The sequence below is a fragment of the Flavonifractor sp. DFI.6.63 genome (genome assembly GCF_024462255.1).
Taxonomy (GTDB): domain Bacteria; phylum Bacillota; class Clostridia; order Oscillospirales; family Oscillospiraceae; genus Lawsonibacter_A; species Lawsonibacter_A hominis.
Window position 1 is genome coordinate 1 of sequence record NZ_JANGBE010000031.1, and the last position, 47,655, is coordinate 47,655.

Sequence of the window (47,655 nt, forward strand, 5' to 3'; positions counted from 1 at the left end):
CTGTTTTCCGCTTCCAGCTTCCGCAGCTTTGCCGCAGCTTTTTCCTCCTCGTTGTATTCGGCAGGAGAGCGGCGTTTCCCCCGGCGGTCAAGCAACCCGGCTTCTCCCTGCTCCTGATATTTTTTGACCCAGTTATAGATCTGCTGGTAGGTGATTTTGTACTGCTCGCTGGCCTGCCGGTAATCCAACCGGTGCCCGATGCAATATAACACTGCCTGCAATTTTTCTTCGTACGATAATTTCTTCTTTTCGGCCATACCGCTTTCCTCCTGCGCTCTGCGCGTTTTGAAGTCCCTATGGCCTTGATTATACAACGTAATCCATTGCTGCAAAACCGCATGGGAGGAAATCCCGTATTTTCGGCACATGGCGTCCAGCGACCCTTCTCCGCTTAAAATAGTCCTCCACGGCCACCAGCTTGAGCGACGACGGGTAACTGGTAAATCCCTTTTTCGGATGCAGACCCGCAGGCCCCTCCGTCTGATATTTCCGCAGCCATGCCTGGAAGGTGCTCAATCGTATGCCTAACTCTTCCCGAATCTGTGTGGAACCCTTACGGATTGCCAGGTAGTCTTCCACGGCCTGAATCTTTAGTTCCGGCGGTATGTTGCTTTTTAAACTCATGATAATTGTTCCCTCCGTTTCGACAGCTTTGTTTCTTCCGCTGTCTACTTTATAGGGAGCATATCACTTTTGGGCGCGCCGCCGTTTTATGTCCTCAGACTATCGGATCAGCACGTCCTCTAAAAGCACTGCCCCGATCAGACCGGTACCCAGCACGATCAGAGCCATCGTTTGCAAATGCTCTGCGTAGTCGTAGAGCAATACGGTCTCATATGTATAGCCGCCGGCCCATACCAAAAGCACCAGAGCGGAAGCGAGCAGCGCACAGGTCAGCAGCACGCAGCGGGTGAGTACATAGCGGGGGATCGGGTGCATGGAGGCCAGCCGTTGGAAAAAGCGCATCGTACCCTCCTTCGTGTTACAGTATGCGCCTATGATAGCAGGCGAAGAGAAACAAAACAATACAAAATTATAGGCAAAAAATCAAAATGTTAGCGACTGGATTCGACCAAAAACTTCAAGATCTGAAAGATGGGTTTACAGAAAACAAAATTTGAGAAATTATGAAGACCATTGTGTCGAAGAATGCGATAGAATTCAATTTGCAAATTCTGGAAATTACTATATAATGTAGTTACGAACCGAAGCGCTGGGAGGAGGTACACAAAATGAGGGAACTGCTTGTCGATACCTGCCGTACGGAGGATGAGGCGGGAGCAAACCATACCTTCGCGTATTATATCCTGGTGGACCAAATGGAATTGGGCGACGGCTTCGCCTGTGAAAGCTACGGCGTCAAGGTGGTGGGGGAAGAAGGGGAGACGGCCTGCGTCCCCCACATCACCGTCAGTGTGACTCGGATCGACGCATTGATGGAGCTGCTCCGGCGCAATACCGTCACACCGGCCACCCTGCGGGATGTCGTGGACGACTGGCTTTGAAACGAGAGGACACAAAGGACCGTGCGGCTGAGCCGCACGGTCCTTTGTGTTGACAGGAAGGGAAAAATCGGCTATGCTGGATGCAGTGTGTCTTGCAAACAATCCAAGGAGGGGTATGCTTGAACGAGAGAGAGACGTTTGCATCCCGGCTGGGCTTTGTGCTGATTTCTGCCGGATGCGCCATCGGATTGGGGAATGTGTGGCGCTTTCCCTATATTGTGGGGCAGTACGGGGGCGCAGCGTTTGTGCTGATCTATCTGGTGTTTCTGGTGATCATGGGGCTGCCCATCATGGCTATGGAGTTTGCAGTGGGCCGTGCCAGCCGGAGGAGCATCGCCGGGTCCTTTCATGTGCTGGAACCTAAGGGGAGCAAATGGCACTGGTACAGTTAGTTTGGTATGGCGGGCAATTATATGCTGATGATGTTCTATACCACCGTGGCCGGCTGGATGATCCTCTATTTTGTCAAGATGGCCCGGGGGGACTTTGTGGGGCTGGATACGGCCGGTGTGGCGGAGCAGTTTGGGACTTTGATGGGTCAGCCGAGCGTAATGCTGGCCTTTATGGGGATCGTGGTGCTGCTGGGCATGGGTGTGTGTGCCCTTGGGCTGCAGAACGGTGTGGAAAAGATCACGAAAGTTATGATGGTCTGCCTGCTGGTCATTCTGGTCGTGCTGGTGGTCCGCGCCGTGACGCTGCCCGGCGCGGCGGCAGGATTGGAGTTCTACCTCAAACCCGACTTCCGGCACCTGATGTACGCCTCCGACGGCAGCCTCCGACTGGGAGAGGCCATCTTTGCCGCCATGGGACAGGCCTTTTTTACCCTTTCCCTGGGGATCGGGGCGATGGCCATTTTTGGAAGCTATATCGGTAAGGAGCAGCGCCTGTTCGGCGAGGCCATCAATGTGGGCATCTTGGATACGTTTGTGGCCTTTGTGGTGGGCTTGGTCATTTTTCCTTCGGCGTTTGCCTTTGGCGTGACGCCGGATGCGGGTCCGAATCTGATTTTCATCACCCTGCCCAATGTGTTCAACTCCATGCCCGGCGGACGTCTGTGGGGCGCGCTGTTTTTTGTGTTTATGTCCTTTGCGGCACTGTCCACAGTCATCGCCGTGTTCCAAAATATCATAACGTTTCCGATGGATAAATACGGATGGAGCCGAAGAAAAGCGGTTTTAGTGAACCTTGTAGCGATCTTCCTGCTCTCGCTGCCCTGCCTGCTGGGCTTTAATCTGTGGTCCGGCTTTCAGCCGTTCGGCGCGGGGTCCAGTGTGCTGGATCTGGAGGATTTCATTTTGTCCAACAACCTGCTGCCGCTGGGCTCGCTGGTGTATCTGCTCTTCTGCGTGTCCCGGAAGGGCTGGGGCTGGGAGAATTTCCTGGCGGAGTGCGATACCGGGAAAGGGATCCGATTCCCGAGCCGGGTACATTTTTACATGACCTGGGTCCTGCCTTTTATTGTACTGATCATCTTCGTTATGGGGTATTGGGAAAAGTTCAAGCCCGCCATTCTGGCGCTGTTTGGGAATTGAACTGCAGCTGGGCGCAGTCCTTTCGGACCGCGCCCAGCTGTTTTATTGGGCGTAGAACTCCGCCACGGCGGCAAAATAGGCGTCAATATTCTCCCACTTGGACATGGGGGGGATATCGCAGCCGGAGGAGATGACGAAGTTGGGGTATTTGCAGCATTTTTCCATAACGGCCAGCGTGGCGGTACGGATGGATTGCGGCGTACCGTTGCGGAACTCGCCCGCAGGGTCCACATTGCCCATGGCCACGATGTCGGAGGGGATGTGGGGCATCATTTCAGCCATGTCGATCGCGTTGCCGAAGTGGAGGATCTTGGCGCCTACGGAAAGAATGGAATCGATGGTGAGGATGGTGGTGTTGCCGCAGTTGTGGTAAACCACGATGAAATGCTCGTCCTGCACCGCATCCACGATGCGCTTGCAGTAATCCGCTGAGAACGCCTGCGCCAGAGCGGGAGAGAGCAGGCCGGCCAAGGGCTCGGCAATGACCACGCCGTGAGCGCCCACGGCCTTGTAGGCCTTGATATAGTCGATCAGAAAGGAGGTGGCCTTTTCCAGAACGGTGTGGACCATATCCGGCTCAGAGTAGCAGTAGACCATAGCCTCGGTCACATCCAGCAGGCGGCCCGCCAGGGAAAAGGGGCCGATGACTCCGGCCAGGACGGGACGGTCGGTGATGCGCGTACAGGCCTTCTCAATGGCCTCGATGTAGATACGGGTGCGGCCCGCGCCGATGGGCGGGATGGTCAGAGCTTCCGCCGCCGCCTCATCGGAGAGGATGCTCCCCACTACGGTGGGCACCTCGTCGTCCGTGAAGCGGATCTGGGAGCCGAAGCATTCGGCCTCCACCGACAGATCCATCAGACTCACGGAGGCGCCGGAGGGGACCCGCTGGGCCACCAGCTCCATGCCGCGGGCCTGGAGCGCACTGCTGGAGATCAGGTCCCGTACGGTGACGCCCATGAGCTGCACGGCGGGAAAGGAGAGCACGGGAGTCGTCTTTTTGGGGGCGGTCGTCTTGAGCGAGTCCACCCATTCATACATGTTGCGTTTCATGATCGGCCTCCTGACTGTATCGTATGATACGATCAGGTTACCACAGGAGGGGCCGCTGTGTATGGTAATTTGCCATGTCTTTTGGAACATCTTTGCAAAAAACGTGCGCTTCCAAAGGAAGCGCACGTTTTTAAAGGTGGGTCTCTATTTATCCAGGCGGCGGACCAGTTCCTTGGAGCAGAAGGTGGCCACGTCGTCGGCGTAGGTGCCCGCGCCGAAGCCGGCATCATAGCCCAGCTCTTTTGCCAGAGCGTGGGTAATACGGGCGCCGCCGCAGCAGAAGATGTACTTCTCGCGCACGCCCTCGGCCTCCGCCAGCTCGATGAGCTCGGTCAGGTTCTGGATGTGCACGTCCTTTTGCGTAACCGTCTGGGAGACCAGCAGCACATCGGCGTTGACCTCGGCGGCCTTACGGAGGAAGTCCTCGTTGGGGATCTGGCTGCCCAGGTTGTAGGCTTCGATCATCTCGTAGCGCTCCAGGCCGTAGTGCCCGGCAAAGCCCTTGCGGTTCATGATGGCGTCAATGCCCACGGTGTGGGCGTCGGTGCCGGTGGAGGCGCCGATGACCACCATTTTGCGGCCCAGCCGCTCTTTGAGGAAGTTGTCGGTCTCATGCATGTCCATGACCTCGTCGGTAACGGTCTGGACCACGATCTCATTGTAGTTGATGGTATGCGTCAGGGAGCCGTAGACCACGTAGAAGGTAAAGTTCTCGTCCAGTTTCTGCCGCAGCGCCACGTTGGGGTCGGCCAGGCCCATCTTCTGGGCGACAAGCACGGCGGCGGCCGCGCCCTTGTCGTCATCCTTAACGGGCAGGGTGAAGGAGGTCTGCACCTTGCCGTCGTTCATGGTGTCGCCGTAGGGTTTCAGCCGGGTCAGGTCCAGAGTGGTGTCCAGGTCCTTGTCGCGGATTTGATACAGTCCGGAACTCATTTGCCGGCACCCCCTTTCATCATGGGCGCAAGGAAGGGGTTGAAGTACCCCGGCGCCTTGCTCACGACGCCGTCCAAGCCCTTGCCGCCGTCGCGGGGGCGCTTGATGTCGGCAAAGATGCCCCGCTCCAGGGTCTCGAAGATACCCAGCTGCTCGATCTGGGCCAGCAGGTCGGTAGCCTTGTGCAGCACTTCATTGGCGCGGTTCTGCATGATGCCGCCGTCCTTGAAGACCAGCTCATTGCCCAAGTCCTGCATGGTGCGGAAAATGTACTGAGCATTCTGGATGGCCAGGAAGCGGTCGGACAGGAAGGGGGTGTGGATGGCCTCGGTCATCATGCCCAACAGATGGATCTTCTGGCCAGTGAGGATGGTGACCATGTTGAACAGAGCGTCCTGCACATGGCCGCGGAAAATGTTGCCGGTCATGAACTTCGTGGGAGGCATGTACTTCAGCGGAGCGTTGGGGAAGATCTCGCGGGCCATTTCCGCCTGAGCCAGCTCGTAAAGGAAGCCGTTCTCCACATCGGGATCGATCTCAAAGGCATGACCCAGACCCATCTGCTCCTCCGGCAGGCCCGCCCGCAGGGCGAACTGCTCGTTGAGGAACTGGGAAGCCAGAACGGTGTGGGCCTCCTCCACCGCGTCGGCGGTGGTCAGGTAGTTGTCCTCGCCGGTGTTGATGACCACGCCCGCGTAGGCGTTGATGGCGCGGGAGAAGTTCTGGTCCACCAGGGTGCGCTGCATGTTGATGTCGCGGAAGAGGATGCCGTACAACGCGTCGTTGAGCATCACGTCCAGCCCTTCGAAGGCGCCCATGGCGGCGATCTCGGGCATGCACAGGCCGGAGCAGTAGTTGCACAGGCGGATGTAGCGGCCCATCTCCTCGCCGACCTTGTCCAGGGCCTCGCGCATCAGGCGGAAGTTCTCCTGGGTGGCGTAGGTGCCGCCGAAGCCCTCGGTGGTGGCGCCGTAGGGCACGTAGTCCAGCAGGGACTGGCCGGTGGTACGGATGACGGCGATGACGTCGGCGCCCTGGCGGGCGGCGGCGGTCGCCTGCGTAATATCCTCATAGATGTTGCCGGTGGCCACGATCAGATAGATCCACGGGCCCTGCTTTTCGCCTCCGTGGGCGGCAATGAAGTCCTCACGGCGCTGACGGCGGGCCTTGATGCGCGCCAGAGCATCCGTAACGATGGGGGCGATCACGTCGTGGATGGCGGCCTCGTCATGAGCGCTCAGAGCGGTCAGATCCAGCTTGCCCCCGGCGATGTCCTCGGCGATCGCCTGGGGGTCCTTGCCGGTCTCCAGCATGGCGTTGCCCAGCCAGAAGGCCGCGCCCTGGGCCAGAGCACCCTTGTCCATCAGGTGCTCCACCACCACGTTGGGCAGGGGAACGTCGGATTCGTCCACTCCGTCGATGCCCAACAGGCGGCAAATGGTACGCTCCACGGCCACCGTAGTATAGCCGTCGATAAAACGCTGGGTATCGTCCGCTACCCGGGAGGCGTGCTGGCGGGCCTGCGCCACCAGATCAAAATCAAGATTCAGCTTGGATTCCAAATGCACTCACTTCCATTCTGTGTGTCAGTCAAAAGGGGGGAGCGGACCGCCGCCGCAGCAGCGGCCCGCCCGCAGGAGGAGAGAGGAGGTACTTATTCGTGGTGGGAGCGCTTATGACGCTCCAGATTGGCCGGCTCCATGGACAGAGCCTGGCCGCGCTCCAGACCGGCCACACCCATCAGCTCCACCTTGCGTTTGCCCTCGCGCTCGGCCTTGCAGTACTCGCACTGGCAGGTCTCCTCGTAATGCTCGGGCTCGGTGTAGGTGGTGATGACGCCCTCGTAGTTGCGCAGGATGACCTTGTGCGGCGTCTGGGAGATGACGTACTGCGGCATGACCGGGGTCTTGCCGCCGCCGCCGGGGGCGTCCACCACGAAGGTGGGCACACAGAAGCCGGAGGTATGGCCGCGCAGAGCCTCGATGATCTCAATGCCCTTGCTGACGGGGGTGCGGAAGTGCTCCAGACCCATGGACAGGTCGCACTGGTAGATGTAGTAGGGACGCACACGGATCTTGACCAGCTCGTTGACCAGCTTCTTCATCACGTGCACGCAGTCGTTGATGCCGGCCAGCAGCACGCTCTGGTTGCCCAGGGGGATGCCGGCATCGGCCAGCATGGCGCAGGCCTTGGCGGCCTCGGGGGTGATCTCGTTGGGGTGGTTGAAGTGTGTGTTCAGCCAGATGGGGTGATACTTCTTCAGCATGTTGCACAGCTCGGGCGTGATGCGCTGGGGCAGGACCACCGGGGTACGGGAGCCGATGCGGACGATCTCCACGTGGGGGATCTCGCGCAGCTTGGCGATGATGTACTCCAGGCGCTCGTCAGAGCAGAGCAGCGCATCGCCGCCGGAGAGCAGAACGTCCCGGATGACAGGGGTGTTGCGGATGTACTCGATGGCCTGATCCACCTGATCCACGGGCATGCCCGCGTCATGCTGGCCGGCGAAGCGGCGGCGGGTGCAGTGACGGCAGTACATGGAGCACTGGTCGGTGATCAGCAGCAGGCAGCGGTCCGGATAACGGTGGGTCAGACCGGGCGCCGGGGAGTCCTCATCCTCGTGCAGGGGGTCCAGCAGGTCGGAGTCGGCCTGGTGCAGCTCCTTGGCGGTAGGAATGGCCTGCAGCCGGACGGGATCGCGGGGATCACCGGGCTGGATCAGAGACAGATAGTAGGGGGTGATGGCCATGCGCAGGGTGCCCAGGCAGGCCTTGACGCCCTCTTCCTCTTCGGGGGTGAGCTCCACGTACTTCTTCAGGTCCTCCAGGGTCTCGATACGGTTTTTGACTTGCCAGTGCCAGTCGTTCCACTCTTCATCAGAAACGTTGGGGAACAGGATATGGCGACGGGATTCGATCATAATAAGAGCACCGCCTTCTACATAATTTTGATGGACCGGGGCCGGGTCCCCGGCGCCTTACAGAGGTTCCGCCGTTTTGCGGCGGGCGGGGGATCGCGCCCCCTCAGACGTATTTGGCCTGGAAATAGGAGCGCAGCTTCTCGTTCTCACGCAGTTCGCTCAGGGTGATCTCCGCGTGGCCCTTGGTGTAGCCGTTGCCCACGATCATGGTCACGTCTTTGCCTACGCCCTCGGCGCCCAGAGCGGCCTTGGTGAAGGACGTGGCCATGGAGAAGAAGTAGACGGTGCCGCCGTCCCGCACGGGGAGGATGCAGCTCATCTCGCAGTTCTTCACGTTGACCACGCAGATGGACACGTCGTATTCCTGCCCGCCGTTGGCCTCCAGCGCGGCTTCCAGTACCGCCACCGGCTCGGTGGCGCTGACCACGATGGCCTCATGGCACAGGCGCAGACGTTTGAGCAGGCGTGCGTCCTCGTTGCTGATGACCAGCGCGACTACGCGGCCGGTAGCGCCGCAGCGCTTCATGGCCTCATAGCAGCAGAGCATGCCGCTCTTGCCCGCGCCGCCCAGGATGAGAACGCTGTCGCCCCGGTTGACCAGCTTGCGGGTCTGGGCGGGGGCGCCGGCCACGTCCAGGGCGGCCAGAGCCAGTTCCTCGCTCATGTCGTCGGGAAGCTTGGCGTACAGGCCGGACTCGAACAGGATGGCCTGGGCATCCACCTCCACCCGGTCAATATCCTGGTGGATCGCGAGGATCTTGTTAATCTTCAGGGGGGTCATGGACAGGGAGACCAGAGAGGCGATGCGGTCGCCCTCCTTCAGGTCGATCTTCCCCTTCAGATCGTCGCCCAGCTGGGCGACCGTACCCATAAACATGCCGCCGGAGCCGGTAACGGGGTTTTGCTGCTTGCCGCGCTCCGCCACGATCTCCAGGATCTTGGCTCCGATTTTCTCATCGTCGTGTCCGGCCTCGTTGGCGATCTGGGTAAAGGAAGCCGAGTCGATGTTCAGGGCGGAGACGTTCACCAGGATCTCGTTGGAGTAGATCTCGTCCATATTGTTATCGATACGGTAGGCCGCCTGGGTCAGGACGCCCTTGGGCTCGATGACCCGGTGAGAGCCGTACCGATTGCCTTTTTTCTGCATGGGTCCACCTCCCGCTTGGAAGGGAGCGGGCCGCGGCCCGCTCCCCCGTATCTTGTTGATTAGATGTACTTCTCCTCGAACAGCTTGCGGATCTTGGCATTCTCCCGCAGCACGTTCAGGGTGATCTCGGCGTGGTTCTTGGTGTAGCCGTTGCCCACGATCATGGTCACGTCCTTGCCGATGCCCTCGGCGCCCAGAGCGGCCTTGGTGAAGGAGGTGGCCATGGAGAAGAAGTAGACCAGACCGTCGTCGCGGACAGGCAGGATGGCGGCCATTTCGCAGTTCTCAATGTTCACGCAGCAGATGGAGATATCGTACTCCTTGCCGCCGGTGATGGCCAGAGCGGCCTCCATGACCTCGACGGGCTTGGTGCAGTCGGCCACGATCACGTCGGTGTAGACGCCCAGGTCGATCAGACCCTGGACCTGCTTGGGATTGCGGACAACGCCGACGACCTTGCCGTTGGGGCCGACCTTCTTGAGCGCCTCGTAAGCGCACAGAACGCCGGACTTGCCGTTGGCGCCCAGGATCAGCACATCGTCGCCCTCCTTGGGCAGCTTGCGGGCCTGCGCGGGAGCGCCGGCCACGTCCAGGGCGGCCAGGGCCAGAGGCTCGCTCATATCGTCGGGCATCTTGGCGTAGATGCCGCTCTCGAACAGAATGGCCTGAGCGTCCACGTCCACACGGTCGATCTCCTTGTGGATGGCCTTGATCTTGTTGATCTTCAGGGGGGTCAGGGAGAGGGAGACCAGGGAGACGACCTTGTCCCCCTCCTTCAGATCGATTTTGCCCTTCAGATCGTCGCCGATCTTGGCCACGTTGCCCATGAACATGCCGCCGGAACCGGTGACGGGATTCTGCTGCTTGCCGCGCTCGGATACGATGCCCATGATCATTTCGCCGATCTTCTGCTCGTCCCCGCCGCAGGCGTCGGAGATCTGAGTGAAGGAGGCGGAGTCGATGTTCAGGGCGGTCACATTGCACAGGATCTCATTGGAGTAGATCTCGTCCATGTTGTTGTCGATTTTGTAAGCCGCCTGGGTCAGAACGCCCTTGGGCTCAATGACGCGGTGGGTGCCGTACTTGTTGCCTTTTTTCTGCATAGTAAATTCCTCCTGCTTCAATTGTTCGGTCTGTGGGATAGTTCGGGTTGGGGAGAATTGGGTCTGTGCGTTGGTTGGGGAGATTGGGTCTGTGCGCTGCGTTTGGTTGGGGAGTTTTTGCCTGGTTGGGGAGATCGGGTTTCCAGCTTGGGAAATCGGGTTTTCGGTTGGGGAGATTGGGGTTCCAGTTTGGGAAATAAGGGATTCCAGGTTGGGGAGTGTTTTGTGGGTGCGGTTGGGAAATTCCCGTGGATTACTTGTTCAGCGACAGGATCGCGCGGGCCTCGTCGGGGGTGGCGATCTCGCGGCCCAGTTCCCTGGCCAGGCGCACGACCTTTTCCACCAGCTGGCCGTTGCTCTTGGCGGGAACGCCGCGGGAAAGGTTCAGGTTGTCCTCAAAGCCGACCCGGACGTTGCCGCCCATGGCGATCGCGGCGGCGGCCAGCGTAAAGGCGTTGCGGCCGATGCCGGTGGCGGTCCAGGTGGAGCCGGCGGGGATCATCTTGACCAGATAATCCAGGTGGCCCGGCGTGGCGGGGGTGCAGCCGGGAACGCCCAGCACGAAGTTGAACTGCATGGGCGCGCCGGGGACCTGCCCCTTCTTGGCCATGGTCAGGATGGTGTCCAGATGGCCGATCTCAAAGCACTCGTATTCGGGCTTGATGTTGTTTTCCAGCATCCGCTTGCCGAACGCGCGCATGGTGGGCATGTCGTTGACAAAGATATCGTCGCCGAAGTTGCAGGTGCCGCAGTCCAGGGTAGCCATCTCGGGGAAGAGCTCGGTGGGCTGCAGGCGCTCCTCCGGGGTCATGCCGGTGGCACCGCCGGTGGAGGGAATCAGAATGACGCCGGGGCAGGCTTCCCGGATGGCGTCCATAATGACGCGGAAGCGCTCCTTGTCCTGCGTGGGGGTCCCGTCGTCCCAGCGGACGTGGACGTGGATGATGGCCGCGCCGGCATCGAAGGCGCTCTTGGCCTCACGCACCATCTCTTCGATGGTATAGGGGACGGCAGGATTCTGCTCCTTGGTGACCTCTGCGCCGCAGATGGCCGCTGTAATGATGAGCTTTTCCATAAAATACCTCCTCCAAAAAAGTACGCGCCGACCCGTCTGGAAAAAAACCGACGGGACAGCGCTCCACAAAAACAAAAAACGCTATTTATGACCAACAGGACCGTGCTTCGGCTCTGTCCATCATAAATAGCGCTTCATGTTACTCATGACAATCCGTAAGCGCTGGGCCCACGGCTCAGGGGGAGGGTTGTACGGTACGCGTCCCCCTTCGGCGGCACACACATTCACAGGCCGCATCGGGCTCGCCCGCCCTTGCCATCGTGCCTGTTACCTTGTGCTCCGCGCCTCTATCCATGCATGTTATTTACTTGTTTACAAAGTCAATATATCCCAAAGCATGGTATTTGTCAACACTTTTTTTGTACAAATTTGTGCTGAAAAAATTGACAGAAAAAACGAACTACAGGTCGGCCTGGAACAGCTCCATCAGCTCCGGGTCCAGCTTCAAAAGGCGGCATACCCGCAGGGCGTCCCGGGGGCAGGGCGCTCCCGGAGGGGCGGGCAGCAGGCGGTAATCCATCCGGCGGGCGATGCGGCGGCGGGGGTCGTCATGCTCGTCCCCGTCGATCTCCCGTACCAGCCCGGCCACCTGATAGTGGGCGGTGGCCACGTCGGACACGCCGTCGTAGTGGGTGGTCATCAGGGCCACGCAGTCCAGGGTGCCCAGGTGGCGCACCAGGGCGCGGGCCAGGGCGGCCCCCTCCTGAGGGTTGGTGCCCCGGGCAAACTCGTCCAGCGCCACAAAGAAGAAGCTGCCCCGGGTGTGCTGGAGCAGGCGGTCCAGCAGGTGGACCTCCTTGCCGAAGGAGGACAGGCCGCCCGCGCCGGGGCCGCTGTCCGCCAGAATGAGGGACACATGGTGGAACAGGGGCAGGCGGGCCTCCTCCGCGAAGACGAAAAAGCCGCACTGAAACAGGAGCAGGGAGAGCACCACGGAGCGCAGGGAGACCGTCTTGCCGCCCATATTGGCGCCGGTGATCACGGTGCAGCCCTTGTTCAGTTCCAGATCCAGCGGGGTAAAGGCTTCCCCGCGGGCAAGCAGGTCTTCGGCCACCTGGGGGTGGCGCAGGCCGCGCAGGGTGATGGAGCCGTCCCGGGAGAACACGGGGCGGCGGCAGCCGTACCGCCGGGCCAGCTTGGTCTTGGCGAAGATCAGGTCCAGACGTCCCAGCGCGTCCATGTTGGCCAGAAAGTCCGCCTTATATTCCATCAGTTTGCAGGTCAGGTCCCGGCGCACCAGCAGCTCCAGCTGGTCCTCCCGCACGGCCAGCTCCCGCCGCTGCTCCAGAAGGGCGGGCTTTTCCGCCTCCGAGGCGGCGCGGATGGTCTTTTCCAGCCTGGCCTTCTGCTCGCGCAGGGGGCCGAGACCGGGGTGGTAGGAGCTCAGCACCGAAAAGGCGGGAAGGCGGCGGCCGTCCGGGTCCACCAGGGCGAGGGCCGCGTCCATGGGAGGGAACGCGATCCCGGCAAAGGGGGGCAGGGCCGCGTAGGCCTGCTGCACCTGCTCCAGCGTGACCAGGAAATGTTTGATCTCAAACAGCTCCACCAGGTCAAAAGGGTTGCCGGGGTCCCGGTCGAAGCTGCCGCGGATATCATGGAACAGGGGCAGGCAGCGGGTCACGCCGCGCAGGGGGGGCTCCTTGGGCCGGACGGCCTTGGGCGCGTCGCAGCAGCAGGGCTGCTCCTCCGGCTCGGGGAGCTGCTTGGCGTCCCAGAGCGAGAGGGAGAGGGCCAGATTGTCCAGCTCGTCGGCCAGGGCGGCTTCCTCCCCGGGGCCGTACCACCGGGGGGCGCGGGCGGCGGCGCGGCCGAAGGGGGACAGGGGGACCAGCCGGTCCAGCACCCATTGCAGGCCGGAATGTTCGCGCAGCTCGTGAGTCAGTTCCATGGTTACTCCTCCTTCACGTTCACCACCGGCAGGTCCAGGACCCGCCGGAGGGCGGAGACGAATTGATCGGGATCGAAATGCCAGCCGTAGGCCGACCAGGGATTGGCCGCCACGGCGGCGATGGTCAGCTCCCGCCGCACCGCCAGGGCGCCGCCGGAGCGGAGGAACAGATCCCAGGCCGCCCGTCCGGCCAGCACGTGGGTGGCGTCGGCCGCCACCAGGGTCAGGGGCGCGCCCCGGCGGGCCAGGGTCTTGAGCAGCGGGTCGGTGATCCCGCCCGCCGCCCACAGCACGCAGCGCCGGCGGGGCAGCTTGTTCCAGCGGGGGGCGCCGGCCTCGTCCAGAGGCAGCTCCAGCGGCGCGCCCTCGGGCGTGAACAGGGCAAAGCGGGACGCGCAGGCGTCCAGCGCGGCGCAGAGGGCGGGGTGCTCCGGGCGGCGGCTGGCAAACAGGGCGCAGGTGTGGGCGGTCTCGGCCACCACAAGGTCCATGTCCCGGTCCAGCGAAGCGCCGGTACACAAAAGCGCGGCGCCCTCGATCCCGGCCCCGGCCAGCGACTTGCGCCCGGCGGCCCCGTCGATGAGCACCCGGTCCGCCCCCAGGGATGCAAATACCTCGCACAGTGGCGGCAGCTGCCCGGCGGCGGAGGGTCCCGCCAGCTGGATATACCCGTCGGACAGGGCGCGGAAGACGCCCACCTCGCCCAGCGGGGTCATCACGTCGGTCAGGCAGGCCACTTCCACCGTCACGTCGCACAGCGGCAGCATGCCCCGGGCCGTGGCGAACAGGTCGCCGGCTTTGATGTACAGGTCGGGCTTTTCCGTGCCCGTCACCAGGTCGGTGCCTTCGCCGTCCCGGCCCACCGAGGTCAGGCCCAGGCACTCCTCCTCCAGCTCCGCCATCAGGCGGCGCATGGCGGTGGTCTTCCCCGCGTTCTTGCACAGCCCGATCACCGTTACCGGGGACGCGTCCCCCACCAGGGGGGCCAGGAGCTTTTTCAAAAAATGCACCTCCATCGCGCAGGAAATCCTGCGCCGTTCGCCGGCATGGCGCGCCATGCCGGCGGAAATACGCATTGCGGCCGTGGCCGAATCCGATCCGGACGGTTCCAAAGGGCCGTTCGACCCCAGCGCGGTTGATTCAACAGAGAGTATTATAGAAGCCTTTGGACGATTCTGTCAATGGGGGGGCGCGTTTCCGCCGGGCGCCCCAGAAAACAACAGAGCCGGGGCCCGTTCCGGCCGCCGGCTCTAGCGTTTCATTTGTTCCGCGAGGTTGACGAGCGCATCCAGCTGCTTGGCGTCCAACGCCTTTAAAGCGTCCATCAGCCGGTGCAGCTGCTGGGGACAGGGAGTTTCATCATCGAAAAACTCCCGGGGCGTGATGCCCAAATAGTCACAGATTGCAAAAAATACAGGAAAGGGCGGAAGGATTTCGCCCCGCTCTACCTTGCTGATGTAGGATTTGCTCATGTGCAGCGCTTCGCTCATTTTACCGGCAGAAATGCCGGCCTGATTCCGTAAAAATGCAATTCGGCGTGCAATTTGCTCCATATTCCATTCCAATTGCATCACCACCTGTCAGTGCTATTTTACATGAAAAGGATCATGACAGAGCGGTATTTATAATACTCAAAATATATTGATTTATATATTAAAAATATATATAATTGATATTGTGGAGGCGATAATATGAATTATGGCGAAATTCGGATGGAAAAACAGCCGGAAGTAATCCTGTATTGCCTTGGGATCGCTCGCCGCTATCAGGGGTGGCGGTACATCAAAACCGCGCTGGAGTGGGCCCTGGCGGGGTGGGAACCGGACCGGGAAGTGTTCATCCGGCTGGGCGTCACATACCGGGTCTCCGCCGCGTCGGTCAAACAGAGCGTCTCCCGCGCCCTCTGGCAGGCCCGGGTCCACCGCCCGGAAGAGCTGGCCTATATGACCTTTTACGTGGACGGCACGCCCAACCGGACGCGCAGGCAGCTCTGCGCCCTGTGTACCTGGCTGCGCGCCTTTGAGCCGGTATGCGTGGGCAGCGGCGTATTTCGCTGGCGTTTGCGGGAATAATTTCCTTCCGATTGCAAAAGCTGTTGCGGAGGTGAGGCAAATGCCATCGATTTGGAGCGAAACGACCCAAATAGCCCCCCGGCCTCCGCTGCCGGGCGACCTGGAGACCGATACGGCCGTGATCGGCGGCGGCATGGCGGGGGTGCTCACCGCCTGGCTGCTGAAGGAGGCGGGGGTGGAGTCCGTGGTGCTGGAGGCGCAGCGGCTGGGAAGCGGGCAGACCCGGAACACCACCGCCAAGATCACCAGTCAGCACGGGCTGATCTACGACAAGCTGACGCGCCGGTTCGGCGCGGAGCAGGCCGGGCAGTATGCCCGGGTCAACCAGCGCGCCATTGCGGAGTACCGGCGTATCGTCCGGGAGCTTGCCATCGACTGCGCGCTGGAGGAGCGGGCGGCCTATCTCTACTCCACGCTGGACGAGGACGCGCTGCGCGCGGAAGCCCACGCCGCCCGGGCCCTGGGCCTGAACGCGCAGTTTACCGCCCAGACCGCCCTGCCCTTCCCGGTGAAGGGTGCGGTGCGCTTTGAGGAGCAGGCCCAGTTCCATCCCCTGCGCTTTTTGGCGGCGGTAGCGGAGCAGGTGACGGTATATGAGCAGACCCTGGTGCTGCGGGTGGACGGAGGGCGGGTGGAGACCGACCGGGGGACCGTGCGGGCGCGGCACGTCGTGTTCGCCTGCCATTTCCCCTTCGTCAACGCCCCCGGCTACTATTTCGCGCGGATGCACCAGGAGCGCAGCTACGTGCTGGCGCTGAAAAACGCCCCGCAGCTGGACGGCATGTACTACGGCGTGGACCCGGAAGGGCTCTCCTTCCGAAACGCGGGGGAATACCTGCTGCTGGGCGGCGGCAACCACCGGACGGGGGAGAACTCCGCCGGAGGACGCTATGAGCTGCTGCGCCAGGCGGCCCGGCGCTGCTATCCGGACAGCCGGGAGGCGGCGCATTGGTCCGCGCAGGACTGCATCCCACTGGACGGGGTGCCCTATATCGGCGTGTACGCGCCCTCCGTCCCCAATTGGTATGTGGCCACCGGGTTTCAGAAGTGGGGGATGACCTCCTCCATGGCCGCCGCCATGCTCATCAGCGCCCGTATCACCGGGCGGGAAGACCCGGACGGGGCCGTTTTCTCGCCCCGGCGCTTCAAGCTGCCCGCCGCCGGGGCCAACCTGCTGGAGGACGGCAAGCAGACGGTAAAAGGCCTCTCGCGCCAGCTTTTCACCTCCGGCCGCGCGGAGCTGGAGGCCCTGCCCAGCGGCCACGGCGGCGTGGTGGAGCTGGACGGGGAAAAGGTGGGCGCCTACCGGGACGAGACGGGCGAGCTGTTTCTGGTCTCCACCCGCTGCCCCCATCTGGGCTGCCAGCTGGAGTGGAACCCGGATGAAAAAAGCTGGGAATGCCCCTGTCACGGCTCACGCTTCGACCACCGGGGCCGCCTGCTGGAGGGACCGGCGCAGACGCATCTGACGGAATGATGGCCGTTGCAACGGGGGGGAAAATGTGGTATCTTAGATAGCATCAAAAGGAGCCCGATTTCCGCTCCAAAGGAGCCTGAAAGATGAAAACCATCGCCATCCTGGCCTGCAAGCTGCTGCGCTTTGCGGGCAAGTTGCTGGGCAAGGGCAGCAGCCTGCCCGGCAGCGTGGCCCTGAAGCTGGACCCCGATATCCTGCAAAAGATCAAGCTGCCTGACCGGGTCATCGCCGTCACCGGCAGCAACGGAAAGACCTCCACCGTCGAGATGATCGCCCACGTGCTGCGGCAGAACGGCTGGAAGGTGGCCTACAACCGGGAGGGCTCCAACCAGATCGAGGGCGTGACCACCTTCCTGCTCTCCGACTGCACGCTGGGGGGGACCTGCCGCAGCGACGTGATCCTGCTGGAGAGCGACGAGCGCTTTGCCCGCCACACCTTCCGGCACTTTACCCCCACGCATTACGTCATTACCAACCTCTATCGGGACCAGCTCACCCGCAACGGACACCCGGAGTGGATCTTCGACATCCTCCAGGACAGCATCCACCCCGGGACCAGGCTCATCCTCAACGCAGACGATCCGCTGGTGTCCTGCTTCGCTCTGGGGCGGGACAACCCGGTCACCTGGTTCGGGGTGGAACGGCTGCCCTTCTCCGAGACGCAGCCCTCCGGCCGCTACCGGGACGGGGCGTACTGCCCCCACTGCAAGCATCCCATGGAGTATGAATACTACCATTACAACCACATCGGCGCCTACCGCTGCCCCGGCTGCGGGCACCACCGGCATACGCCGGAGGACGCCGTCACGCAGGCCAGCCTGGAGGAGAAGCATCTGATCCTCAACGGAAAGTACCGCGTGGACATGGCCGTTTCCGGCATCTATCACATGTACAACACCCTGGCGGCCTTCTCCGCCTGCCGGGCGCTTGGGCTGGCGGAGGAGCCGATCGCCCGGGCGCTGAGCGGCTACGCCCTGCAAAACGGACGCATCGTCTCCTTCCGGGCGGGCGAGCGGGCGGGCACGCTGCTGACCTCCAAACACGAAAACTCCATCTCCTACGACCAGTCCATCCGCCTGGCCGTCCAGGACGGGCGGGACGTGACGGTGCTGGTGCTGGTGGACGCCATCAGCCGCAAATACTTCACCAGCGAGACCTCCTGGCTGTGGGACATCGACTTCGAGCGCCTGAACGCCCCTCAGGTGAAGCAGATCGTCCTGGCCGGACGGTACAGCAACGATCTGGCCGTCCGCTTCTCCTACTGCCCCATCCCGCCGGAGCGCGTCCGCGTGATCGGGGACATCGGCGCGGCGGTGGACTGGGTGAAGGAGCACGGCGAGGGCTATATCTATTTCATCACCTGCTTCTCCGACAAGGACAAGCTGCTGACCCGCGTGCAGGTGGAACAGGAGGGACGGGCATGAAAATCCTCTATCTGTACCCCGACCTGATGAACCTCTACGGGGAGAGCGGGAACCTTTGCGCCCTGGAGCGCCGCCTGGCGGACCAGGGGGAGGACGTGAGCGTGGACCGGAAAGCGCCGGGGGAGGCGCTGGAGATCGCAGCGTACGATTGGATCTACATGGGCGCGGGCACCGAGCGCAGCCAGAAGGCGGCGCTGGAGCACCTGCGGCCCTGCGCCGGAGCGCTGCGGGAGGCGATGGACGCCGGGAAGCATGCGCTCTTTACCGGCAATGCCGCCGCCCTGTTGGGCCGGGAGATCACCGACGCAGCCGGGCAGGTCTGGCAGGGCCTGGGGCTGCTGGACGTTGCCGTGCGGGAGCGGCGCGATACGCGCTATACCGGCGACGCCATCGCCCGCCACCCGGAGCTGGAGCGCCCCCTGGTGGGATTTTTCAACCACTGTGAGGACTGGGAGGGGGACGTGGAGCCCCTGCTCCAGGTGGTCATGGGCCGGGGAAACCGGGAAGGGGACAGCGGGGAGGGCTTCCGGAAAAACAACTTTCTGGGCACCCACCTGATCGGGCCCGTCCTGGTGAAAAATCCCCACTTCCACTACTGGCTGCTTTCCCGCCTGCTGGGGCGGACGCCGGAGCCGAGAGAGTACCTCTATGAGGAGAAGGCCTGGCAGGTGACCTATGACGCGTTTGCGCGCCGAAAGGACCAGCCTGCGGAATAGAACCGGCTTGCCGATTGTTGGCCAGCCGCGCGTCCCGCCCGGAGCATTCGCTCCGGGCGGGACGTTTTTTACAGGCGGGCGAGCAGCGTTCCGGCGATCTGATCGGCGGTGCGGTAGACTCCTTCAAAGTCCACGCGAGGGTTGTAGACGGCCTCCAGGTCGTCGTGCATGGCTTTGGCCTGCGCCAGGGATTCCACCGCCTCTTCCAGCAGGGCGGCGGACACTTTGCGGGAGAATTTCAGCCGGGGCTTGTTCCGGCGCAGCAGTTCGGAGTCGGCCATGGCGTCCAGCCGCAGGCGGCGGTAGGGCCGCTTTTCGTAGGGCAGCGCAGGGGTGGAGGAGACGAAACCGAGGGAAAGAGAGGGAATGAGCAGATGCTCCATCTGGTCGGGGAACATGGGGGATGGGCAGACGATCACATCGTGCCCTGCGGCCATGGCCCCGTGGGCCAGGTGCGTAAGCATGCCGTGGGCCAGGCCATAGGGATCGGAAAGCTCGTAGATTCGTTTACATAACAAATCGGCTGTGCTGAACTGACACAGTTCTCCCTTCCAGGTGACGCCGCCGAGGAACCGCTGCACCGGCCGGCCGGAGTCGCTGCCGGCCTTTCGGACCTCGCGGCTGAGAATGCCGCGGGCCCGCTTTGCCATTTTTTCCTCCAGCGCCTGCGTGCAGAGCAGGGAACGCATGTCTTCCCCGATCTGTGCGGCGGCGGTGAGGCAGCGGTAGGCCCGCTGGTAGCATCCCTTATAGCCTTTCATACAGGAGATGATCTCACCCTTGACCTGCCGCAGCGCGTCATGATCGTAATAGTCCCCGAGATTGACATAACATTCTACCGCGCCGGGAAATCTGGGCTCTACCACATGGGGGGCGGTGCCGTCCACCAGGGCGGTTTTCAGCTGTGGGATCACGATGGCGTCCAGAGAATCGGGGTCGCCGGAGCAGTCGATATACTCCACGGAAAGGCCATGCGCTTCAACGGCTTCCGCGACCCGGTGCATCAGGGAGGATTTGCCGCAGCCGGGCCCTCCCTTGAGTATGTAGATCTCCTCCGCCTGGGCGGGGTCGATGAGCTGATCGTACAAAGAATAAAAGCCGCCAGGGGAATTTGCACCCAAAAAGAACCGGACCTGAGGTTGGGCCTGCATAAGATGACCTCCAAGTTATCAATTTCTCACTCCAAGGTATGCGGGGGGGCAGGCAGGGGTGCGGAGCGCTGGCGCCGGATAGAGAACCGCCCGGTATAAACCCGCGCGTTTTCGAAAAGGGACTGCAAAATCCTGCAAACACAGGGAAGGATTACGGATTGACAGGATGTGGGTCCAGCGGGTATGATAAGAATGTGAAAAAATTAACGAAATAATTCCGCGTTTTGGAAAGAGGGAATCGTCATGCGGGTGTTTGAAACCAGCGTACAGGAATTGAAGAACGATGTGCTTCGGTCGGTTGCCAAGCTGGCCTGGGAGGACGATCTCCAGACGGGCATCCTGGATATCCCGGAGCAGATCATCCCCGGCCCGGAGGCCAAGATGCGCTGCTGTATTTATAAAGAGCGGGCCATCATCTCCCAGCGGGTCAAGCTGGCCATGGGGGGCGACAAGGGCAATCCCAACCTGGTGGAGGTGCTGCCCATCGCCTGTGACGAATGCCCGGTCACCCAAATCGCCGTGGGACCCGCCTGCCGGGGGTGCATCGCCACCCGCTGCGTCCACACCTGCCCGAAGGACGCCATCTCCATCGTCAATCACCGGGCGGTGATCGACCACAGCAAATGCATCACCTGCGGCAAGTGCCTGACCGCCTGCCCCTACGGCGCCATTGAGAAGAACCAGCGCCCCTGTGAACGCGGCTGCAAAGCCGGGGCGATTTCCATGGGCGAGGACAAAAAGGCGTTCGTGGACCCGGCAAAGTGCACCTCCTGCGGCGCCTGTGTGTACCAGTGCCCCTTTGGCGCCATTATGGATAAATCCTTCCTCGTGGACGCAGTGGAGATGCTCAAGGGTGCGGATAAGTGGAATTACCGGGTATACGCCGCCGTCGCGCCTTCCATCGCCGGGCAGTTTGCGCCCGCCGACCTGAGTCAGGTGGTCACGGGACTGAAGCTGCTGGGCTTCCACGATGTGGTGGAGGTGGCGCTGGGGGCGGATATGACCGCCAGGCGCGAGGCGCAGGAGCTGACGGAAAAGGGGATGCTGGCCTCCTCCTGCTGTCCGGCTTTTGTGGACTATGTGGAGAAGAACTTCCCCGAGCAGGCGCATCTGATCTCCGAGACCCCGTCGCCTATGGTGATGGCGGCCCGTTACATCAAGCAGAGGGACCCCGGCGGAAAAGTGGTCTTCATCGGTCCCTGCGTGGCCAAGAAGAAGGAGTTCCGTCTGGGCAAGACCATGGGCGCGGTGGACTGCGTGCTGACCTTTGAGGAACTCTATGCCCTGTTTGAGTCCAGGGGGCTCGACGTAGCCCAGCTGGAAGACACCGAACTGGACCAGGCCAGCGGGTACGGACGTACCTTCGCCCGCAGCGGCGGCGTGGCCGCCGCCGTGGCGGAAGCGCTGAAGGAACAGGGCAGCGATTTTGCCCTGAAGGCCAACCCATGCAGCGGGTTTGAGGCCTGCAAGCTGGCGTTCCTGAAAGCGGCGAAGGGTGTGGGAGACTTCAACTTTATCGAGGGCATGGGCTGTGAGGGCGGCTGCGTCCAGGGGCCCGCCCAGCTGATCCGCAGTCCCCGCAACCAGGGAGACGTGGAGCGCCATGCCAGGCAGGCCGAGGGGCGCACCATCCAAAACGCTGTGGAAGCGGCGCAGGGAACGTAAAAAAAGCCGCAGGGACTGCGGCAGCATCGAGGTTCGAGCCATTGACCGGGAGCAAAAGGGATCGCAAAAGGGGATGGAGCGCCGCGCACGGCGCTCCATCCCCTATTTGTAAGCGAAAACCACCGGCACAGCCGGTGGTTTTCGCTTACAAATAGGGCGGCATAGCGTTCGAACGCTGTGCCGCCCTGGAAGGAGCGGGGTGAACACGCCCGCTATTCCCCATTCCGCACCCGGAAATCCTCCATAAATTGCGCATCCTTGAGTTCCAGGCCGCGCTCTCCGGCCAGGCCCTCGATGTGGTGGGTAAACTCATGGGCCAAGGTGGCGTAGAGCTCCTCCTCCCAGTCTTCCTCCGTCCAGCCCTCCCGGCGGGCCAGGGCGGCGAAGGAGCCGTAATAGAGGTTGATATACCGCCCCATCTGATCGCTGCAGTACTCGCCCAGAACATACAGCTCCCCCGGAGGGGCCTCCGGATCCTCCTTGCACTCGGGCAGCAGCGAAATGCCCCCGTTCAGATCCTGGTAGAATTCCGGCGGGAAAGCCTCCGCCAGTTTATCCAGGATCTCGCCGACCAGATCAAAACTCAAAAGCATAGGGCCCCCTCCTCAAGCGTCCGCTGCGCGTCTGCGCTGCCCGGCCGTGCGCTCCCGGCTCATACCGCCCGGCCGTCCGACGAGGCCGCGCCGGAGACCTCCGGCCCGCCCGCCGGCGGTTTCATCGTCAGGGAGATGCGCTTCTTCTTCTCGTCTGCCTCCAGCACCCAGACCGTTACGATATCGCCCACGCAAAGAAGCTCGGAGGGGTGGCGCACCCGCCGTCCGGACAGCTGGCTGATGTGGACCAGCCCGTCCTGATGGACGCCGATGTCCACGAACACGCCGAAGTCGATGACATTGCGCACGGTGCCGGTGAGCTCCATGCCGGGCTTCAGGTCCTTCAGTTCCAGTACGTCGGTGCGCAGGATGGGCTTGGGGAGCTCGTCCCGGGGGTCCCGGCCGGGCTTGAGCAGCTCGCCCACGATGTCCCGCAGGGTGGGCAGCCCCACGCCGCACTCCGCGGCGGCGGCGGCTTCTCCATATTCCTTCAGCCGCTCCCGCAGCTGGAGCAGACGGCCCGCCTGCACGTCGGCCAGGGTATAGCCGCACAGTGCCAGCAGCTTTTGGGCGGCGTCGCAGCTCTCCGGATGGACGCCGGTATGGTCCAGAACGGACTTGGACTCCGGTACCCGCAGAAAACCCGCGCACTGCTCGAACGCCTTGGGGCCCAGCTTGGGTACCTTCAGGACCTGCTTCCGGGTGGTGAAGCTCCCGTTTTCTTCCCGGTACCTGACAATGTTTTTGGCCGTGGCGGCATTCAGACCGGCCACCCGGGTCAGCAGGGGGGCGGAGGCAGTGTTGAGATCCACGCCCACGGCGTTGACGCAGTCCTCCACCACGCCGGAGAGGGCCTCATCCAGCCTGGCCTGGGGCATGTCGTGCTGATACTGCCCCACACCGATGGACTTGGGGTCGATCTTCACCAGTTCCGCCAGCGGGTCCTGAAGACGGCGGGCGATGGAGACGGCGCTTCTCAGATTTACGTCGTATTCCGGAAACTCCTCTGCGGCCAGCTTGGAGGCGGAATACACACTGGCGCCCGCCTCATTGACGATCATGTAGCTGACCCCGCCGCCCACCTGGCGGATCAGCTCTACCGTCATCTGCTCGGTCTCCCGGCTGGCGGTGCCGTTGCCGATGGCGATATGCTCCACGCCGTGTTTGCGGATCAGGCGGGAGAGCACGTCGATGGCCTCCTGCTTTTTCCGCTCGTTAAAGGTGGGGTAGACGACCGCCGTGTCCAGTACCTTACCGGTCTTGTCCACCACCGCCACCTTGCAGCCGTTGCGGTAGCCGGGATCCAGCCCCATGGTCACCCGGCCGCGGACGGGGGGCTGCATGAGCAGGGGCTTCAGGTTCAGGGCAAAGTTGCGGATGGCGCCCTCGTTGGCCGCGTCGGTGAGCCTGCCGCGCACCTCCCGCTCCACACTGGGGGCGATGAGCCGGTCGTAGGCGTCCTCCGCGGCGGCGCGGACAAACGCCATGGAGGGCGCGCCGGGTACCAGCACGGCCCGGCGCACGGCGATGAGGGCGGCCTCCCGGTCCATATCCACCGAGACCTTCAGGACCGCCTCCCGTTCGCCCCGGTTGACGGCCAGCACCTGATGGCCCAGGACGCGCTCCACGGGCGCCTTGAAGTCGTAGTACAGCCGGTAGACCGTGTCCTCCGGATCCGGCTCCGCGGCGGAGGAGACCAGACAAGCCTTGCGTTGCCAGAGCTCCCGCAGCGTCTTGCGCAGGCCCGCGTCGTCGGAGATGCGCTCGGCAATGATATCGCCGGCCCCCTGGAGCGCCTCCTCCACGGTGGTTACGCCTTTTTCGGCATCCAGGAAGCCTGCGGCGGCTTGTTCCGGCGGGGGGCAGTCCCGCGCCTGGGCGAACAGCAGCTCGGCCAGCGGCTCCAGCCCCTTTTCCCTTGCGATGGCGGCCCGGGTGCGCCGCTTGGGCTTGTAGGGGCGGTACAGGTCCTCCACCTCCGCCAGGGTGGCGGCGGCGTCGATGGCGGCGGACAGCTCCGCGGTCAGCCTGCCCTGCCCCTCGATGGCGTTTTTGACCTCGCTGCGCCGTGCGTCCAGATTGCGCAGATAATGCAGCCGGTCGGCCAGGGCGCGCAGGGCGGTGTCGTCCATGGCGCCGTGAAGTTCCTTGCGGTAGCGGGCGATAAAGGGGATGGTATTGCCCTCGTCGATGAGGGCGACGACGTTTTGTACGTGCGTCTCGCTCCGGCCCAGTTCCCGGGCCAGAATCGATACGATAGTTTCCATTGGGATGCTCCTTCTGCTTGATCGTAATCCATATTTTACGATAAACCGGCGGCGAAGTCCAGCAAATCCGTTGCACATTTGCCGGCCGGCCTGTAAAATAGAGATCGTCAACCGATGGCGAAAGGAGAAATGAGTATGCAAGCGCGTTTACAGCAGATCAACGAGGAGTGGAAGCGTCTGGAGGAGGCGCGGGAGCGCCGGGAGCGGCTGGACCGCCGGATCGACGATCTGCGCGCCCAGCGCCGGGAGCGCAAGGAGAAGGAGCAGGAGTGCGCCGGCATCCTGGCAAAGGAGCGCGCCGACGTGGAGGCGCTGGAAAAACGCGGGCTTAAATCCTTTTTGGCAGCCCTCTCCGGGGAGAAGGAGGAGCGGCTCTCCCGGGAGCGGCGGGAGGAGCTGGAGGCCGCTGTGCGCTATGACCAGGCCCGCCGGGATCTGGAGTACATCGACGATCAGCTCCGCGCCCTGCTGGGGCAGCGGGAGACGCTGGAGGACCCGGCGGGGGAGCTGGAGCGGCTGCGTAAGGAGAAGGAGGCCCTGCTGCGCGGTATGGGAGGCGCTGTGGGCGCACAGCTGTCCGGACTGGACGGGCAGCTTGCGCCCCTGCTCCGCCGGCTGCGGGAGGTGGACGAGGCCCTTTCCGCAGGGCAGCAGGCAGGCAGCGCCCTGTCCTTCGTGCGCGCGGAGCTGGACGATGCCGAGGGCCTGGGCACCTGGGATATGCTGGGCGGAGGATTGTTTGTGACCATGGCCAAGCATGAGCATATCGACGAGGCCCGCGCCGGGATCGACCAGGCGCAGCAGGCGCTGTGCCGGTTCCGCGCGGAGCTGGCCGACGTGCGCGTGGAAGATGTGCCCCAGATACAGATCGGGGAATTCGCCACCTTCGCCGACTATTTCTTCGACGGCCTGTTTGCCGACTGGGCGGTGCAGTCCGGCATCCACGACGCCCAGGCCAACGTGGAAGACGCCGCAGACCGGGTGGAGCAGGCGCTGGACGGCCTGCGGCAGCTGCGCGGCGATCTGGAGCGGCAGGTACAGGAGCTGGAACGCCGGCGGGAAGAACTGGTGGAGCAGGCATAAGCCGCCGGGAAAGGACCGCGCCCCCGGGGACCGCAAAGCGGTCCCCGGGGGCGCGGCGCGTTTACAGGCTGTCGCTGTCCACCAGGATATTATCGGTGCCGTGTTCCTCAAATTCCGCGATATAGGCGTCGATACGGCGGTTGAGCTCGTCGTAATTGCTCTCGTCGATGGGGGCGTCGTCCATATCCCGGCGGGCCAGGTCCTCCGCCAGGATGTCGAAGAACACATTGTTTTCATATTCCATGATGGCCTCATGGATGCCGCCCTCGGCAAAGGCGCGGGAGGGGATCACCTCGCCGTTCCAGACCTCGGCCAGCGCACCCATGCCCTCCGCGCGGGCTTTGGAAAAGAGCAGGCTTTCCACTTTGTCGTAATCCTGAAAGCGGTCCTCACCGCGGGTGGAGTTTAAGATCCAGTTGCCGATATAGACCATATCCAGCAGGCGGCGGAATTGCTTGGTCGTCAGTTCCAGCTTCATGATGCACGTAACCTCCTCGCTGCAATGACGGTATGGGGTTGCCCTGGGGAAACGCTGATTCCATGCGCCTGCGGCGCTTTGCGGAAAGCAGGCGCCATCCGTTTGACGCGCTTTTTTGGAATGCATCCGGTTTTCCTGAAAAACCATGCCTGATCCTGGCGCAACATTTCGCGCAAAGCGCGCTTGCGGATGGAAGCGGGCCATCCCTAATTTATATTATAATCACGCTGGGGGAAATGTCAAACAGGAGCGGCTGGGAAACTGTGAAAATGCCCCTTGTCTTCCGGCGCGTTTTCGCATATGATAGTGTCTGCTTATGATACATAGAATGGGAGGGAGCGCCTTGGACGAACGGCCAATCGGCGTTTTTGATTCCGGTCTGGGGGGGCTCACCACCGTGCGGGAGCTGTGCCGCCTGCTGCCGGAGGAAGATATCGTGTACTTCGGGGATACCGGGCGGGTGCCCTACGGCAGCCGGTCCCGGGAGACCATTATCAAATATGCCCGGCAGGACGTGGCCTTTCTGCGCACGTTTGATCTGAAAGCCGTCGTCATTGCCTGCGGCACCGTATCCACCACCGCCCTGGACGTGCTCGCGGCGGAAAATGAGCTGCCGGTGCTGGGGGTGGTGGCTCCGGCCGCCCAGGCGGCGGCCCGGGCCACACGAAATGGAAGGATCGGACTCATCGGCACCCAGGCGTCCATCCGCAGCGGGGCCTATGAGCGCTGCATCGAACAGGCCCGGCCGGGCACGCAGGTGCTGCCGCAGCCCTGCCCTTTGTTTGTGCCGCTGGTGGAGAACGGCCGCTTCGCCCCTGGGGACGTCGTCATCGAAACGGTGGCCGCGGAGTACTTGGCGCCCCTGAAGCAGGCGGGCGTGGATACGCTGGTTTTGGGGTGCACCCATTACCCGCTTCTGGAGAGCGTCATCGGCAACTATATGGGACCCGGCGTAACGCTGGTCAGCGCAGGGGCCGAGGGGGCGCGGGCCGTGGCGGAGACCCTGCGGGAGCGCTCCGCCCTGGCCGGGGGGCGCGGCAGGGGCGCCTGCCGTTACTTTGTCAGCGACCGGGTGGAGGATTTTTCCCGCCTGGCCTCCATCTTCCTGGGCTGGGATGTGGCTGATTCCGTCGGTCAGGTGGAGATCGGCCGCTATTGAGGAGACGGCCCCCAAAGCCGCTTTGCCGCTTTTTTGACCAGCCGATTGAGGGGCGTCTCTTTACATTTTCAAAGGATTTGTGTATAATAATTTGCAATTTGCAATCCAGAGGATTTGAGGTACTCCGGCGTATGGAAAACAACGTGATTATTTCCATTAAGGGCAAGCAATCCTATGAGGATATGGAGGACGAGACCATCGAGCTGGTCACCGAGGGGCGGCTGGATCCGGATGGAACGGAGGGCTATACCCTGAGCTATCAGGAGAGCGAACTCACCGGGCTGGAGGGTACCCTGACCACCTTCCAGATCGAGCCCGAGCGGATCACCCTGCTGCGCATCGGGGAGGTCAACTCTCAGATGGTCTTTGAGCAGGGACGGCGTCACCTGTCCCTGTACGACACGCCCTACGGGTCCCTGTCCGTGGGGGTGAGCACCCGGAAGATGCATGCGGAGCTCGGCCTGTCCGGCGGCAGCATCGAGATCGATTACGCCATCGAGATCGACCACGCGGTGGCGGGGCAGAACTTATTCCAGATCAACGTAAGGGAGAAACGGCCGATTTTGCAGCAGTGATTTTTGCGTGGGCGGTCTCGAACCAACGGTTTTGCAGGGCAAAACCGTTGCTGCCGCGGCCATTCAGTTGCCGCGTGCAGCGCAAGCGCCGGGGCCGGTTTCCCGATACGGGCCGTATTATAAAAGAAAAGGTGAAGACGATGTCAAACATGATCCAGGCGGCGCGGGAACAGGTGCATGCCCTGACCCAGAGCGCCTACGAAAAAGCGGCGGCGGCGGGCGTCCTGCCCGCAGGCGCGCAGGTGAAGGCTACCATCGAGATCCCCAAGGACGTGAAAAACGGGGATTACGCCTCCTCCTTTGCCATGGCGGGGGCCAAGGCGCTGCACAGGGCGCCCCGGCAGATCGCCCAGGCCATCGTGGAGCATCTGGATCTGGCCGGCAGTTATTTTGACAAGGTGGAGATCGCGGGACCGGGCTTCCTGAACTTTACCCTGGGCAGCAAGTGGTATGCGGACGTGCTCTGCGACATTCAGGCGGAGGGAAAGCGGTACGGCGCCATCGACGAGGGGAAGGGCGAAACGGTCATGGTGGAGTTCGTCTCCGCCAACCCCACGGGCCCCATGCACATCGGCAACGCCCGGGGCGGCGTGCTGGGCGACGCGCTGGCCAGTGTGCTGGAGCGGGCGGGCTACGACGTGTGGCGGGAGTTTTACGTGAACGACGCGGGCAACCAGATCCACAAGTTCGCCCTGTCCATCGACGCACGCTATCTGCAGCGGATCCAGGGGGAGGAGAACGTGCCCTTCCCGGAGGACGGCTACCGCGGCGAGGATATCAAGGAGCTGGCCCAGGCCTTTTATGACGCCCACGGTGCGGACTGGAAGGACAAGAGCGAGGAGGAGCGCCAGGCGGCCATGGCCGAATACGGCCTGTCTGTCAACATCCCCCGCATGCAGGAGGATCTGCGCCGCTATCACATCGAGTACGACGAGTGGTTCCTGGAGTCCAGCCTCCACAACAGCGGCTATGTGGAGGAGACGGTGGGCCTGCTGCGGGACAAGGGCTGGACCTACGAGAAGGACGGGGCCCTCTGGCTGGACACCAGCGGCCTGCTCAGGCAGAAGTACCTGGCCGAGGGGAAGAGCCGGGAGCAGGTGGACAAGCTGGACCTGAAGGACGACGTGCTGCGCCGGGCCAACGGCTTCTATACCTATTTCGCCGCCGACATCGCCTATCACCGCAATAAGCTGGAGCAGCGCGGCTTCTCCAAGGCCATCAACATCTGGGGCGCGGATCACCACGGCCATGTTGCCCGCCTGCAGGCCGCGCTGGACGGCCTGGGACTGGACGGTTCGCACCGGCTGGTGGTGGTGCTGATGCAGCTGGTCAATCTGCTCCAGGACGGCCAGCCTGTCCGCATGTCCAAGCGCTCCGGCAAGGCCATCGCCCTGCGGGACCTGTTGGACGAGGTCAGCGTGGATGCCGCCCGGTTTTTCTTCAGCTCCCGCTCCTCCTCCAGCGCCCTGGACTTTGACCTGGACCTGGCGGTGCGGGAAGACAGCGAGAACCCGGTGTACTACGTACAGTACGCCCACGCCCGTATCTGCTCCCTGATCGCCCGGCTGGAGGAGGAGGGCGCGGCGGTGCCCGACGCGGCCGATGTGGACCCGGCAGTCTTTGCCACAGCGGAGGAGCGCGCGCTCATCAAGACCCTCTCCCAGCTGCCGGAGACCATCCGGCTCGCCGCACGGGACTATGATCCCGTGCATGTCAACCGCTATCTCATTACGCTGGCGGGGGAGTTCCACCGCTTCTACAATGCCTGCTATATCAAAGGAGAGGCCCCCGCGGTGCTCCGCGCCCGGCTGAAGCTGGCGGATACCGTGCGCAGCGTCATTGCCAACTGCCTGGAGCTGCTTGGCGTGGCCGCGCCGGAGAAGATGTAGGAAAACGGAGCGGGAGGCTGCGCGCACCGGCCTCCTGCAGCTGACTCAGGCCTGCCTGGGGCGGACAGTTTGTGAAACGATGGAGGAACGCGATCATTATGGACACCATCCCCTTATCCCTGCCGGTCCTGATGGACGGCGCCACGGGTACCGAGCTTTACCGGCGCGGCATGCCCAACGGCGTCTGTACGGAGCAGTGGGTGCTGGAGCACCCCCAGGCCCTTTTGGAGATCCAGCGGGCCTATGTGGAGGCGGGCAGCCAAGTGCTGATCGCCCCCACCTTCGGGGCGAATCGGGTGAGCCTGGCGCGGCACGGCGCCCAGGACCGGGTAGAGGAGTACAACCGCCGCCTGGTGGAACTGACCCGGACGGCCGCGGACGGCCGCGTCCTGGTGGCGGGCGATCTGGCTCCGACGGGCCTGCTGCTGGCGCCGTTCGGAGCGAGCAGCTTTGAAGAGCTGGTGGACGTCTATGCCCAGCAGGCCCGCGCTCTGGCGGCGGCCGGGGTGGATCTGTTCCTGATCGAGACCACTATGACCGTGCCGGAGGCGCGGGCGGCGGTTCTGGCCTGTAAAAGCGTGTCGGACAAGCCAGTGTGGGTCACCTTCACCTGCGATGAGAACGGGCGTACCCTCTCGGGCAGCGATGTGCTGGCGGCTTTGATCATCCTGCAGGGCATGGGGGCGGCCGCCTTCGGCCTCAACTGCTCCTCCGGGCCGGAGGGGATGCTGGAGCAGATCCGCCGGCTGACCCCATACGCCGCAGTGCCTCTGATCGCAAAGCCCAACGCGGGCCTGCCCGAGAGGGTGGATGGGGGCGTCGTCTACCACTGTCCGCCGGAGGAATTTGCCGCCTATGCCCGCGCGTTTGCAGCGGCGGGGGTGCGCATCTTCGGCGGCTGCTGCGGCACCACGCCCGCACACATCGCCGCTTTGCGGGAGGCGCTGGCGGAGATCGATTTTGCAGCGTTTCCCGCAGTCGGGCACGACCCCGACGTGATCCCCTGCGCCAGCGAGAAGGAGGCGCGCTTCATTACCCCCGATGTGGACGTGGGGGAGACGATCGCATGCACCAGCGACCTGATGGAGGACATCCTGGAGGCGGAGGAGGAGGCCCCGCAGGGAGCGCTGAAGATCGCCATCCTGGAGGAGGACGACCTGGATATCTTTGCAGAGAACCAGTATGCGGTCAAGGATGCCCTGTGCCTGTTCTCCGACGTGCCGGAGCTGCTGGAGAAGGCGCTGCGGCTCTACCAGGGCCGGGCCTTCTGGGACGGGACCGGTGATCTGGACGAGGCGTTTCTGGAGGAGATGCGCGTCCGGTATGGATTGGTCCTGCTTTAGTGCCTGGTCTGAAAACGGCGCAAACGCCGCCCGTTCGTCCTTTCGCGGGGATTGGAACAGACGCCGAAATGGGTGAAACCAACAAAAAGCACGTTCGGTTTTTGGAACGTGCTTTTTGTTTTCTGCCTTGACGGAACATGCAAGATAAGGTATTATAAAAACGGCTTATCGAAAAAAGACCACAAGATATAGTGCTGCGCAGAAAAGGGACTTTTCGCTCTGAAAAAGGGCGTTTTTTACGCTTGGAGAAAGGATGCGCTTGCAAATGACAGTGACAAAGATCCGGAAGCGGGACGGGCGGCTGGCCGACTTTAATGAGGGAAAGATCGCCCAGGCCATCACCAAGGCCTTCAACGCCACCTACAAGCCGGGACAGGAGGAGACTGCCCAGCGCCTGGCGGAAGAGGTGCTCTCCATCCTGGATGTGGAGGGGTGCCAGCAGCCCGACGTGGAGCACATCCAGGATCTGGTGGAGCGGGTGCTGATGGACAACGGCTACGTACAGACCGCCAAAGCCTACATCCTGTATCGGGACCAGCGCAGCCGGGCCCGGGAGATGAACACCCGCCTGATGAAGACCTATGAGGACATCACGTTCTCCGCCGCAAGGGAATCCGACCTGAAGCGGGAGAACGCCAACATCGACGGGGATACCGCCATGGGCAGCATGCTCAAGTTCGGCTCGGAAGGAGCCAAGCAGTTCTACGATATGTTCGTGCTCAACCCGGATCATGCCCGGGCGCACCGGGAGGGAGACATCCATATCCACGACCTGGACTTCCTTACCCTGACCACCACCTGCTGCCAGATCGACATCCGGAAGCTGTTCAAAGGCGGCTTTTCCACCGGCCACGGCACCCTGCGGGAGCCCAACGACATCTCCTCCTATGCCGCCCTATGCTGCATCGCCATCCAGTCCAACCAGAACGACCAGCACGGCGGACAGAGCGTGGTCAACTTCGATTACGGCATGGCCGACGGGGTGAAAAAGACCTTCGTGCGCCTTTACCGGCAGAACCTGGCCCGGGCGCTGATGCTGCTCTCCGGGCTGGAGGATCCGGAGAGCGAACTCAAGGGCGTGATCGCGGGCATCGGGGAAAAGCAGGACCTCCAGCCCACGCTGGAGGGCTGCGGGGACTATTTTGCGGCCGAGCGTCTGGCGCTGGCGCCCCGGTTCGGGGAGGAAGCGGAGATCCAAAAGGCCCAGGAGTTTGCCCACTACCGGGCGGTGAAGGAGACCGACCGGGCCACCTATCAGGCCATGGAGGCCCTGATCCACAACCTGAACACCATGCACTCCCGGGCCGGGGCCCAGACCCCCTTCTCTTCCATCAATTACGGCATGGATACCTCCCCGGAGGGGCGCATGGTGATGAAAAACATCATGCTGGCCACCGAGGCCGGGCTGGGCGGCGGGGAGACCCCCATTTTCCCCATTCAGATCTTCCGGGTGAAGGAAGGGGTCAATTACAACCCCGGCGAGCCCAACTACGACCTGTTCCAGCTGGCCATCCGCTGCTCCGCCAGGCGCCTGTTTCCAAACTTCTCCTTCCTGGACGCCCCCTTCAACCTGCAGTATTATAAGCCCGGCCGCCCGGAGACGGAGATCGCCTACATGGGCTGCCGTACCCGGGTCATCGGCAACGTGTACGATCCCAGCCGGGAGATCTGCAACGGCCGGGGCAACCTGAGCTTCACCACCATCAACCTGCCGCGTCTGGCCATCAAGGCCAAGGGGGATCTTTCCCTGTTCTTCGAGGGGCTGGACCGGATGCTGGACCTGTGTGTGGCTCAGCTGCTGGAGCGTTTTGAGATCCAGTGCCGCAAGCACGTGCGCAACTACCCCTTCCTCATGGGGCAGGGCGTTTGGCTGGATTCCGACCAGCTGGACTGGGACGACGAGGTGCGCCAGGTGCTCAGGCACGGCACGCTGTCCGTGGGCTTCATCGGCCTGGCCGAGACCCTTAAGAGCCTGACCGGCGAGCACCATGGCCAGAGCGAGAAGGCCCGGGTATTGGGCTTGGAGATCATCTCCCATATGCGCTCCCGGATGGATGAAGAGAGCGCGGAGCGGGGGCTCAACTTTTCCCTGCTGGCAACCCCGGCGGAGGGCCTCTCCGGCCGCTTCGTCAAACTGGACAAGGCCCGCTTCGGAACGATCCCGGGCGTCACCGACCGGGACTATTACACCAACTCCTTCCATGTGCCGGTGTATTTCCCTATCTCCGCCTACGATAAGATCCGGATCGAGGCGCCCTATCACGCGCTTACCAACGCCGGGCACATCAGCTATATCGAGATGGACGGCGATCCCACGGAAAACCTGGAGGCCTTTGAGAAGGTCATCCGCTGCATGAAGGAAAACGGCATCGGTTACGGAAGCGTCAATCACCCGGTGGACCGGGACCCGGTATGCGGATTTTCCGGTATCATTGGGGATCAGTGCCCCGGCTGCGGCCGCACGGAGGCCGACGGCGTGCCCTTCGAGCGCATCCGGCGCATCACCGGTTATCTGGTAGGCACCCTGGACCGCTTCAACAACGCCAAGCGGGCCGAGGAACACGACCGGGTCAAGCACAGCGTATAAAGAACGGGGGGCGGGCCGAAGGGCCCGCCCCAAACCAATGCGGAGGTGAGTGCATGCGCATTGCCAATACGGTATCCGACTCCATCGTGGACGGGCCCGGCCTGCGTTTTACCGTCTTTACGCAGGGCTGCCCCCACGGCTGTCCCGGCTGCCACAATCCGGAGACCCACGACCCTGCGGGCGGGAGGGAGGCTTCCCTGGAGGAGCTGGCCGAACGGATGCTGGCGAATCCCCTGACCGACGGGGTGACGCTTTCCGGGGGAGAACCCTTTCTTCAGGCGGCGGAGTGCGCCGCATTGGCCCGAATTGCCCGGGAAAAGGGCTTGAATGTATGGACCTATACGGGTTATACTTATGAAAAGCTTCTGGCGGAAGGAGACCCGGCCCGGCTGGAGCTGCTGGCGGCCACCGACGTGCTGGTAGACGGGCCGTTTTGGCTGGCGGAGAAGTCCTATGACGCGCTGTTTCGGGGCAGCCGCAACCAGCGGCTGATCGACGTGCCCAAAAGCCGCGCCGCAGGCCGGGCAGTCGCGTGGACGCGGCGGGACACGCTGTCTCACTTTACCGTACCGGAATCCTAAGCGCCCGGCGGCGAAGGCGTCCGCCCCTTCCCCTGGAGCCGTGTACAAATTACGGTTGAGGGCCAAGAGGGAAGACAGATATGGAAGTTATTTTACCCGGCCCGGCGCAGCCCCGGAAGGCGCTGTGCCGGAAAACGGGAAAAGCGCCGGTGGAAATGACGGGGGGTGTTTGGGCCGCCCCGGCCGCCGCGCTTTCGGAATGCAGCGCCGGCCGATCCACGGATCTGCGGCTATGCGGAGGGCACCGGCCGCTGGCGCTGCCGCGGACGCAGACGGCTTGCCGGGCCGGGAGGGAAGCCATGACCATTCGGGAGTTTGAGGAACGCTGGCGGGGACATGCCCCGCGTCCCCAGGGGGTACGGAAGGAATACGCGGTGCTGGTGCCGCTGGTGGAGCGGGCGGGAGAGGCCTGTCTGCTCTTTGAGGTGCGCGCCGAGACTCTGGGGCGGCAGCCGGGGGAGGTGTGCTTCCCGGGAGGACATATGGAGCCGGAGGAGGAGCCGGCCGGCTGTGCCCTGCGGGAGACGGAGGAGGAGCTGGGGATCCCCCGGAGTGCGGTGCAACTGATCGCCCCCCTGGATTACCAGACGGGACAGGGCAGCTTTGTGCTCTACCCCCTGCTGGGCCGGGTGGACCCAGCCGCCGTAGACGCCATGCGTCCCAGCCCCGCGGAGGTGAAGGAGACCTTTCTGGTGCCTGTGGATTTTTTTCGGGACCACCCGCCCCGGGTGTATTCCTATGAACTGGTGCCCCAGGTGGGCGACGACTTCCCCTATGCGCTGGTGGGGGCGCAGAAACGTTACGGCTGGCACCGGGGACGTATGGATGTGCCCATCTATCTGTGGCAGGGGCGGGCCATCTGGGGTATGACCGGGCGCATCGTCCGGGGGCTGCTGGAAGGAATGGAGCGCACGTGAGCGGCATGGAGCGCCTGGGGCCCTTTACGTACCGGCAGGGAGGCTTTCCGCTGGGGCAGGATACCCTGCTGCTGGGGCGCTTCGCCACCCTCCGGCGGGGCGGGCGGGTGTGCGACCTGGGCTGCGGCGCGGGGGCGCTGCCCCTGCTGCTGCTGGCGCGGGAGAGCTCCCTGGACCTGTCCGGCGTGGAGCTGGACGGGGAAGCCGCCGCGCTGGCCCGGCGCAATCTGGCGGAAAACGGCCTGTCCGGCGTCATCCGGACCGGCGATTTGCGCCGGGTCCGGGAGCAGTTTCCGGCGGGGCGCTTCGATCTGGTGGTCTCCAATCCGCCCTACTTCCCCGCAGGCAGCGGAGAAAGCGGCGGCAGCGCCCGGATGGAGCTGTGCTGTACCCTGACGCAGGTGTGCGCCGCCGCGGCCTTCCTGCTGAAAAACGGCGGGCGGTTTGCCCTGGTCCATCGGCCGGAGCGCCTGGCTGGGCTGATGGAGGCCCTGGGGCAGAGCGGCCTGGAACCAAAGCGCCTGCAGATGGTCCAGCATGACCGGGACAAGCCGCCCTCCGCTGTGCTGGTGGAGGCGGTGCGCCAGGGCAGGCCGGGCCTGTCCGTGCTGCCCACGCTGATTTTGAACGAGAGGTGAGCCCTATGGCCGGAACGCTTTATCTGGTCCCAACGCCCATCGGCAACCTGGGGGATATTTCGCCCCGCTGCGCTGAGACCCTGGCCCAGGCCGACTTTATCGCCGCCGAGGATACCCGGGTGAGCCGGAAGCTGCTCAACCACTTGGGGCTCAAAAAGCCTATGGTATCCTATTACCGCCACAATACGCAGGCGGGGGGACAGGCCGTGCTGGAGCGGCTGCTGGCGGGGGAGAGCTGCGCTCTGGTGACCGACGCGGGCACCCCAGCGGTATCCGATCCCGGAGAGGAGCTGGTGGCTCTCTGCGCCCGGGCAGGGGTGGAGGTGGTGGCCCTTCCGGGTCCCTGCGCGCTCATCACGGCCCTGGCAGTGTCCGGTTTGCCCACCGGACGCTTTACCTTTGAGGGGTTTCTGGCCATGAACAAAAAGAACCGCCGGGCCCATCTGGCCGCCCTGCGGGACGAGGAGCGCACCATGATCTTCTACGAGGCGCCCCATAAGCTCCGTGCCACCCTGGCCGACCTGCTGGAGCAGTTCGGGCCGGAGCGGCGCCTCACCCTGTGCCGGGAGCTGACCAAGCTCCATGAGGAGGTGCGCCGCACCACCCTGGGCGCGGCGGCGGAATTCTACGAAACCAACCCGCCCCGGGGAGAATTCGTGCTGGTGCTGGAGGGGGCGCAGCCCTGCCGGGCGGTTGAGGTGCCCATGGAGCAGGGCGTTGCCCTGGTGTGCGCCCTGCGCGCCTCCGGGCTTTCCCTGCGGGACGCGGTACGGCAGGCGGCGCAGCAGACGGGGCTGCCCAAGAACGAACTTTATGAGCGTGCGATCGGAACATAGCCGCGTACAGCATCCAAAAGAGCAAAACAGGAAGCCGCACGGAATAGGCGGGTGTTCATAAAGCAGTTAATCCTCCGTATGATTGAGATCATACGGAGGATTATTTTTATTTCTATTCTTCAAACTTGCTGGCGGCGAACGGTTTGTCAAACCCGTTTGCGGACGGCAAGTCTACAGGGGATAGCCGCTTTAGCGGCGCAAGGGGGTGTAGCCACCTTGACGGAACGAAGTAACGCAACATTCTCGGTCAAGCAGTTTCTTTCTGCTGACAGAGAATGAAGCTCCGCAGAACGCACGATACTCCCGATAGGAGAGTATAGAAGTGCGCTCTTTAGTTCCTAAAGGGATTTTTCAACAGTTCAACAAATTGGAATTTGACGTTTATAACTTCAGCGTAGCAATCAATTCCTCCCCGTCCATTTCCCCTGTCTCAACAAACCCAAATGAGCGGTACAGGTAACGGGCAATATCATTCTCTGGTTCATATGATAGCCAACAGTACTCTGCTTTACCACATGGTAATGATTTTATGAAATCTAATGCTAGACCAAGTGCTTCCTTTCCATATCCTTTATTTTGATACTTTCTATCTATCATCAATCGCCAGAGATTGTAATTGCCTATGGCCACTGGTGGGGCATCGTCCCAATAATCGTCTGTGTCAAATCCAATCATCAAAAAACCTATCGGCGTATCGTTCTCATATATTCCGAAAGGGAAGGCATAACCATTTCCTGTTATTGCTGTATATGCTTCAATAATACTTATATCATTATGCGCAACAAAATTTTCTTGCTCTTTGGCTACTCTCAACTTAAGAATGTCCCACACATTTTTCCCATTAACTTTCTCCAGTCTCAGCATACTTTCATCCTCACAAACCAGAATTCATCTCGCTCTTTCGCTGAATAAAGTATATCAGAAAGATGTAAAAAATTCGATTATATGCACAAGAAACGCCCGAATATTTTTCGTCCGGGCATCCTCGGTATCAATCATAAATCAGCTCAAACTTTACAATCGTTTCTGCCTGTACCTTGCAAGCGTTCATCTGCCGTACCCATTCTATTTGATTAACGGCTTTGAGTTGTTCGGTCACGCCGTTTCGCTTCGCGAGATCCGGCACGATCAACTCCATACGGTTTCGTGCCGCTTCTTCAATTTTGGCGCAATACTTTCTTATGGATGCCCACCTATGGTGCGGCTTCCTGTTTTGGATATATTTCACAGCTAAAAATATTACGATGAGTATAATTTAAAGTTTTGTAAACGAGGTGGAAAGGCATGGAAACGCCCCCTGCCCAGGCGGGGCAGGGGGCGCGGCGTCCCGGTAAAAGGGCTTACTTCGCCTGAAGTTCCTTGATGCAGTTGGGGCAGACGTTCTTGCCCTTAAAATTGATGACACCCTTTGCGTCGTCACAGAAAATGCAAGCGGGCTGGTACTTCTTCAAGACGATGGAGGTACCGTCCACATAGATTTCAAGAGAGTCCTTCTCCGCAATATCCAGGGTGCGCCTCAGTTCGATCGGAAGAACGATGCGCCCAAGTTCATCGACCTTCCGCACAATACCGGTGGATTTCATAGATTACTACTTCCTTTCCCCATGAACTGCCCTAGCTTCCCGTCAAGAAGAAGCTGATATATTTCATTATAACACATGGTATTTCAATGTCAATTCAAATTTGGAAAAATTTTGACTATATATGTATGTTTCTATCTAAAAATGGAAAATAAGGAGGCGCGCTCTGCAAAAGGGCAAAGTTGGAAAAACAGGAATGGAACCGTGGGACGGGCCATATAGATAGGGGGAGGGAAAAGGAGGCGTGTGGCGATGGCGATGGCGGTGATCTGGACGGGGATGGTGGTAGCGGCCGTTCTGTGCGGCCTGGCCACGGGAAACGGACCGGCCGTTGCGGCGGCGGCAATGGAAGGCGCGGCGGCCGCCGTGGAGCTGTGCCTGTCCATGGCCGGTATCCTCTGCCTGTGGATGGGCGTTATGGAGGTGATGCGCCGCTCCGGCCTGTCCGACGGCCTGTCCCGGCTGCTGCGGCCCATCCTGCGGCGGCTCTACCCGGAATTTGCGCGGGATCGGGACGTCATGGACAGTATCTCGGCCAATGTTTCCGCCAACCTGCTGGGGTTGGGCAACGCCGCTACGCCGCTGGGGATCCAGGCCGCCCGGCAGATGAGCCGGAAGACGCCGGGGGTGGCCTCCGATCCGTTATGCATGCTGGTGGTGTGCAACACCGCCTCCATCCAGCTCATCCCCACCACCGTGGCCAGCGTCCGCCTGGCTGCCGGAAGTGCCGCGCCGTTTGACATCCTGCCCGCCGTCTGGCTGGCCTCGGCCATCTCAGTGTGCGTGGGCATCCTGGCGGCGAAGGTGTTTGCAAGGCTGTGGAGGAAGTAGGGATGGAACTGTTTTTTACCATGCTGGTGCCCCTGATCATCGCCGCCGTGGCCCTGTATGGAATGGCGCGGCGGGTGGACGTGTACGACGCGGTCGTCCAGGGGGCCGGCGAGGGCCTGGGAGTGCTCATCAAGATCGTGCCGCCGCTGGTGGGGCTGCTGACGGCGGTGTATATGCTGCGCGCATCCGGCGCGCTGGAGCTGGCGGCCCAGGCCCTTGCGCCGGTGCTCACCCGGCTGGGCATCCCGCCGGAGACGGTGGCGCTGATGCTGGTGCGGCCGGTCAGCGGCAGCGCGGCGCTGGGCGTCGGAGCGGAGCTGATCTCCACCTATGGGCCGGACTCGCAGATCGGGCGCACGGCGGCGGTGATGCTGGGCTCCACGGAGACTACGTTTTATACCATCGCGGTCTATTTCGGCGCGGCGGGGATCGTAAAGACCCGTTATGCCGTCCCTGCCGCCCTTTGCGCCGACCTGGCAGGCTTCATGGCCGCCGCCTGGGCCGTGCGTGTGATCTTCCATTAAAAACGGCGCTTCGGTCAGGGACCGAGGCGCCGTCAGGCTGTTTGGATGTGCAGGGCAGATCAGGAGGCCCGGTCCAGGCGCCGGTGTACATCCCGCCGGAGCAGGGTATAGAGGACCGACGCAATGGGGACGCTGAGCAGGACGCCTACCAGACCCATCAGCCCGCCGCCGACTGTGACGGCGGCCAGTACCCAAATGCCCGGCAGGCCGATGGAGGTGCCCACCACCTTGGGATAGATCACATTGCCTTCGATCTGCTGGAGGATCACCAGGAAGATCAGGAAGGTGACCGCCTTGAGCGGGGAGACCATCAACAGCAGCAGAGCGGAAAGAATCGCCCCGATGTAGGCCCCGGCCACGGGGATGAGCGCGGAGGAGCCGATGATGACCCCGATGAGAGGGGCATAGTCCGGCTGAATGAAGAGCATGCCGATGGAGCACAATCCGCCCAGAATGCAGGCCTCGATAAGCTGGCCGGTGACGAAGTGGGTGAAGGTATCCCCTGTGAGGTGTACCACGTCCAGGATTGGGTCGGCAAATTTTGGAGGGACGTAGGCCCGGAGCAGCCGGCGGCACTGGGAGAGCAGGCGTTCCTTGCCGGAGAGCATGTAGATCGAGAACACCAGAGCCAGCACTCCGGTGACTACCATGGACACCAGTCCGCTGGTAAACTCCAGCAGGTGGGGGCCCAGGTCGGAGAGGAAGGCCAGCACCTGGTCGAACAGGTTCTGGAGGGGGGCCTTCAGACTGGACAGGTCCAGGGTGTCCAGCTTGAGGTAGGCCAAAAGCTCGTTGGTCCAGGTTTGCAGATTGTTGAGGTACCCGCTCAAGCTGCCCACGAAGATCTGGATGCTCTGTGCCAGCTTGGGCACCACGAAAGAGAAGATGGCGCTGATGACGATCACCAGCACCAGATAGGAGGTGACCACCGCCAGGGGGCGCGCCCATCCGGACGCCCGGGTCCTGCCGAGGCCGCGGCCATACAGGCGGCAGAAAAAGTGACAGGGCCGGTTGAGCACAAAAGCAATGCCAAAGCCGATGAAAAGAGGCTTGAACAGTCCCAGCAGGCGCCAGAGGCCGCCGCTCACCACGTCCAGACGGGCCAGCGCCATGACCAGCACCACCGCATAGGTGATGATCAGCAGAATGCTTTTGAAGAGCTTTCTATCCATGGCTCCTCCTTAATATAATTCTTGAAACGCCTGAGCACACTATAGCATCGGCAGGCCGGTGCCGTCAATCGAAGGAACGGATTTTTAAGGAAAGATTAATGGTTGGCGGCAATTTCTAAAATTTGCTTGACAAAACGCGATAAGACTCGTATAATCATAGTAAACATATAGGAATTATGTATTTTAAGCAAGACGATCCAGGAAAGGAGACATCGCCATGTCGCGAATTGTTTATGCCGACCATGCGGCCACCACGGCCCTGTCCGATACGGCCCTGAAGGCCATGCTCCCTTATTTTAACCAGAGCTATGGAAACCCCTCCAGTCTCTATTCGTTTGCCCAGCAGGCCAAATCCGACCTGGAGGCGGCCCGGGCCCAGGTGGCCGCCTGCCTGAACGCCCAACCGGAGGAGATTTATTTCACCTCCTGCGGCAGCGAGTCCGACAACTGGGCGCTGCGGGGCGTGGCTGAGCAGAAGAAGGACAAGGGGAGGCACATCATTACCTCCGCCATCGAGCACCACGCGATCCTCCATACCGCCCGGTATCTGGAGAAGCAGGGCTTTGAGGTCACCTATCTGCCGGTGGACGGCCAGGGACGGGTGGACCCCGCCGCCGTGAAGGCGGCCCTCCGCCCGGATACGATCCTCATCTCCATTATGACCGCCAACAACGAGATCGGCACCATCGAGCCAATCGCGGAGATCGGGGCGATCGCCCGGGAAGCGGGCGTACTCTTCCACACCGATGCGGTACAGGCTGTGGGCCATATCCCGGTGGATGTTCAGGCATGGAAGGTGGATCTGCTGTCTCTGTCCGGGCACAAGTTCCGGGGCCCCCGGGGGATGGGGGCGCTCTATGTCCGCAAGGGGGTGCGCCTGCCGCCGCTGATGTTCGGCGGCGGTCAGGAGAAAGGCCGCCGGGCGGGCACCGAGAATGTGGCCGGGGCTGTGGGCCTGGCCGCCGCGCTGCGGGAGGCGACGGATGGTCTGGCCGCCGAGTCCGCCCGTCTGTCCGCCCTGCGGGATAAGCTCGCCGCCGGACTGGGGCGTATCCCCTATTCCCGCCTGACGGGCGATCCGGTCAACCGTCTGCCGGGAACCGCGTCCTTCGTCTTCGAGGGCGTGGAGGGCGAGGCCCTGCTGCTGCTGCTGGACGCCCGAGGGATCTGCGCCTCTTCCGGCTCCGCCTGTTCCTCGGCCTCCCTGGACCCGTCCCACGTGCTGCTGGCCATCGGCCTGCCCCATGCGATCGCCCACGGCTCCCTGCGCCTTACTTTGGGAGCGGAGAACACCGAGGAGGACGTAGCGTATCTGCTGCAGGAAGTGCCCCGGGTGGTCCAGTATCTGCGGGAGATGTCCCCTGTGTGGGACAAAGCGGCGGGGAAGCCCACCTGGGAACTGTAATGCCGTAATATTGAAAGGAGATATTCCATGCTGTATTCTGATAAGGTCATGGACCATTTTGAGCATCCAAGGAATGTGGGTGAGATTGCGGATGCCGACGGGGTGGGCCAGGTCGGCAACCCCAAGTGCGGCGATATTATGAAAATGTACCTCAAGATCGACGATAAGGGCGTGATCACCGACGTAAAGTTCAAGACCTTCGGCTGCGGCTCCGCCATCGCCACCTCCTCCATGGCCACGGAGATGATCCGCGGAAAGACCATCGACGAGGCCATGGGACTGACCAACGCCGCCGTGGCGGAGGCGCTGGACGGGCTGCCCGGCTATAAGATGCACTGTTCCGTTCTGGCGGAGGAGGCCATCAAGGCCGCCTTGGCCGACTATTACCGCCGGCAGGGGAATGCGGTACCCGAGGAGCTGAAGCTCCCCTGCGACGGCGACGAGCACAGCTGCTGCGCCTGCCGCTGAGAAACGGCGCACCGTCCCAAGCCCCGGAACCCGGCTGGTTCCGGGGCTTTTTGGCTTGACAGGGGGGCGTGGTTGGCATAGAATAGCCTATACGTGATACGGAAATATCCCCGCTTTTGGAGAAAACGGGGCGTTGGAACGGAATTTTGTCGTTAAGAGGAGTACGGGTCCGTGATTGAACTGAAGCATGTGTCAAAGACCTTCCCCACGGCGGACGGAACGTTTACCGCCTTGGAGGACATCAACCTGACCATTTCGGACGGAGACATTTTCGGCGTGGTGGGTATGTCCGGCGCGGGCAAGTCCACGCTGGTGCGGTGCATCAACCTGCTGGAACGGCCCAGCGCCGGGCAGGTGATCATCGACGGGGCGGATATGACCGCCCTCAGCGCCGGACAGCTGCGGCAGAAGCGCCGCTGTATCAGCATGATCTTCCAGCAGTTTAATCTGCTGATGCAGCGCACCTGCCTGAAAAATATCTGCTTCCCCCTGGAGATCGCCGGAGCCGGCACGGCCCAGGCCAAACGCAGGGCCCTGGAGCTGCTGGAGATCGTGGGGCTGCCCGACAAGGCCGATGCCTATCCGGCCCAGCTCTCCGGCGGCCAGAAGCAGCGCATCGCCATCGCCCGGGCCCTGGCCTCCGATCCCAAGGTGCTTTTGTGCGACGAGGCCACCAGCGCGCTGGACCCCACCACCACCCGCTCCATCCTGCGGCTGATCCAGGACATCAACAAGCGCCTGGGCATCACCGTCATCGTTATCACCCATGAGATGACGGTTGTGGAGGAGATCTGCACCCATGTGGCGATCCTGGATCACGGCCATATGGTGGAGACCGGAACGGTAGAGGAGGTCTTCGCAAACCCCAAGACCGAGGCGGGGCGCAGGCTGGTCTACCCGGAGGGGGTGCAGGTCACCCGTCAGCTGCCGGGCAGCCACATCGTGCGGCTGGTCTTCAACGGCGGCACGGCCTATCAGCCCCTCATCGCCTGCCTTGCCATCGACTGCGGCGTCAAGGCCAATATCCTGGGGGCGGAGACCCGCAATGTGGATGGCCGGGCCTATGGGTATATCCTGCTGGGCCTGCCCGACGACGCGGACGAGGCCGGACGCGCCATGGCCTACCTCAGCGCCCAACGGGACGTGACGGTGGAGGAGGTGGAAAACTACCATGCCTGAGCTGCTGAACAATCCGGAGATCCTGCGGCTGCTGGAGCTGTCCAAGAACGGCCTGCTCTTCGCCGTCTGGGAGACGCTTTATGTCACCGTGGTCGCCACGCTGTTCGCCTATGTCATCGGCCTGCCCCTGGGCGTGCTGGCGGTGGCGGGAGAGGAGGGCGGCGTGCTGCCCCTGCCCCGGCCCGTCATGGCCGTGATCAACTTTGTCATCAATATCCTGCGCTCGGTACCCTTCCTGATCCTGATGGTAATCGTTATCCCGCTGTCCCGGCTCATCATCGGTACCAGTATTGGGACCGTGGCCACCATCATCCCCCTGATCGTGGCGGCGTTTCCCTTCGTGGCCCGGCTGGTGGAGGCATCCATCCGCGAGGTGGACAAGGGCGTCATCGAAGCGGCCCAGTCCATGGGCTGCTCTCCCTTCCAGATCATCTGGAAGGTCATGCTGCCGGAATCCCGTCCTTCTCTGATCTCCGGCTTCACCACCGCCTTTATCACCATCCTCAGCTACGGCGCCATGGCGGGCGCCATCGGCGGCGGCGGTTTGGGCTCCATGGCGCTGAACCTGGGCTATCAGCGCCAGATGAAGATCATCCTCTGGGTGTCTGTGGTGGTGCTGGTTATCCTGGTGCAGATTTTCCAGTCCGCCGGGACCCGCGCGGCCGTGCGCCTGGACCGCCGCGTGGGCGACAAGGCCCGGAGGAAGGCCGCCCGGAAACGCAAAGCGGAAAAGGCCGGTCTCCAGTAAAAATCGGCGGGGCGGGCAGAAAGCGGATTCTGTCCGCCCCTGTTTTTGTGAAAAATGCCCGGTTGACAGATGGGCTTTGTCAGGTTAAACTAAGTGCAACCCGGAGACAATGGAATATCGCCGACAAAGGCAATGAAAAGAAGAGTACGCGCGCAGATACGTCGCAGAGAGCCCGGACAGGTGGGAACGGGCACGGAAGGGCGCGGGGAACATGGTCTTGGAGCCGCGCACCGAGTGCATGACGCATTAGGCTGCGACGGGGGCGCCCGTCATAGCGCAGGCGTATCGGTCCGTCCCGTACGCGCAAAGGCCCCCGCCGCGAGGTGTGGGCGAAGCAAGGTGGTACCACGAAGCGGAATGCTCTCGTCCTTGATGCATGGCATCGAGGGCGTTTTTTTATCGGAGATTGTCCCCGGCCGGCGATGGCCCTGCCGCTTCCGTGGTATAACATTTTTTGAAAAAGGAGAATGCAACATGAAAAAATTTGTCTCTCTGCTCCTCACCGGCGTGCTGGCGTTCGGCCTGCTGGCCGGCTGCGGCAACAGCGGCACCGCCGCTTCCCCCGCCCCTGAGACCACCGGCCCTGAGACGGCCGCGCCTGAGACCGGCACGCCCGAGACCGGCAGCCTGGAAGGTACCGTTCTTAAGGTAGGAGCCACGCCCGCGCCCCACGCCGAGATCCTGGAGGTGGTCAAGCAGCTGCTGGCCGAGCAGGGCATCACCCTGGAGATCACGGTCTTCAACGACTACATTCAGCCCAACACCGCGGTGGAGAACGGCGACCTGGACGCCAACTACTTCCAGCATATCACCTACATGGACGAGTTCAACGCCAGCAACGGCACCCACCTGGTCAGCGCCGCCGCCATCCACTACGAGCCCTTCGGCCTGTATGCCGGAAAGACCGACAGCCTGGACGCGCTGGCGGACGGCGCCCAGATCGCCGTGCCCAACGATACCACCAATGAGGCCCGTGCCCTGCTCCTGCTGCAGCAGGAGGGGCTGATCACCCTCAAGGAGGGCGCCGGCCTTACCGCCACCAAGGCGGATATCGCCGAGAACCCCAAGAACCTGGACATCGTGGAGCTGGAGGCCAGCCAGCTGCCTGTGCGTCTGGCGGACGTGGATATGGCCGTCATCAACGGCAACTACGCCATCGACGCCGGGCTGAAGGTGTCCGACGCCCTGGCCGTTGAGGCTGCCGACGGCGAGGCGGGCACCGCCTACGCCAATGTGCTCACCGTCAAGGAGGGCCGGGAGAACGAGCCCGCCATCCAGGCCCTGGTGGAGGCCCTCCAGAGCCGGCAGGTCAAGGATTTCATTGATGAGACCTACGACGGCGCCGTGGTCGCCGTATTCTAAAAGGGAACCGGCAGGCCTGCCCGGCACACTGGGACGGGCCTGCCGGTCCGTTCAGACGGGAAAGGAGGATGACGCCGTGAACGTTGCGCAGGATCTGACCGCATTGATTGGAAACACGCCTTTGCTGGAGCTGAAACATTTTGCCCCCGGGGTCCTGGTCAAGCTGGAGAGCTTTAATCCGCTCTCCTCCGCCAAGGACCGGGCGGGGTACTATATGATCCGGGACGCGGAGGAGCGGGGGCTGCTGAAGCCCGGCGGCATCATCGTGGAACCCACCAGCGGCAACACCGGCGTGGCGCTGGCCTATATCGGGGCGATCCGGGGCTATCGCGTGATCCTGACCATGCCGGAGAGCATGAGCGCCGAACGGCGGGGCCTGCTCTCCGCCCTGGGGGCAGAACTGGTGCTCACGCCGGGAGAGGGCGGCATGTCCGCGGCCATCGACAAGGCGCTCGCGCTGCTGGCGCAGATGCCGGGGGCCTGGATGCCCGATCAGTTCCGGAATCCGGCCAATGCCCGGGCCCACTATGAGACCACCGGACCGGAGATCTGGCGGGACACGGAGGGAAGCGTGGACGTGCTGGTGGCCGGGGTAGGGTCCGGTGGGACCGTCACGGGAGCGGGGCGCTACCTGAAGGAGCAGAATCCGCAGATCCGGGTGGTGGCGGTGGAGCCCGCCGAATCCCCCGTCCTCTCCGGCGGAACGGCAGGGGCCCACGGGATTCAGGGGATCGGGGCGAACTTTGTTCCCGACGTACTGGACCGGAGCGTGGTGGACGAGGTGCTCCCGGTGCCCACACAGGCCGCCTGCGCCGCGATGCGGGCGCTGACCGGGGAGGGCATCCTGGCGGGCATCTCGTCCGGAGCGGCCGCTCACGCCGCGCGTGTGCTCTCACAGCGAAGCGAGCTTGCGCACAAACGCATCGTAGCCATTCTGCCGGATACCGGAGAGCGGTATCTCTCCACCGGCCTGTTTCAAAGCTGAAGGACGCCCGCGCGGCACGCCGCGCCGGGCGGGACAGCGCGCCAAAAGGGCCCTCCGCCGGTCAGGCGGAGGGCCCTTTTGGCGAAGGGTACCCGGGAATTTTGGGACAGTTCCAGTTTACGCAAAGCACGCGCGTTGTGCAATACATACAAATGTGTAAGTAGCTAACCGGGCGGTTTTCAGGAACCAGACGGTAAGCATGCCGGAATTGTGCAACCTTGCAAAAGGAGAACGCACCATTTTGTGCATGATGTGCGGGAAACTGGCGGATCGGCGGAGGATTTGTGCAAAACCAATGAAAATCGGACAAAATTTTTGGAACAGCAGCGGTTTTTACAAAACGTTCACAGGAGATTCAAAAAAGGTCCAAAATCTGACTGCGGTTGTGTGGTATCTTAATGTTACAGCCAAGAGCACAACAAATAAGGAACGGCCGGGGAGGGCGCAGGCGGAGAAATGCCATCCCAGGCGCACTCGGGAGTACCGGCGGCCTTATCACTGTCCCCCGGCTGTGGGGACAGACAAGCAGCAGCATGCCGCAGGCATGTTTCGAAATACAAACGAAGGGCCCGCGTTTTCCTTCCGGAAGACGCGGGCCCTTTGAATATCCCGGGGCATAGCGGCAGCCTCATTTTTGGAAATAATTGAATAATAACGTCCCTCTTTTCCGCCCGGACCGGGCAGGGGTGAAGGAGGGATGCCGAATGGCACAGTATACACCCCATTACGGGCTCCACCAGTGGGAGCCGGAGGACAGCTTTTTACGGGAGGACTTCAATCAGGATCTGGCCAGG

General features: G+C 62.5%; 44 protein-coding genes, 2 pseudogenes and 1 riboswitch. Of the genes and pseudogenes, 25 read left to right on the forward strand and 21 right to left on the reverse strand.

Going from position 1 to position 47,655, the window contains the following annotated elements:
* The 3 genes from NE547_RS14050 to NE547_RS14060 form a co-directional block, all read right to left on the reverse strand.
* On the reverse strand, positions 1-257 hold a 257-nt coding region (locus NE547_RS14050; protein ID WP_256176215.1), incomplete at its 3' end, for a helix-turn-helix domain-containing protein.
* A 49-nt stretch (positions 258-306) separates the two neighbouring features.
* The gene (locus tag NE547_RS14055; RefSeq protein ID WP_256176216.1) at positions 307-624 is read right to left on the reverse strand and encodes a helix-turn-helix domain-containing protein; all 318 of its coding nucleotides are present in this window, start codon (positions 622-624) and stop codon (positions 307-309) included.
* A gap of 99 nt (positions 625-723) precedes the next feature.
* On the reverse strand, positions 724-966 hold the full coding sequence (locus tag NE547_RS14060) for a hypothetical protein (RefSeq protein WP_186908073.1): 243 nt from the start codon (positions 964-966) through the stop codon (positions 724-726).
* A gap of 266 nt (positions 967-1,232) precedes the next feature.
* Between NE547_RS14060 and NE547_RS14065 the strand changes: the two genes are divergently transcribed.
* Entirely contained in the window at positions 1,233-1,505 is a 273-nt protein-coding gene (locus NE547_RS14065) for a DUF6514 family protein (protein WP_186908074.1), read from the forward strand.
* 119 nt (positions 1,506-1,624) lie between these two features.
* Positions 1,625-3,037: pseudogene (locus tag NE547_RS14070) on the forward strand (sodium-dependent transporter).
* A gap of 42 nt (positions 3,038-3,079) precedes the next feature.
* Here NE547_RS14070 and NE547_RS14075 read toward each other — a convergent pair.
* From NE547_RS14075 to NE547_RS14120, 10 genes are all read right to left on the reverse strand, one after another.
* Positions 3,080-4,090, reverse strand: coding sequence for a uroporphyrinogen decarboxylase family protein (locus NE547_RS14075; protein WP_256176217.1), 1,011 nt, complete (start codon positions 4,088-4,090; stop codon positions 3,080-3,082).
* Between the two features lie 144 nt (positions 4,091-4,234).
* The gene (locus NE547_RS14080; RefSeq protein ID WP_186908077.1) at positions 4,235-5,023 is read right to left on the reverse strand and encodes an OAM dimerization domain-containing protein; all 789 of its coding nucleotides are present in this window, start codon (positions 5,021-5,023) and stop codon (positions 4,235-4,237) included.
* Positions 5,020-6,585 carry a lysine 5,6-aminomutase subunit alpha gene (locus NE547_RS14085; RefSeq protein WP_186908078.1) on the reverse strand — a complete coding sequence of 522 codons (1,566 nt, stop codon included), beginning with the start codon at positions 6,583-6,585 and terminating at the stop codon, positions 5,020-5,022. Before NE547_RS14085 ends, NE547_RS14080 begins: the two co-directional genes overlap by 4 nt.
* 92 nt (positions 6,586-6,677) lie before the next feature.
* Entirely contained in the window at positions 6,678-7,943 is a 1,266-nt protein-coding gene (gene ablA / locus NE547_RS14090; RefSeq protein ID WP_186908079.1) for a lysine 2,3-aminomutase, read from the reverse strand.
* A gap of 103 nt (positions 7,944-8,046) precedes the next feature.
* Complete coding sequence (locus tag NE547_RS14095) at positions 8,047-9,090, reverse strand: L-erythro-3,5-diaminohexanoate dehydrogenase (protein ID WP_186908080.1); 1,044 nt, start codon at positions 9,088-9,090, stop codon at positions 8,047-8,049.
* Positions 9,091-9,149: 59 nt separating this feature from the next.
* Positions 9,150-10,193, reverse strand: coding sequence for an L-erythro-3,5-diaminohexanoate dehydrogenase (locus tag NE547_RS14100; protein ID WP_186908081.1), 1,044 nt, complete (start codon positions 10,191-10,193; stop codon positions 9,150-9,152).
* A 253-nt stretch (positions 10,194-10,446) separates the two neighbouring features.
* The gene (locus NE547_RS14105; protein WP_186908082.1) at positions 10,447-11,268 is read right to left on the reverse strand and encodes a 3-keto-5-aminohexanoate cleavage protein; all 822 of its coding nucleotides are present in this window, start codon (positions 11,266-11,268) and stop codon (positions 10,447-10,449) included.
* Positions 11,269-11,387: 119 nt separating this feature from the next.
* Positions 11,388-11,566, reverse strand: a riboswitch (Lysine riboswitch).
* 102 nt (positions 11,567-11,668) lie between these two features.
* The gene (locus NE547_RS14110) at positions 11,669-13,156 is read right to left on the reverse strand and encodes a DNA mismatch repair protein MutS (RefSeq protein ID WP_256176218.1); all 1,488 of its coding nucleotides are present in this window, start codon (positions 13,154-13,156) and stop codon (positions 11,669-11,671) included.
* A 2-nt stretch (positions 13,157-13,158) separates the two neighbouring features.
* Positions 13,159-14,166, reverse strand: coding sequence for a hypothetical protein (locus tag NE547_RS14115; protein ID WP_256176232.1), 1,008 nt, complete (start codon positions 14,164-14,166; stop codon positions 13,159-13,161).
* A 240-nt stretch (positions 14,167-14,406) separates the two neighbouring features.
* Positions 14,407-14,727 carry a helix-turn-helix domain-containing protein gene (locus NE547_RS14120; RefSeq protein WP_370866852.1) on the reverse strand — a complete coding sequence of 107 codons (321 nt, stop codon included), beginning with the start codon at positions 14,725-14,727 and terminating at the stop codon, positions 14,407-14,409.
* A 120-nt stretch (positions 14,728-14,847) separates the two neighbouring features.
* Between NE547_RS14120 and NE547_RS14125 the strand changes: the two genes are divergently transcribed.
* The 4 genes from NE547_RS14125 to NE547_RS14140 all read left to right on the forward strand — a co-directional run bounded on the left by NE547_RS14125 (position 14,848) and on the right by NE547_RS14140 (position 18,845).
* Complete coding sequence (locus tag NE547_RS14125; protein ID WP_256176220.1) at positions 14,848-15,228, forward strand: hypothetical protein; 381 nt, start codon at positions 14,848-14,850, stop codon at positions 15,226-15,228.
* Positions 15,229-15,268: 40 nt separating this feature from the next.
* Complete coding sequence (locus NE547_RS14130; RefSeq protein ID WP_256176221.1) at positions 15,269-16,705, forward strand: FAD-dependent oxidoreductase; 1,437 nt, start codon at positions 15,269-15,271, stop codon at positions 16,703-16,705.
* A gap of 83 nt (positions 16,706-16,788) precedes the next feature.
* A complete protein-coding gene (locus tag NE547_RS14135; protein WP_186908087.1) occupies positions 16,789-18,129 on the forward strand; it encodes a MurT ligase domain-containing protein in 1,341 nt (446 codons plus the stop codon).
* Complete coding sequence (locus tag NE547_RS14140) at positions 18,126-18,845, forward strand: hypothetical protein (protein WP_256176222.1); 720 nt, start codon at positions 18,126-18,128, stop codon at positions 18,843-18,845. The genes NE547_RS14135 and NE547_RS14140 overlap by 4 nt, the downstream gene beginning before the upstream one ends.
* 68 nt (positions 18,846-18,913) lie before the next feature.
* Here NE547_RS14140 and NE547_RS14145 read toward each other — a convergent pair whose 3' ends face one another.
* Complete coding sequence (locus NE547_RS14145) at positions 18,914-19,996, reverse strand: hypothetical protein (RefSeq protein WP_256176223.1); 1,083 nt, start codon at positions 19,994-19,996, stop codon at positions 18,914-18,916.
* A 243-nt stretch (positions 19,997-20,239) separates the two neighbouring features.
* On the opposite strand from NE547_RS14145, the gene NE547_RS14150 reads away from it, so the two are divergent.
* Complete coding sequence (locus NE547_RS14150) at positions 20,240-21,661, forward strand: 4Fe-4S dicluster domain-containing protein (protein ID WP_186908089.1); 1,422 nt, start codon at positions 20,240-20,242, stop codon at positions 21,659-21,661.
* A gap of 212 nt (positions 21,662-21,873) precedes the next feature.
* Here NE547_RS14150 and NE547_RS14155 read toward each other — a convergent pair whose 3' ends face one another.
* Together NE547_RS14155 and NE547_RS14160 are read right to left on the reverse strand one after the other, a co-directional pair.
* Complete coding sequence (locus tag NE547_RS14155; protein WP_256176224.1) at positions 21,874-22,254, reverse strand: metallopeptidase family protein; 381 nt, start codon at positions 22,252-22,254, stop codon at positions 21,874-21,876.
* A 59-nt stretch (positions 22,255-22,313) separates the two neighbouring features.
* Positions 22,314-24,521 carry a Tex family protein gene (locus NE547_RS14160; protein ID WP_186908091.1) on the reverse strand — a complete coding sequence of 736 codons (2,208 nt, stop codon included), beginning with the start codon at positions 24,519-24,521 and terminating at the stop codon, positions 22,314-22,316.
* A gap of 135 nt (positions 24,522-24,656) precedes the next feature.
* Here NE547_RS14160 and NE547_RS14165 point away from each other — a divergent pair, with 135 nt between their 5' ends.
* Positions 24,657-25,604 carry a hypothetical protein gene (locus tag NE547_RS14165; protein ID WP_186908092.1) on the forward strand — a complete coding sequence of 316 codons (948 nt, stop codon included), beginning with the start codon at positions 24,657-24,659 and terminating at the stop codon, positions 25,602-25,604.
* Positions 25,605-25,665: 61 nt separating this feature from the next.
* Here the strand turns inward: NE547_RS14165 and NE547_RS14170 are convergent, their stop codons facing one another.
* On the reverse strand, positions 25,666-26,082 hold the full coding sequence (locus NE547_RS14170) for a hypothetical protein (protein ID WP_186908093.1): 417 nt from the start codon (positions 26,080-26,082) through the stop codon (positions 25,666-25,668).
* A 343-nt stretch (positions 26,083-26,425) separates the two neighbouring features.
* Here NE547_RS14170 and murI point away from each other — a divergent pair, with 343 nt between their 5' ends.
* The 9 genes from murI to rsmI all read left to right on the forward strand — a co-directional run bounded on the left by murI (position 26,426) and on the right by rsmI (position 36,607).
* Positions 26,426-27,241 (forward strand): glutamate racemase, encoded by an 816-nt coding sequence (gene murI / locus NE547_RS14175; RefSeq protein ID WP_186908094.1) that lies wholly within the window; start codon positions 26,426-26,428, stop codon positions 27,239-27,241.
* 131 nt (positions 27,242-27,372) lie between these two features.
* The gene (locus tag NE547_RS14180; protein WP_186908095.1) at positions 27,373-27,816 is read left to right on the forward strand and encodes a DUF1934 domain-containing protein; all 444 of its coding nucleotides are present in this window, start codon (positions 27,373-27,375) and stop codon (positions 27,814-27,816) included.
* Positions 27,817-27,956: 140 nt separating this feature from the next.
* Complete coding sequence (gene argS / locus NE547_RS14185) at positions 27,957-29,705, forward strand: arginine--tRNA ligase (RefSeq protein ID WP_186908096.1); 1,749 nt, start codon at positions 27,957-27,959, stop codon at positions 29,703-29,705.
* Positions 29,706-29,776: 71 nt separating this feature from the next.
* Positions 29,777-31,048 (forward strand): homocysteine S-methyltransferase family protein, encoded by a 1,272-nt coding sequence (locus NE547_RS14190; protein WP_256176225.1) that lies wholly within the window; start codon positions 29,777-29,779, stop codon positions 31,046-31,048.
* A gap of 265 nt (positions 31,049-31,313) precedes the next feature.
* Positions 31,314-33,635 (forward strand): anaerobic ribonucleoside triphosphate reductase, encoded by a 2,322-nt coding sequence (locus NE547_RS14195; RefSeq protein WP_186908097.1) that lies wholly within the window; start codon positions 31,314-31,316, stop codon positions 33,633-33,635.
* A 53-nt stretch (positions 33,636-33,688) separates the two neighbouring features.
* Complete coding sequence (gene nrdG, locus NE547_RS14200) at positions 33,689-34,216, forward strand: anaerobic ribonucleoside-triphosphate reductase activating protein (RefSeq protein ID WP_186908098.1); 528 nt, start codon at positions 33,689-33,691, stop codon at positions 34,214-34,216.
* A 299-nt stretch (positions 34,217-34,515) separates the two neighbouring features.
* On the forward strand, positions 34,516-35,133 hold the full coding sequence (locus tag NE547_RS14205; protein WP_256176226.1) for a CoA pyrophosphatase: 618 nt from the start codon (positions 34,516-34,518) through the stop codon (positions 35,131-35,133).
* A gap of 5 nt (positions 35,134-35,138) precedes the next feature.
* A complete protein-coding gene (locus NE547_RS14210; protein ID WP_256176233.1) occupies positions 35,139-35,771 on the forward strand; it encodes a tRNA1(Val) (adenine(37)-N6)-methyltransferase in 633 nt (210 codons plus the stop codon).
* Between the two features lie 5 nt (positions 35,772-35,776).
* Entirely contained in the window at positions 35,777-36,607 is an 831-nt protein-coding gene (gene rsmI, locus NE547_RS14215) for a 16S rRNA (cytidine(1402)-2'-O)-methyltransferase (RefSeq protein WP_256176227.1), read from the forward strand.
* 381 nt (positions 36,608-36,988) lie between these two features.
* Here the strand turns inward: rsmI and NE547_RS14220 are convergent, their stop codons facing one another.
* From NE547_RS14220 to NE547_RS14230, 3 genes and pseudogenes are all read right to left on the reverse strand, one after another.
* On the reverse strand, positions 36,989-37,471 hold the full coding sequence (locus NE547_RS14220; RefSeq protein ID WP_186908103.1) for a GNAT family N-acetyltransferase: 483 nt from the start codon (positions 37,469-37,471) through the stop codon (positions 36,989-36,991).
* Positions 37,472-37,598: 127 nt separating this feature from the next.
* Positions 37,599-37,784, reverse strand: a pseudogene (locus tag NE547_RS14225) (TnpV protein); the annotation flags it as partial.
* Positions 37,785-37,947: 163 nt separating this feature from the next.
* The gene (locus NE547_RS14230; RefSeq protein ID WP_186908104.1) at positions 37,948-38,190 is read right to left on the reverse strand and encodes an AbrB/MazE/SpoVT family DNA-binding domain-containing protein; all 243 of its coding nucleotides are present in this window, start codon (positions 38,188-38,190) and stop codon (positions 37,948-37,950) included.
* A 249-nt stretch (positions 38,191-38,439) separates the two neighbouring features.
* Here NE547_RS14230 and NE547_RS14235 point away from each other — a divergent pair, with 249 nt between their 5' ends.
* Positions 38,440-39,018 (forward strand): spore maturation protein A, encoded by a 579-nt coding sequence (locus NE547_RS14235; protein ID WP_186908105.1) that lies wholly within the window; start codon positions 38,440-38,442, stop codon positions 39,016-39,018.
* A 2-nt stretch (positions 39,019-39,020) separates the two neighbouring features.
* Positions 39,021-39,542, forward strand: coding sequence for a spore maturation protein (locus NE547_RS14240; protein ID WP_186908106.1), 522 nt, complete (start codon positions 39,021-39,023; stop codon positions 39,540-39,542).
* Between the two features lie 59 nt (positions 39,543-39,601).
* On the opposite strand, the gene NE547_RS14245 is transcribed toward NE547_RS14240, so the two are convergent.
* On the reverse strand, positions 39,602-40,714 hold the full coding sequence (locus tag NE547_RS14245) for an AI-2E family transporter (protein WP_256176228.1): 1,113 nt from the start codon (positions 40,712-40,714) through the stop codon (positions 39,602-39,604).
* Between the two features lie 217 nt (positions 40,715-40,931).
* Here NE547_RS14245 and nifS point away from each other — a divergent pair, with 217 nt between their 5' ends.
* The 6 genes from nifS to cysK all read left to right on the forward strand — a co-directional run bounded on the left by nifS (position 40,932) and on the right by cysK (position 46,861).
* The gene (gene nifS / locus NE547_RS14250; protein ID WP_186908108.1) at positions 40,932-42,119 is read left to right on the forward strand and encodes a cysteine desulfurase NifS; all 1,188 of its coding nucleotides are present in this window, start codon (positions 40,932-40,934) and stop codon (positions 42,117-42,119) included.
* Positions 42,120-42,146: 27 nt separating this feature from the next.
* Complete coding sequence (gene nifU / locus NE547_RS14255) at positions 42,147-42,587, forward strand: Fe-S cluster assembly scaffold protein NifU (protein ID WP_186908109.1); 441 nt, start codon at positions 42,147-42,149, stop codon at positions 42,585-42,587.
* Positions 42,588-42,758: 171 nt separating this feature from the next.
* Positions 42,759-43,766, forward strand: coding sequence for a methionine ABC transporter ATP-binding protein (locus NE547_RS14260; protein WP_256176229.1), 1,008 nt, complete (start codon positions 42,759-42,761; stop codon positions 43,764-43,766).
* The gene (locus NE547_RS14265) at positions 43,759-44,514 is read left to right on the forward strand and encodes a methionine ABC transporter permease (protein ID WP_186908111.1); all 756 of its coding nucleotides are present in this window, start codon (positions 43,759-43,761) and stop codon (positions 44,512-44,514) included. The genes NE547_RS14260 and NE547_RS14265 overlap by 8 nt, the downstream gene beginning before the upstream one ends.
* A 474-nt stretch (positions 44,515-44,988) precedes the next feature.
* Entirely contained in the window at positions 44,989-45,876 is an 888-nt protein-coding gene (locus NE547_RS14270) for a MetQ/NlpA family ABC transporter substrate-binding protein (RefSeq protein WP_256176230.1), read from the forward strand.
* A 76-nt stretch (positions 45,877-45,952) separates the two neighbouring features.
* On the forward strand, positions 45,953-46,861 hold the full coding sequence (gene cysK, locus NE547_RS14275; RefSeq protein WP_256176231.1) for a cysteine synthase A: 909 nt from the start codon (positions 45,953-45,955) through the stop codon (positions 46,859-46,861).
* The last annotated feature ends 794 nt before the right edge of the window (positions 46,862-47,655 follow it).

Excerpts from the sequence above, each read along its gene's own strand:
- NE547_RS14210 (WP_256176233.1), top strand. The coding sequence starts at position 35,139 with ATGGAGCGCCTGGGGCCCTTTACGTACCGGCAGGGAGGCTTTCCGCTG.
- NE547_RS14160 (WP_186908091.1), bottom strand. The coding sequence starts at position 24,521 with ATGGAAACTATCGTATCGATTCTGGCCCGGGAACTGGGCCGGAGCGAG.
- NE547_RS14135 (WP_186908087.1), top strand. The coding sequence starts at position 16,789 with ATGAAAACCATCGCCATCCTGGCCTGCAAGCTGCTGCGCTTTGCGGGC.
- nifU (WP_186908109.1), top strand. The coding sequence starts at position 42,147 with ATGCTGTATTCTGATAAGGTCATGGACCATTTTGAGCATCCAAGGAAT.
- NE547_RS14055 (WP_256176216.1), bottom strand. The coding sequence starts at position 624 with ATGAGTTTAAAAAGCAACATACCGCCGGAACTAAAGATTCAGGCCGTG.
- NE547_RS14100 (WP_186908081.1), bottom strand. The coding sequence starts at position 10,193 with ATGCAGAAAAAAGGCAACAAGTACGGCACCCACCGCGTCATTGAGCCC.
- NE547_RS14150 (WP_186908089.1), top strand. The coding sequence starts at position 20,240 with ATGCGGGTGTTTGAAACCAGCGTACAGGAATTGAAGAACGATGTGCTT.
- NE547_RS14105 (WP_186908082.1), bottom strand. The coding sequence starts at position 11,268 with ATGGAAAAGCTCATCATTACAGCGGCCATCTGCGGCGCAGAGGTCACC.
- NE547_RS14155 (WP_256176224.1), bottom strand. The coding sequence starts at position 22,254 with ATGCTTTTGAGTTTTGATCTGGTCGGCGAGATCCTGGATAAACTGGCG.
- NE547_RS14095 (WP_186908080.1), bottom strand. The coding sequence starts at position 9,090 with ATGCAGAAAAAAGGCAATCGGTACGGCTCTCACCGGGTCATCGAGCCC.
- nrdG (WP_186908098.1), top strand. The coding sequence starts at position 33,689 with ATGCGCATTGCCAATACGGTATCCGACTCCATCGTGGACGGGCCCGGC.
- argS (WP_186908096.1), top strand. The coding sequence starts at position 27,957 with ATGTCAAACATGATCCAGGCGGCGCGGGAACAGGTGCATGCCCTGACC.
- NE547_RS14270 (WP_256176230.1), top strand. The coding sequence starts at position 44,989 with ATGAAAAAATTTGTCTCTCTGCTCCTCACCGGCGTGCTGGCGTTCGGC.
- NE547_RS14240 (WP_186908106.1), top strand. The coding sequence starts at position 39,021 with ATGGAACTGTTTTTTACCATGCTGGTGCCCCTGATCATCGCCGCCGTG.
- NE547_RS14265 (WP_186908111.1), top strand. The coding sequence starts at position 43,759 with ATGCCTGAGCTGCTGAACAATCCGGAGATCCTGCGGCTGCTGGAGCTG.
- NE547_RS14130 (WP_256176221.1), top strand. The coding sequence starts at position 15,269 with ATGCCATCGATTTGGAGCGAAACGACCCAAATAGCCCCCCGGCCTCCG.
- NE547_RS14220 (WP_186908103.1), bottom strand. The coding sequence starts at position 37,471 with ATGCTGAGACTGGAGAAAGTTAATGGGAAAAATGTGTGGGACATTCTT.
- NE547_RS14140 (WP_256176222.1), top strand. The coding sequence starts at position 18,126 with ATGAAAATCCTCTATCTGTACCCCGACCTGATGAACCTCTACGGGGAG.
- rsmI (WP_256176227.1), top strand. The coding sequence starts at position 35,777 with ATGGCCGGAACGCTTTATCTGGTCCCAACGCCCATCGGCAACCTGGGG.
- NE547_RS14180 (WP_186908095.1), top strand. The coding sequence starts at position 27,373 with ATGGAAAACAACGTGATTATTTCCATTAAGGGCAAGCAATCCTATGAG.
- NE547_RS14165 (WP_186908092.1), top strand. The coding sequence starts at position 24,657 with ATGCAAGCGCGTTTACAGCAGATCAACGAGGAGTGGAAGCGTCTGGAG.
- NE547_RS14125 (WP_256176220.1), top strand. The coding sequence starts at position 14,848 with ATGAATTATGGCGAAATTCGGATGGAAAAACAGCCGGAAGTAATCCTG.
- NE547_RS14065 (WP_186908074.1), top strand. The coding sequence starts at position 1,233 with ATGAGGGAACTGCTTGTCGATACCTGCCGTACGGAGGATGAGGCGGGA.
- NE547_RS14235 (WP_186908105.1), top strand. The coding sequence starts at position 38,440 with ATGGCGATGGCGGTGATCTGGACGGGGATGGTGGTAGCGGCCGTTCTG.
- NE547_RS14230 (WP_186908104.1), bottom strand. The coding sequence starts at position 38,190 with ATGAAATCCACCGGTATTGTGCGGAAGGTCGATGAACTTGGGCGCATC.
- NE547_RS14170 (WP_186908093.1), bottom strand. The coding sequence starts at position 26,082 with ATGAAGCTGGAACTGACGACCAAGCAATTCCGCCGCCTGCTGGATATG.
- NE547_RS14195 (WP_186908097.1), top strand. The coding sequence starts at position 31,314 with ATGACAGTGACAAAGATCCGGAAGCGGGACGGGCGGCTGGCCGACTTT.
- nifS (WP_186908108.1), top strand. The coding sequence starts at position 40,932 with ATGTCGCGAATTGTTTATGCCGACCATGCGGCCACCACGGCCCTGTCC.
- NE547_RS14075 (WP_256176217.1), bottom strand. The coding sequence starts at position 4,090 with ATGAAACGCAACATGTATGAATGGGTGGACTCGCTCAAGACGACCGCC.
- NE547_RS14205 (WP_256176226.1), top strand. The coding sequence starts at position 34,516 with ATGACCATTCGGGAGTTTGAGGAACGCTGGCGGGGACATGCCCCGCGT.
- NE547_RS14120 (WP_370866852.1), bottom strand. The coding sequence starts at position 14,727 with ATGCAATTGGAATGGAATATGGAGCAAATTGCACGCCGAATTGCATTT.
- ablA (WP_186908079.1), bottom strand. The coding sequence starts at position 7,943 with ATGATCGAATCCCGTCGCCATATCCTGTTCCCCAACGTTTCTGATGAA.
- NE547_RS14245 (WP_256176228.1), bottom strand. The coding sequence starts at position 40,714 with ATGGATAGAAAGCTCTTCAAAAGCATTCTGCTGATCATCACCTATGCG.
- NE547_RS14080 (WP_186908077.1), bottom strand. The coding sequence starts at position 5,023 with ATGAGTTCCGGACTGTATCAAATCCGCGACAAGGACCTGGACACCACT.
- NE547_RS14145 (WP_256176223.1), bottom strand. The coding sequence starts at position 19,996 with ATGCAGGCCCAACCTCAGGTCCGGTTCTTTTTGGGTGCAAATTCCCCT.
- NE547_RS14110 (WP_256176218.1), bottom strand. The coding sequence starts at position 13,156 with ATGGAACTGACTCACGAGCTGCGCGAACATTCCGGCCTGCAATGGGTG.
- NE547_RS14060 (WP_186908073.1), bottom strand. The coding sequence starts at position 966 with ATGCGCTTTTTCCAACGGCTGGCCTCCATGCACCCGATCCCCCGCTAT.